Annotated in this window: 35 protein-coding genes; 20 read left to right on the forward strand and 15 right to left on the reverse strand. The window is 49.5% G+C overall.

The annotated features are described in order from the left end of the window. Positions 1-368 (forward strand): T9SS type A sorting domain-containing protein (locus AB9P05_RS24690; RefSeq protein WP_371911577.1); only part of this gene is annotated, 368 nt, incomplete at its 5' end. A 3-nt stretch (positions 369-371) separates the two neighbouring features. On the opposite strand, the gene AB9P05_RS24695 is transcribed toward AB9P05_RS24690, so the two are convergent. Further along, a complete protein-coding gene (locus AB9P05_RS24695; protein ID WP_371911578.1) occupies positions 372-1085 on the reverse strand; it encodes a DoxX family protein in 714 nt (237 codons plus the stop codon). Positions 1086-1276: 191 nt separating this feature from the next. Continuing rightward, positions 1277-1984, reverse strand: coding sequence for an SGNH/GDSL hydrolase family protein (locus tag AB9P05_RS24700; protein ID WP_371911579.1), 708 nt, complete (start codon positions 1982-1984; stop codon positions 1277-1279). Between the two features lie 440 nt (positions 1985-2424). On the opposite strand from AB9P05_RS24700, the gene AB9P05_RS24705 reads away from it, so the two are divergent. Continuing rightward, positions 2425-3585, forward strand: a complete 1161-nt coding sequence (locus tag AB9P05_RS24705) for a sugar MFS transporter (protein ID WP_371911580.1) — start codon at positions 2425-2427, stop codon at positions 3583-3585. A gap of 41 nt (positions 3586-3626) precedes the next feature. Here AB9P05_RS24705 and AB9P05_RS24710 read toward each other — a convergent pair whose 3' ends face one another. The 4 genes from AB9P05_RS24710 to AB9P05_RS24725 all read right to left on the reverse strand — a co-directional run bounded on the left by AB9P05_RS24710 (position 3627) and on the right by AB9P05_RS24725 (position 7062). Then, complete coding sequence (locus AB9P05_RS24710; RefSeq protein WP_371911581.1) at positions 3627-4223, reverse strand: NTP transferase domain-containing protein; 597 nt, start codon at positions 4221-4223, stop codon at positions 3627-3629. Further along, the gene (locus AB9P05_RS24715; RefSeq protein WP_371911582.1) at positions 4220-5371 is read right to left on the reverse strand and encodes an XdhC family protein; all 1152 of its coding nucleotides are present in this window, start codon (positions 5369-5371) and stop codon (positions 4220-4222) included. Before AB9P05_RS24715 ends, AB9P05_RS24710 begins: the two co-directional genes overlap by 4 nt. Further along, positions 5368-6519, reverse strand: coding sequence for a cysteine desulfurase family protein (locus AB9P05_RS24720; protein WP_371911583.1), 1152 nt, complete (start codon positions 6517-6519; stop codon positions 5368-5370). The genes AB9P05_RS24715 and AB9P05_RS24720 overlap by 4 nt, the downstream gene beginning before the upstream one ends. Before the next feature lie 207 nt (positions 6520-6726). Beyond that, positions 6727-7062 (reverse strand): winged helix-turn-helix domain-containing protein, encoded by a 336-nt coding sequence (locus AB9P05_RS24725; protein ID WP_371911584.1) that lies wholly within the window; start codon positions 7060-7062, stop codon positions 6727-6729. 181 nt (positions 7063-7243) lie between these two features. Between AB9P05_RS24725 and AB9P05_RS24730 the strand changes: the two genes are divergently transcribed. The 4 genes from AB9P05_RS24730 (at position 7244) to AB9P05_RS24745 (ending at position 11608) form a co-directional block, all read left to right on the forward strand. Next, positions 7244-7888: a hypothetical protein gene (locus tag AB9P05_RS24730; RefSeq protein WP_371911585.1), complete on the forward strand. Its 645-nt coding sequence runs from the start codon at positions 7244-7246 to the stop codon at positions 7886-7888. Positions 7889-7935: 47 nt separating this feature from the next. Continuing rightward, positions 7936-8397, forward strand: coding sequence for a (2Fe-2S)-binding protein (locus AB9P05_RS24735; RefSeq protein ID WP_371911586.1), 462 nt, complete (start codon positions 7936-7938; stop codon positions 8395-8397). Between the two features lie 2 nt (positions 8398-8399). Continuing rightward, a complete protein-coding gene (locus tag AB9P05_RS24740) occupies positions 8400-10649 on the forward strand; it encodes a molybdopterin cofactor-binding domain-containing protein (RefSeq protein WP_371911587.1) in 2250 nt (749 codons plus the stop codon). Positions 10650-11137: 488 nt separating this feature from the next. Further along, on the forward strand, positions 11138-11608 hold the full coding sequence (locus AB9P05_RS24745; protein ID WP_371911588.1) for a nuclear transport factor 2 family protein: 471 nt from the start codon (positions 11138-11140) through the stop codon (positions 11606-11608). Between the two features lie 10 nt (positions 11609-11618). Here AB9P05_RS24745 and AB9P05_RS24750 read toward each other — a convergent pair whose 3' ends face one another. Continuing rightward, positions 11619-11972, reverse strand: coding sequence for a zinc ribbon domain-containing protein YjdM (locus tag AB9P05_RS24750; protein ID WP_371911589.1), 354 nt, complete (start codon positions 11970-11972; stop codon positions 11619-11621). Positions 11973-12416: 444 nt separating this feature from the next. On the opposite strand from AB9P05_RS24750, the gene katG reads away from it, so the two are divergent. The 5 genes from katG to AB9P05_RS24775 all read left to right on the forward strand — a co-directional run bounded on the left by katG (position 12417) and on the right by AB9P05_RS24775 (position 21417). Continuing rightward, the gene (gene katG / locus AB9P05_RS24755) at positions 12417-14666 is read left to right on the forward strand and encodes a catalase/peroxidase HPI (RefSeq protein WP_371911590.1); all 2250 of its coding nucleotides are present in this window, start codon (positions 12417-12419) and stop codon (positions 14664-14666) included. Positions 14667-14773: 107 nt separating this feature from the next. After that, positions 14774-15313: a hypothetical protein gene (locus tag AB9P05_RS24760; protein ID WP_371911591.1), complete on the forward strand. Its 540-nt coding sequence runs from the start codon at positions 14774-14776 to the stop codon at positions 15311-15313. Positions 15314-15424: 111 nt separating this feature from the next. Beyond that, positions 15425-15781 carry a DUF6660 family protein gene (locus tag AB9P05_RS24765; RefSeq protein ID WP_371911592.1) on the forward strand — a complete coding sequence of 119 codons (357 nt, stop codon included), beginning with the start codon at positions 15425-15427 and terminating at the stop codon, positions 15779-15781. A gap of 62 nt (positions 15782-15843) precedes the next feature. After that, complete coding sequence (locus tag AB9P05_RS24770; RefSeq protein ID WP_371911593.1) at positions 15844-20196, forward strand: CusA/CzcA family heavy metal efflux RND transporter; 4353 nt, start codon at positions 15844-15846, stop codon at positions 20194-20196. 12 nt (positions 20197-20208) lie between these two features. Next, positions 20209-21417, forward strand: coding sequence for an efflux RND transporter periplasmic adaptor subunit (locus AB9P05_RS24775; RefSeq protein ID WP_371911594.1), 1209 nt, complete (start codon positions 20209-20211; stop codon positions 21415-21417). Positions 21418-21638: 221 nt separating this feature from the next. Here AB9P05_RS24775 and AB9P05_RS24780 read toward each other — a convergent pair whose 3' ends face one another. The 3 genes from AB9P05_RS24780 to AB9P05_RS24790 are packed head-to-tail and all read right to left on the reverse strand — an operon-like array spanning position 21639 to position 26555. After that, positions 21639-22775: a phytase gene (locus tag AB9P05_RS24780; protein WP_371911595.1), complete on the reverse strand. Its 1137-nt coding sequence runs from the start codon at positions 22773-22775 to the stop codon at positions 21639-21641. A gap of 25 nt (positions 22776-22800) precedes the next feature. Then, a complete protein-coding gene (locus AB9P05_RS24785) occupies positions 22801-23811 on the reverse strand; it encodes a hypothetical protein (RefSeq protein ID WP_371911596.1) in 1011 nt (336 codons plus the stop codon). Between the two features lie 32 nt (positions 23812-23843). Continuing rightward, positions 23844-26555, reverse strand: a complete 2712-nt coding sequence (locus tag AB9P05_RS24790) for a TonB-dependent receptor (RefSeq protein WP_371911597.1) — start codon at positions 26553-26555, stop codon at positions 23844-23846. 384 nt (positions 26556-26939) lie between these two features. On the opposite strand from AB9P05_RS24790, the gene AB9P05_RS24795 reads away from it, so the two are divergent. From AB9P05_RS24795 to AB9P05_RS24805, 3 genes are all read left to right on the forward strand, one after another. Then, the gene (locus tag AB9P05_RS24795; protein ID WP_371911598.1) at positions 26940-27197 is read left to right on the forward strand and encodes a hypothetical protein; all 258 of its coding nucleotides are present in this window, start codon (positions 26940-26942) and stop codon (positions 27195-27197) included. Further along, complete coding sequence (locus tag AB9P05_RS24800; RefSeq protein WP_371911599.1) at positions 27190-27588, forward strand: type II toxin-antitoxin system VapC family toxin; 399 nt, start codon at positions 27190-27192, stop codon at positions 27586-27588. The genes AB9P05_RS24795 and AB9P05_RS24800 overlap by 8 nt, the downstream gene beginning before the upstream one ends. A gap of 134 nt (positions 27589-27722) precedes the next feature. Further along, complete coding sequence (locus AB9P05_RS24805) at positions 27723-28301, forward strand: YdeI family protein (RefSeq protein ID WP_371911600.1); 579 nt, start codon at positions 27723-27725, stop codon at positions 28299-28301. 1 nt (position 28302) lies between these two features. Here the strand turns inward: AB9P05_RS24805 and AB9P05_RS24810 are convergent, their stop codons facing one another. Further along, a complete protein-coding gene (locus AB9P05_RS24810) occupies positions 28303-29970 on the reverse strand; it encodes a tetratricopeptide repeat protein (RefSeq protein WP_371911601.1) in 1668 nt (555 codons plus the stop codon). Positions 29971-30082: 112 nt separating this feature from the next. After that, positions 30083-31144 carry a methyltransferase gene (locus AB9P05_RS24815; RefSeq protein ID WP_371911602.1) on the reverse strand — a complete coding sequence of 354 codons (1062 nt, stop codon included), beginning with the start codon at positions 31142-31144 and terminating at the stop codon, positions 30083-30085. 540 nt (positions 31145-31684) lie between these two features. Here AB9P05_RS24815 and AB9P05_RS24820 point away from each other — a divergent pair. Next, complete coding sequence (locus AB9P05_RS24820) at positions 31685-31876, forward strand: hypothetical protein (protein WP_371911603.1); 192 nt, start codon at positions 31685-31687, stop codon at positions 31874-31876. Positions 31877-32544: 668 nt separating this feature from the next. Here the strand turns inward: AB9P05_RS24820 and AB9P05_RS24825 are convergent. Beyond that, a complete protein-coding gene (locus tag AB9P05_RS24825) occupies positions 32545-33123 on the reverse strand; it encodes a uracil-DNA glycosylase family protein (protein ID WP_371911604.1) in 579 nt (192 codons plus the stop codon). 365 nt (positions 33124-33488) lie between these two features. Here AB9P05_RS24825 and AB9P05_RS24830 point away from each other — a divergent pair, with 365 nt between their 5' ends. The 4 genes from AB9P05_RS24830 to AB9P05_RS24845 all read left to right on the forward strand — a co-directional run bounded on the left by AB9P05_RS24830 (position 33489) and on the right by AB9P05_RS24845 (position 40471). Next, positions 33489-34721, forward strand: coding sequence for an acetyl-CoA carboxylase biotin carboxylase subunit family protein (locus tag AB9P05_RS24830; protein ID WP_371911605.1), 1233 nt, complete (start codon positions 33489-33491; stop codon positions 34719-34721). Between the two features lie 35 nt (positions 34722-34756). Next, positions 34757-36715 carry a hypothetical protein gene (locus AB9P05_RS24835; RefSeq protein WP_371911606.1) on the forward strand — a complete coding sequence of 653 codons (1959 nt, stop codon included), beginning with the start codon at positions 34757-34759 and terminating at the stop codon, positions 36713-36715. Further along, the gene (gene alr, locus AB9P05_RS24840) at positions 36712-37878 is read left to right on the forward strand and encodes an alanine racemase (protein WP_371911607.1); all 1167 of its coding nucleotides are present in this window, start codon (positions 36712-36714) and stop codon (positions 37876-37878) included. Before AB9P05_RS24835 ends, alr begins: the two co-directional genes overlap by 4 nt. Before the next feature lie 157 nt (positions 37879-38035). Beyond that, entirely contained in the window at positions 38036-40471 is a 2436-nt protein-coding gene (locus AB9P05_RS24845; protein WP_371911608.1) for a DUF2339 domain-containing protein, read from the forward strand. On the opposite strand, the gene AB9P05_RS24850 is transcribed toward AB9P05_RS24845, so the two are convergent. After that, the gene (locus tag AB9P05_RS24850; RefSeq protein WP_371911611.1) at positions 40437-41489 is read right to left on the reverse strand and encodes an alpha/beta fold hydrolase; all 1053 of its coding nucleotides are present in this window, start codon (positions 41487-41489) and stop codon (positions 40437-40439) included. The two genes, AB9P05_RS24845 and AB9P05_RS24850, sit on opposite strands and share 35 nt — an antisense overlap. Before the next feature lie 292 nt (positions 41490-41781). On the opposite strand from AB9P05_RS24850, the gene AB9P05_RS24855 reads away from it, so the two are divergent. Continuing rightward, complete coding sequence (locus AB9P05_RS24855) at positions 41782-43575, forward strand: T9SS type A sorting domain-containing protein (protein ID WP_371911609.1); 1794 nt, start codon at positions 41782-41784, stop codon at positions 43573-43575. Positions 43576-43726: 151 nt separating this feature from the next. On the opposite strand, the gene AB9P05_RS24860 is transcribed toward AB9P05_RS24855, so the two are convergent. Continuing rightward, on the reverse strand, positions 43727-46432 hold the full coding sequence (locus tag AB9P05_RS24860; RefSeq protein ID WP_371911610.1) for a fibronectin type III domain-containing protein: 2706 nt from the start codon (positions 46430-46432) through the stop codon (positions 43727-43729). Between the last annotated feature and the right edge of the window lie 612 nt (positions 46433-47044).

Raw genomic sequence — 47044 nt, forward strand, 5'->3', positions numbered from 1 at the left:
GGTATAACTTTGTTGATCGTAACCCCACTCGCGGGGCAAGCTACTATCGTATCCGGCAGGTAGATAATGACGGCAAGGAGTCATATAGTAATGTATCGGCAACACTCTACGGACCAGTAAATGGGGAAGTTTCTGTATTCCCTAATCCCTCTGAAGGATCCGCCTACCTGCGACTGGATAGCCGGTTCCTCCATACCGAAACCCGCCTTACCATTACTGATGCCAGTGGCAAGCTTATACGTCAGTGTCATGTTTTTCAGGAAAATGAGCAGCCCTTCAGTCTTGCTAGTAACATGGTATCTGGCGTGTATTATATCACATTATCTAATACGCAATATCATACTATTCAAAAGCTGATAGTGAGGTAAGGTCTATTCCAGGGCCTCCTCATACGCCTCCAGACACTGAGGCTGTGGCGTACCATTTGTATGAATACATTCGCAGTAGGCCATACACGCTTCAGGGCTTTGGTTGTCGGGGCACTCCCGCACGCAGTATTCCATCTTATTGCGAGGCACAATATCATATATATTGAAAAGTAAAGCCCACGTACCTATAATAGCGAGAAACACCCCCGCGAAAAATGCGACAGGAAATTTCTTTCTTAGTTCCTTCCACCCCGGCATGGCCTCGTAAGCAGAGTAAGTAGCATAGGGGAGAATAAATTTAAGCCTGTGATAGTACCAGCAGAACAGATATAGATTGGCCATCACCATCAGGGGCGCTGTTGGCATAGAGCCATCAAACCGGGTGGAGATGGTCAGAAAGAAGATGTTCAATATCACCGGGAAGTAAATCACAGCACCCAGTAGGGCCGTTCGGGGAATCAGGAGTAAAATAGCAGCCACCACCTGCACTATACCGATGAATGTGTAGTAATACCCCGTATCATAAACTGCCTGCAGATAATTACCCATCGGGTGATTCACAGATAAATCTGTAAATCGCTCACCAAAAATTTTCACCAGCCCGGAAGGGATAAACCCCATAGCAATGGTGACACGGCAAAAGATAGCAAAAAGATAGAACCATCGATTGTGGCGGATACGCAAGTGTACGCGGTCAAGGGTAGAGGATATATTCATAGGCTCTCTTTTATACTCTGTTAAAGTACTTTGTAGTTCAAAGTTAATAATCCTTATGAATTAAGCCACTCAAATAGCCCATACTCTGATAAAGAAGGTATAATTAAGTACCAATGGCCCTAGAGTCGGGTAAATGGCTGCACCCGTAGTTTACCTTAGAGACACTCTGCTTGAAATAGAGTCAGTGCCGTTCAATTTCCCGCCTCAAGTATACGCTGTGCCTCCGGTATAAGTAACTCCACCCACTCGCTGTATTGAATGGCCGACGGATGCAGCCCATCGTTTGCTACCAGTTCAGGACGGTCCAGACCATTTCTTGAAATAGGCGTTATATTTACGTACGCCACATTCATCGAATCTGTAATACGCCTGTTAGCCTCATTAAACTGATCCACCCCGCGGCTTATCTGTTCCTGCCGGCCCGCCCCGAAAGGCGTGTAGCCATAGTCCGGGATCGACACCACAATCACCCTGTCTTTATTACCCATTGCGTAACCAATGGCCATATCCAGTAGCTCCCTGAATTCCCGCTCATATTCTTCCAGGCTTCGGCCCTGAAATTGGTTATTCACCCCTATCAGCAACGTCACCAGGTCATAATTACCATTCGGCTGTTCCTGGCCTAAGGCAGTTAGCAGATTACCTGTGGTCCATCCCGTGGTGGCTATCACTCGCGGCGTGGCTATTTCAAACCCTCTTTCCCTCAGGCTATCCGTTAGTTGAATAGGGAAACGCCCTGTCGCTGGCACGCTTTCCCCTATAGTATAGCTGTCCCCGAGAGCCAGGTAACGGTTCAGGTTATCATCAGGAAGGCGTGTGTCTGGTGTAACCTCTTCATCACTACATGATATAATGACAACACACGTCAGGTACATTAAATAGCTTAGTATTTTACGCATAGGTCTCTATGTACGGATTAAACCACCTGCCGGGATTTTTCGGCGATCCTTTACCTAACCCTTGATCCAAAGCCAATTGTTTGTCATTCGTTGCTGAATCGTTGAACTCATCAGCGCATGCACCTTTCCCCTGATAACATACAGAACCATTGCGCGGGTGTCTGAAAGATTTAACATAGGCATAATACCCTTTAATGAAACCTCCCTACTGCCTTTCCGTTAGTAGAACCAGAAACCAATGAGAGAAGCCTCATTGCCGAGTTAAGCGGAACGGGCCAAGTGAAAGCAGCGTTTCGCAGACAGGGATTTTTTCCCGAAGTATCAATCCGGATATAGTCCGGTTTTTTTTTTGCCCCACTTTGTCATCTCTGCTATTCAGGCTGAAATTATTTTGTCCTCACAATGATTCTCTCCCGCAGAATTCCCCTAATTTCAAAAGGATGGCTAAGAAAAACATCCTCCTGCTTATATGCTTTATAGCCTTTATCAGCCTGGGCCTGCCGGATGGCCTGCTGGGAGTTGGCTGGCCATACATGCATCAGCAATTTGACGTAGGGCTGGATTCGCTTGGTCTGCTGCTTATCTGCCTTATGACCGGATACCTCATCTCCAGCTTTAATAGCGGCTGGCTAATGGCTCGCATGTCCGTAGGTGCCTTACTAGCCATCAGCTGCGCCCTTACCGGCATTAGCCTGCTCGGCTTTGCCTACACACCCCACTGGGGCGTCCTACTTATCATGGCTGTGGTGCTAGGTGCTGGTGGTGGCGCTATAGATTCCTCCATCAACACCTTTGCCGCTCATACCTATACTGCCGGCACGGTCAACTGGCTCCATGCCTTCTTTGGCGTAGGTGCCACACTTGGCCCTGCCATCATGACCGCCTACCTCGTACGCGATTATCACTGGTCATCCGGATACCTCACCGTAGGTAGTGCGCAGCTAGGGCTTGCTGCCATTTTTCTGCTCACCCTGGGCTTATGGAAAACAAAAGATGATACAGATGAGCCTGTCATGAGTGCACGGCCTGCACAAACGCTCAGGCTACCCGTAACCTGGATCAGCGTTATCGTCTTTTTTCTATATACCGGCACCGAGGCCAGCGTAGGCCAGTGGCTCTATACCATACTTACAAAGGGTAGGGGAGTAGCCCCTTCAGAAGCCGGCCTGTGGACCAGCATCTACTGGGGAAGCCTCACCGCAGGGCGTATCATATTCGGGATCATCCTAAGGCGGATGTCCGTAGGTAAGATACTCATGGGAGCCTTTGTGGCAGTGGTACTGGCTGCTGTACTTATAGCCATTAATGCCGGGGCGCTTACCACTTCTATCGGTATTATTATAGCGGGGCTCGCCCTTGCCCCCGTATTTCCCAGCATGATCTCCCTTACTCCCTCAAGGGCAGGCAGGCAGCACGCCGCCAACCTGGTAGGCTATCAGGTATCTGCCGCTACCGTTGGCGCTGCCCTTTTGCCCGCTGCAGCAGGCCTTGTAATAGACCGGTTTGGGTTGAATTTTATCCCCGTCGTTCAGACCATACAGGCCGTGCTATTGCTCCTCTTTTATCTCTTGCTCGTGTTCAGGTATCGTCTGGTGAGATAGAAAAGAATTGCGGCCGGCTTACCGGACCTCCGTGGTAAGACTTACTCCATCCTTCTGAGCCGGTCTACATCCTCCCGCGTGTCCACATCTACATGCCCCTCAGGAAATGCTACCCTAACTACCGGGTACCGGCTCATCAGCTGTTTAGCCCCCTGGTCACCGGTTAATCTTTTTAATTCAGGAAAATGCGCCCTGGAAAAGATAGCAGGTACCCCCGTTTTCCCCCTATAACCAGAGGCTGTAATATCCTCATCGTTTGCTGCGTGTTCCTTCAGTAATGATCTCAGCAACTCCACAGACACCTGTGGCTGATCGGATAAGAGGACCAGTAGGTGATGAATAGCCGGCGAGTCACCCATCACCTCCACCCCCCTCCGGAGGCTGCTCCCCATGCCCTCCTGCCAGCGGCTGTTCATTACAACCTCATAGCCATTCATATCCATTGCATGACTGATCTCCCCCGCATGCGCACCCAACACCAGAACCTTTCTGCCGAAATTAATGGAAGAGCCTATATCCAGGGTGTGTTGCAGGAGAGGTTTGCCTTTAAAGGAAACCAGCTGTTTAGGGCTCCCCAGGCGTGTGGATGCCCCAGCCGCTAGAACCACCACTCCCGTCTGTTCCTCAATAGACATCATAAGGGCGTCACCTTAAAATCATTGTACTGTTTAGTATGAATAGGCCCCGTCTGATCCCTTAGAGACCCTCCACTGCTACCCGTTAATACCATCTGTATTTCCGCTATGATCGAAAGGCCAATCTCAGAGGGAGACTCCCCCCCAATGCTCAGCCCCACCGGTGCGAAAATTCGTTTCATCTGCTCATCATCCGGTGCCAGGCCTTCCGCTTCAAGGTCCTGCAGTATACGGTCAAACTTACCTCTGGAACCCAATATGCCTATATATGGTACTTCCCGCCGGTCCAGCAACAGCTTAAGTACCGCCAGGTCATACCCATAATTATGGCTTATGAGCACAAACACCGTCCTCTCATCTACCCGGATATGAGTCAGTACCTCCTCCGGGTGGCTTACCACTACCTGGCACGAACTTGTGAACCGGTCTTCCCTCGCATGCGTTGGTCTCCCATCAGTAACCGTAATCCGCCAGCCCAGTATAGCAGCCAGGCTTGCCAGTTGTTGCGCATCGTTGCCGGCCCCCACCAACACCAACCTGGGCGGCGGGCTGTATAGCTCAATAAACGCATGCCCCTGCTCTTCCCCGCCTTTTTTATACGTAGCGAAGTGCTTGTGACCCGCCACAAAAGCCCTTTCGGCATCAGCATGCAATTGCTCAGCCAGTGCCGGGGACGACACCTTTCCGTTTGCCCGCATGCTTTCATCAAAGACCATCACCGTCCCCCCCTGTGCTTGTGAATGATCCAGGTTAAACAGGGTGATGATCACCATAGGCCTTTCCGAAGCAGCCACACTCTTCAACAGCTCCACAGGATTGTGGGCGTCCCTTGCCGAGACGGGTTCAAACAATACGCGGATCACCCCATTGCAGCCAAGTTGAGCCCCAATCACCGCATCACTTTCATCACTGGTATCATACGTGATCAGTTTATTGCGCCCCTGGTGCAGCGCATGCAGGGCCTTTCTTAGCGCGTCACCCTCCAGGCATCCGCCACTTATGGCTCCCGTCATCCGGCCCTCCTCATCCACCAGCATGCGCGCCCCCGCTTTCCGGTAGGAAGAGCCCTCCACGTGCACCACCGTAGCTAACACGAAGTCCCTGTCAGGGCTTCCTTCATATGTTGAAATAATAGCTTCCAGCTCTCTCATATGGCCGTCAGGGTTAGTTTTTGGATAGATTCTTTAATGTCCGTACAAGCCACCTTTACCTCCTCCTCTGTCGTCTGCCTTCCAAGCCCGATGCGCAGGGACGATAACGCCAGCTCATCCGTATGCCCCATCGCCTTCAGCACATGAGAAGCGTGGATGGTGGCAGACGTGCAGGCAGATCCCTGAGACACCCCCAGTCTCTTCAGTGAGCGGATCAGGCGGCTGCCATCGATGTTCTCAAATGACAGGTTAGTCATGTGAGGCAGACGCCGACAGTCCTGGCCATTGATGCTCACCTTCACGGTCTGGCTCAGTTCATCCTCCAGCAAGTCTACCAGCTTCTTCAACCGCTCACCTTCCCGGGCCATTTCCTCACCGCAAATCTCGCAGGCTTTTCCCAGTCCTACTATACCAGGCACATTCAGCGTACCCGGCCTCAAGCCCTTTTCCTGTCCTCCGCCAAACTGCAGGGGGCGTATTTCCGGGCGAAGTGCCTGAGAGACAAACAGGCCACCCACACCCTTGGGGCCATACAGCTTATGGGCAGAAAAGGCCGCTAAGTCCACCCCCAGGTCTCCCACCTTAAAAGGTATTTTGCCTACACTCTGGGTCGCATCCGTCATCAGTAATATCCCCTTGTTTTTTATAAGATCCGCTACCTCCCTCAGGGGGTGGATCACTCCCGTTTCATTATTCGCATGCATGAGGCACACCATGACCGTTTCCGGTCTTATAGCCTCCCATATCTGCTGCAGGTCTATCCGGCCGGATCTGTCCACATCCAGGTAAGTAACCTTGGCTCCATGTTCTTCCAAAGCTTGGCACGTATCCAGTACCGCCCGGTGTTCCGTACGGCAGGTAATGAGGTGGCTCGGTTTTTTACGCAGGCAGATGCCCTGCAGGGCCAGGTTAATCGATTCCGTAGCCCCCGAAGTAAAGTATACCTCTCCAGGCTTGGCGCCTATGAGGCCTGCCACCTGTTCCCTGGCCATGCTTACTGCCTCTTCAGCATCCCATCCATAGGCATGGCTAATGCTGGATGGGTTTCCATACACTTCGCAGAAATAGGGCAACATAGCCTCCACTACCCGCTGGTCTACCGGTGTGGTAGCATTATGGTCCAGGTATATTTTTCCGGTAAGCGACATATCAATTCTTATTCATTAGCAGTGCGGCCTTTTTACATAGGCATAGACCCTTAAAAAATAGTTAAAACACACCGGGTTCATCTGGACTAAAGGCGGATGAATGCCTGATCAAAAAAAGTGTAGCTGGGATACTATAATAATACGATATATATTTGAATATATAACGGTATCATATCCTTTTCGGATTACCAGATTATGTTCCGCTCTTTAAAATAATTCTAATATTTCTTTGTGTCCGCTGAGGCAGTCTTCCAGCTTTTCCGATAATGTACGATACTGCCTTATCAGCTCCCTTCCCCGCTCTGTCACCGCTGCGCCACCACCCCTTGTGCCCCCTTTTTGAGAAGTAATCACAGGCTCTTCATGGCTCATATTCAGCTTGTTAATTAAGCCCCAAGCCTTTTTATAGGACATATTCATCTCCTTAGCTGCTTTAGAGAGCGAGCCGTTTTTCTCTATGAGTTCAAGCAGCCTGAGCGGCCCGGGCCCAAATATCTTCTCCCCACCTATCTCTATCCAGCACCTATACCTTATTTCTTTCATGGAGTTTCAGATAAAAAATTTTACCTTATTAATATATTTAAAGCTAATGGCGTAGACAGATAGACTATTGCGCGGTATCTTTTCAGGTAAATATTTTTTTTAATAAGCCACGTTAACCCGCATACCTCTCCCGGTTTCCAAGCCGGGCTACTTGCCAAATGCTTTTTCAAAATAAAAAAATATGGATCCACTTCCCTCCTCTAGTAGAAAAGCAGGCCCCTTACAGGTCTTACTTATTCTGTCTGTAGTGGTATTTCTCACTACAGCCATCACCCTAATGACCCATGAGGAAGGAACAGATATTGAAACCTACAGGAAAACGCTGGAAGATAATGACAGGGAGGCATCGGTAGAGGCCTTTGGTAAAGTATACAAGGTATTAATGCATCCGCGCTGTATGAACTGCCACCCGGCCGGAGATGTGCCCCTGCAGGGCAATGACAGCCACCTGCATGCCATGTTACCACAGAGGGGCCCTGACGGCAAAGGCCTGTATGCCATGCAATGCGGAAACTGTCACCACAGCAAGGCCGTCCCCGGAGAGAATACACCCCCCGCCAACCCTGAGTGGCACCTGCCTCCTGCAGATATGAAGATGGTATTTGAGGGCAGGTCCGCCCACGAACTGGCCACACAACTGATAGATCCTGAGCGAAACGGCCATAAGTCCATGGAGGATTTGCTGGAGCATGCAAACGATACGCTTGTAAAAGCAGGCTGGGCTATGGGTGGCGACAGAACGCCCCCGCCAATAAGCTATGAAGAGTTTAAAGAAGTCTGGACCAGGTGGATAGAGACCGGCGCACACGCGCCTGAGCCCCAGTAAGTGACCGATGGATACTGAATTATGAAAAACTGTAATGTAAGGGCATAATGGCAACGTTTAATCTGAAAGTAAATGGGAAGCAACGGCAGGTGGATGTAGACCCCGACACACCTGTCCTGTGGGTGCTTCGGGATCACCTTGATCTGGTGGGCACCAAATATGGCTGCGGGATTGCCGTCTGTGGGGCCTGCACCATTCACGTGAATGGCAATGCCGTAAGGTCCTGTTCCCTGCCTATAGGCGCTGTGGCTGATGATATGGAAATAATCACCATAGAAGGCCTTTCCGAAAATGGTGACCACCCCGTACAGAAAGCCTGGCTGGAACATGATGTGCCCCAGTGTGGCTACTGCCAGGCCGGACAGATTATGAGTGCCGCTTCACTACTGGCTCAGAATGCCAACCCGACCGATGAGGAAATCCGCAAATCTATGAATGGCAACATCTGCCGCTGCGGCACATATGTCCGTATTAACCGAGCCATTCGTTCCGCCTCAAAAGAGATGTAATCATGCCCATTATAAAAACACACTATAACCGAAGGTCCTTCCTCAAAGTATCTGCCGCTGCAGGAGCCGGACTCATGTTGCAGTTCAGTTGGTTTTCACCCCTTGCAAAAACCCTGGCAGGAAAGGAAGTGCCGGACGAGATATTCGACATAAACGGGTACATCCGCATTGCCACCAACGGCATAGTGACCATCTTTTCCCCAAATCCGGAAATCGGCCAGAACGTAAAGACCTCCATGCCCATGCTGGTAGCCGAGGAGCTGGATACAGACTGGAAAAGCGTGACCGTAGAGCAGGCACCTCTGGATACCAGCCTTTACACCCGGCAGATAGCCGGAGGTAGCCGCTCCATTAACCAAAGCTGGGAGAGCCTTCGTATGGCCGGTGCCACTGCCCGCCACATGCTGCGCGAAGCCGCAGCCAAAGCCTGGAGTGTACCTGCCTCCGAGATCACCACCGAAAAGGGAGAATTACATCACAAGAAGTCGGGCAGGAAGGCCAACTACGGCAAAATGGCCTCTGCAGCCTCCAAAATGAAGGTACCCGAAGAGGTGAACCTCAAGGAGGTAAAGGACTTTACCATCATCCGTACCCCGCGTAAGAACGTGGACGGCAAAGAGATCGTAACCGGTAAGCCCCTTTTTGGCCTCGACTACAAGCAACCCGGCATGATGATCGCCATGATTGTACACCCGCCCGCATTTGGCATGACCCTCAAAAGCATGGACAAGCAAAAGGCCTTAGCCATGCCCGGTATTACCGACGTATTTACTATCAATACATACGAAGACAGCTACTCACAGGGGCCTTTCGATATCACCGCCTTTCCTGAGCTTATCGTAGTCGTGGGGGAAACCACCTGGCAGGTTATGAAGGCCAAAAAAGCTATCGAAGCCACGTGGGAGGAGTTCGATACCTATACCCGCACCTACAAGACCTTCAGAGGCGAGAACGAAACCACCACCGTACCCGCCGGGTTAGAAGACTCCCAGGACCATTTCACCCAAATGATGGAAAAAGGGGCTGTTTCTGCCAAAGAAGTGCGGAAAGACGGAAACCCTGAGCAGGCTTTTGAGACAGCAGCCAAGGTAGTGGAGCGCACCTTTACCGCCCCCTTCCTCGCCCATAACACCATGGAGCCTATGAACTTCTTTGCCAACGTTACAGCCGGCAAAGTAGAGTTGGTAGGGCCTATCCAGACCCCCGAGTTTATGGAGAAAACCGTTGCAGAAAGGTTGGGCATGACCCTTGAGCAGGTAGATATCCAGATGACCCGTATGGGCGGAGGCTTTGGCCGCAGGCTATACGGCCACTTCCTCGTAGAAGCTGCCGTCATCTCCCAAAAGCTCGGTAAACCTGTTAAACTGGTCTATACCCGCGAAGACGACATGACCTTTGGCACCTACCGGCCGGCCTATCATGCGTATTACCGGGCTGCACTGGATGAAAATAACAACCTGATCGGCTTTCATGTGCGCACCGGCGGCATACCCGAGAGTCCCCTCTTCGCGAATCGTTTCCCGGCCGGTTCTGTGGACAACTACCTCGCAGAAGAGTGGCAAATTAGCTCCAACATCACCACAGGAGCTTTCCGGGCACCCCGGTCTAACTTTATGGCTGGCGTGGAACAGGCTTTTCTGGATGAAGTAGCCGAAGCGGCCGGTAAAGACCCTATCGCTTTCAGACTGGAACTGCTGGAACGTGCTCAAAATAACCCTGTAGGAAAAAATAATGACTACGATGCCGAACGCTACGCCGGGGTGTTGAAACTAGTAAGGGATAAGGCCGCCTGGGGCCAGCCCAAACCAGACGTACACCGCGGGGCCGCTGCTTACTTCTGTCACATGAGCTATGTGGCTAATGTGGTAGATGTGAAAATGGAAGGAGATAAGCCCGTGGTAGATAAGGTCTATTGCGCAGTAGACTGCGGTATAGTCGTCAATCCACTGGCTGCCACCAATCTGGTGGAGGGGGGTACGGTAGATGGGATGGGGCACGCTATGTTCAGCGCACTGACCTTGAAAAACGGTCGTCCGGAACAGAAAAACTTCAACACCTACCAGCTCATCAGAAATATTGATGCCCCAAATGAAATCGAAGTCCATTTTGTGGAAAATGATATACATCCCACCGGGCTTGGTGAGCCTCCCTTTCCGCCGGTGGTAGGAGCTATCGCCAATGCCCTCTATAAAGCCACCGGCAAACGGTATTACAACCAGCCCTATATGAATGAAGCCCTACCGGTTTCTTAAAGCAAAGAAATACTGGCAACTGAACACAATCGAACAGCATCCGCATGGGTGCTGTTTTTTTTGTAGATACGCCCTGTTAAGTGATGTCCCTGAGCCGTCCCGCGACTCTAATAACTACCGCGAAGTTTCACTTCGTGGGGGCAATAATGCGAGGTTGGACCTCGCAGGTATCACCTAAAAGAATAATAGCTGGTTTATCCGGCAAATTCAGTAGTCTATCCCAGCAGGGCCAAAATACCACCCGCCAGCAACATCAGGTTCGCTACCAGTAGCACATACAAAGTCTTCATTTTGCCTCTTCTTTTTAATAGTATTCCAAGCATGATATGTATAGTTTGATTACTATAATATACGTGTCTTTTGGTTGTTACGTAATTAATTATTGACCGACCACAGTCAGTCCCATGCCAACGGCAAAGAGAGAATATTAATGGTAGGGGAGTGGATATCCCCCGAATTTCATAGATTGAGTAGCAGAACCACTACCTATGACTCCAAAAGATATCGCCAATAATTTTTATACCGCCTTTTCGCAGGGAGACGCCGGCCAAATGGTCAATTGCTACCACGAAGATGTCGTGTTTTCAGACCCTGCATTCGGTACCCTGCATGGCCACCGGGCGCAGGCCATGTGGCAAATGCTACTGAGTAATAAAGCGTCTGCCCTGACAGTGACGTATAATCTAAGCGAGCATACAGATCATACCGCACAGGTACACTGGCAGGCAAACTACCTCTTCGGGCCCTCCAAAAGAAAGGTCGTAAACCATGTGCAGGCCAGTCTGGTCATGAAGGATGGTAAGATTATAAGGCACGCCGATACCTTTGACTTCTGGAAGTGGAGCCGCCAGGCCCTGGGTATGCCCGGCTTGCTGCTGGGCTGGTCGCCGGTTATTAAGAGTAGCGTGAGGAAAAGGACCAATGCCCTGCTGGACCGTTACATGGCGAGTAACCCCTAATACCCCTCCGTCAGGCTTTTCTTACAAACTCTGATTTGAGGCCCATAGCCCCAAAACCGTCTATTTTACAATCTATATTGTGGTCACCATCCGTCAGCCGGATCTTTTTTACCTTAGTGCCCGCTTTCACAGGGCCTGAGGCACCCTTCACCGGCAGGTCCTTGATCACGATCACCGAGTCGCCATCTTCCAGTACATTGCCGTTGGCATCTTTCACTACCAGTGACTCTTCCTGTTCCTCTTCCGCTTGCTGCTCCGCAGGGTTCCATTCATGGCCACATTCCGGGCACCCATATAGTTCATTTCCCATAGCATAACCATAGGGCGACTTACATAGCGGGCAGGGCTTCATTTCTTCAGACATGGGGCAACAAGTTTTCGAGTGGCAATCTAGGGTTAAATTTTCAAAACTGGAGCCCTTTTTAATATCTCTCATTATAGAAACGGTGCTTCTGCGGTAAAAGCCTAAGCAGTAAAGCAAGGGTAAAGTGAACTGCCTGAAAATGCCGCAGAAACATTTTTAGGATAGAATAAGGAATGTTGCTGAGTAGAGAGAGAAGAATCAGATTCTTCTATGTAAGATGTTTACTGTGAAACCTTATTTTATCATGAAGGGCCTATGTGGCCTTATTTTGAATAAAAGTGCAAAATCACGATTTTAGAGTGTAATGCGATTAAACTGGTGGTAGGGCTGAATAAGTTATAGTTTAGTTCTATAAGATCATAGAAATAATCGATTTGAATAATGTGATGAATTTGCCCAACTTATACCTCAATTCGATCACTTTTTATAAAAACGTAAACCAATATGGGGGAAAATAGTAACGGAACTCACCGGCCTGATCATAAAGTTTGGGAAGTAAATGAATCCAGCAGATGCCCGTTCATGGGCGGAGTGGTAAAACATACTGCAGGGGCAGGAACGTCAAACCGTGACTGGTGGCCGCAGAAACTTAATCTCGAAATACTTAGACAAAATTCTGCTCTCACAGACCCTATGGATGAAGGGTTTAACTATGCAGAAGAGTTTAAAAAGCTTGACCTTAACGCCGTAAAGCAGGATCTGTATGATCTGATGACCGACTCCCAGGACTGGTGGCCCGCAGACTATGGCCATTATGGTCCTTTCTTTATTCGTATGGCATGGCATAGCGCCGGTACATACCGTATTGGTGACGGACGTGGTGGAGCCGGGTCTGGCGCGCAGCGTTTTGCTCCCCTTAATAGCTGGCCGGATAATGCCAACCTTGATAAAGCACGCCTGCTTCTCTGGCCATTAAAGAAAAAGTATGGCAATAAAATATCCTGGGCAGACCTGATGATACTGGCGGGCAACTGTGCGCTAGAGTCCATGGGGCTTCAGACCTTTGGTTTCGCAGGTGGCCGCGAGGACGTATGGGAACCTGAAAATGATATCTACTGGGGGTCTGAAAGCGTATGGCTCGGAGATGAGCGCTACACTGGCGATCGTGAGCTGGAAAACCCCCTGGCGGCTGTGCAGATGGGCCTTATCTACGTAAACCCCGAAGGCCCCAATGGAAACCCTGATCCTGCAGCCGCAGCCCGCGATATCCGGGAGACCTTTGGCCGTATGGCCATGAATGATTACGAAACTGTCGCCCTGATTGCAGGCGGACACACCTTCGGTAAAACTCACGGTGCCGCCGACCCTGTGGAGTACGTGGATGCAGAGCCTGCCGGGGCTGGCATCGAATTGCAGAGCATGGGCTGGAAAAACTCCTACAACAGCGGTTTTGGGGCGGATACCATTACCAGCGGACTGGAAGGTGCCTGGACCCAAACCCCGACCAAATGGAGCAACAGCTTCTTTGAAAACCTCTTCGGGTATGAGTGGGAGCTTACCAAGAGCCCTGCCGGTGCCAACCAGTGGAGACCAAAAGATGGTGGTGGAGCCGGTTCTGTGCCCGATGCACACGACCCGAATAAGACCCACGCTCCGTTTATGCTCACTACAGATCTTGCCCTTCGCGTAGATCCTGAGTATGAAAAGATCTCGCGTCACTTTTACGAAAATCCCGATGAGTTTGCCGACGCCTTTGCCCGCGCCTGGTTTAAGCTCACCCACCGTGACATGGGACCCATCGAGCGGTACCTTGGTCCTGAGGTTCCTTCAGAAGAACTAATCTGGCAGGATCCATTGCCTAAGGTAGATCATGAGCTGATAGATGATAACGATATTGCTCACCTGAAATCCGTGATACTCGACTCAGGACTTTCCGTATCTGAGCTTGTTTCCACAGCCTGGGCTTCCGCCTCTACCTTCCGCGGTTCCGATAAGCGTGGCGGTGCCAATGGTGCCCGTGTACGTCTGGCACCTCAAAAAGACTGGGAAGTAAACCAGCCCGACCAATTGGCCAGGGTACTTGATAAGCTGGAAGGTATCCAAAACGATTTTAATAGCTCCCAGTCCGGTAATAAGAAAGTTTCGCTTGCTGATCTGATCGTGCTTGGCGGCTGTGCAGCCATAGAAAAGGCGGCCAAAGCTGGCGGCCATGAAGTAACCGTACCTTTCCGCCCCGGTCGGACCGACGCCACAGCCGAGCAGACCGATGTGCAGGCCTTTGATCCTCTGGAGCCTCAAGCCGATGCCTGGAGGAATTACCGCAAGGGTGATTTTGACGTTTCTCCGGAAGCGATGATGGTAGACCGGGCCCAACTGCTTACCCTTACAGCGCCGGAAATGACCGTACTTCTCGGAGGTATGCGCGTGCTGGGTACCAACTATGATGGTGCTAAGCACGGCCTATTCACCGATAATCCGGGAGCCCTTACAAACGACTTCTTCGTGAATCTGCTTGACTTCGGCACCACCTGGTCAGCTACATCCGATGCCCAGGACGTATTCGAAGGCCGTGACCGTAAGACAGGAAATGTCAAGTACACCGCTACCCGTGCTGACCTTATCTTTGGTTCCAATTCTGAACTCAGAGCCATTGCCGAAGTGTATGCCCAGACTGACTCAAAAGAGAAGTTTGTGCGTGACTTTGTCAAAACCTGGGATAAGGTAATGAACCTGGACCGTTTTGATCAGAATTAAATATGAATCATTTGTCCTGAATAGAGGGATCGTATAAATATTTAACTAAAAGAGCTTCATATGGAGCTCTTTTTTTATTATATTATCCTTAAGCCCAAAAGTTTAGAATGATTCATTTGATTACGGTTAGCGGTAAAAGTGCCAGGCATTTTTATCTCCGGCCTGAGTGTGTTTCGGATTTTAAGTCCCTCGTGAGAACTATTACGTCCGAAAATCCCATGGTAATCTCCACCAGGTTCAGGTCAGATGTGTTTTACAAAGGAGATAGCTCATGCAGTGAAGCTATATTGAAAATGTGGACACTGTATGGCGGAATGTATAATATTAAAACAGATCCGTCTGATGTGTTTTCTTCCGATGGAGACCAGGAAGCTCTTGAACGCTACTTTCATTCGATCAATGCCCTTTCCCTTAATTGGTATTATTATAATCAATACCGTAAGGCTTTTTCCAGTGCCTATTCCGAAGACCGGCAAAACACCCTTGCTGCGACCATACTGCAGTGCGATGAGCACCTGACCCGGTTGCCCTGTACCAGAAGAGCCTCTCTCAGGTGCGATATGGAAACAACAGCCCCCGGCCCTGCCTCCAAAGATCATTTTGCACTGGCCATGCGGTTGCTAAATAATCAAAGCCATATAAACTGACTTTTTCTGCTGATGCCACTTGTCAACGCGACTCAGCCTATCAAAAAAATGGTGACAGCACATCTTTGTTCTTTATAATTTGTGAATCGGTAAATTAAGTGGCAATTTTGTGTGTCGAATAGTTCTCGTCCCGAAATAAGCCGGTTGAAGTACATCGCCCTCATATTATCATTATATTTTCTGGCTCTCGCCGTTGTGCCCTGCGCAGACGGGGAAGAGACCCAGCAGGTCCTCGTGAGTGGTGAAGCCATGTTAGATGCAAGTGATCATGAGGGGCATGACCACTCCCACGCAGAAGATTTCTGTACACCAATGTGCGGATGCCAGTGCTGTCATACCAATGTAACCCTAAGCTTCTTTTTCTTCACTGAAGAAGCCACCCCCCGGTCCGGCAAAAAAGCCTCTTTTTATATTGAGAAAAGAACAAGCCAACACCAAACGCCCCTTCTGAACCCTCCCCAGGCCTGATCTGACCTCCTCCCCGGGCATCGTTGCCCGGCATTAATTCCTGTTAGATCAAATAAGATTTTATGATAGATAAGATCATAGCTTTTTCTGTAAAGAATAAGCTCATTATCGGTCTGCTCACCCTTGCCCTTATTGGGGCGGGTATCTGGAGCATGACCCGCGTACCTATTGATGCTGTACCGGACATTACCAACAACCAGGTGCAGATCATAACGCAGGCACCCAACCTGGGTACGGAAGATATAGAACAGTTTGTCACCTACCCCATAGAGCTGGCGATGGCTAACCTGCCGGGCGTGGTGGAAATACGCTCTGTATCCAGGTTTGGATTGTCCCTCGTCACCATTGTTTTTGAGGATGACATGGGAACCTACCTGCCCAGGCAACTGGTGAATGAAAAGCTGGCGGTGGTGAGAGCAGAAATACCCGAGGGCTTCGGTAAGTCATTTACTGGCCCCATATCCACCGGCCTGAGTGAAATATACCAGTATACCCTGGAGGTGGACCCTGCCTACCAGGACAGGTATACCTCCACCGACCTTCGCACCTTTCAGGACTGGATTGTGCGACGTCAGATGGCAATGGTACCCGGCGTGGTAGAGGTCAATGCTTTTGGTGGGAAGATCAAGCAATACGAAGTGGCCGTGAACCCGGATGAGTTGAGGGCCATAGACCTTACCATCACCGACGTATTTCAGGCACTTCAGCGTAACAACCAAAATACAGGAGGAGCCTATATTGAAAAAGACCACCAGGCCAACTTTATCAGGGGAGAAGGGCTGGCCCGAAGCCTGGACGACCTTCGTAATGTAGTAGTAAAGACAGTAGACGGCATTCCCATTCGTATCAAGGACGTGGCTACCGTGCAATACGGCAATGCCGTGCGCTATGGCGCTTTCACTAAAAACGGACAGGGGGAGGCCGTCGGAGGTATGATCCTGATGCTCAAAGGCGCCAACTCCAATGAAGTGATTGAGGCGGTAAAAGAACGAATGGAGCAAATACAGGCTTCTTTGCCCGACGGTGTTTCTGTGGCGCCCTTCCTGGACCGGAGCCAGCTCATTGCCAAGACCACAGGTACCATTACCACCAACCTGGTTGAGGGCGCCCTGATCGTCATATTTGTGCTGGTCTTTCTTCTGGGAAACTGGCGTGGAGGGCTTATTGTCGCTTCCACCATCCCCTTGTCCCTGCTGTTCGCCTTCATCCTTATGCACCTCTTTGATGTATGGGCCAACCTCATGAGCCTTGGCGCTATCGACTTTGGGATTATAGTAGATGGGGCCGTCATTATAGTCGAGGGCACCGTATTCTTTCTTGCCCGCCGTGTGGAAGCAAGCGGTAAATCTATCGATAAGAAAGACCGGGACCAGGTGACCATCAAGGCCAGTTCAAAAATGATGAACGCAGCCTTCTTCGGGCAGCTCATCATTCTCATCGTATTTCTACCCATACTATTTCTGGAAGGAGTGGAGGGTAAAATGTTCCAGCCTATGGCCCTTACCTTCATGTTCGCCATGCTAGGCGCCATGGTACTCTGTCTTACCTATGTACCCATGGTCTCATCCCTTTTTCTACGGGTCAGACCAGGTCGTAAAAGGTCCTGGGGCGACAAAGTCGTCACCTGGCTGGAGAAACGGTATGAACGTGCACTAAAGGCTACGTTGCGAAAAGCGGCCTGGGTTATAGGCGTGGCAGCCGCATTACTCCTCTGTGCCGTGTTTATTTTCAGCCGGATGGGAGGTGAGTTTATCCCCCAGCTCGATGAAGGGGACATTGCCTTCCATATCATCCTTAAGCCCGGCAGTTCCCTCTCCGAAGGGATAGAAACCTCTACCAGGATAGAGAACATCATCCTGGAGCAGTTCCCCGAAGTGGAACAAGCCATGTCTCGCTTCGGAGTGGCCGAGGTACCTACAGACCCCATGCCCATGGACATTGCCGATTGCTTCCTCATTCTTAAACCTAAAAGCGAGTGGACTTCTGCTCAAACCAAGGAAGGCCTGATAGAAGAGATAAAAGAGGCCATTAGCGTAGTGCCAGGTGTGAATTACGAATTCACCCAGCCTATAGAGATGCGCTTTAACGAACTGCTCACCGGCGTACGGGAAGATATAGCCGTAAAGCTCTATGGCGAAGACCTGCAGGTATTAGCCGATAAAGCGCAGGAAATGGGACGCATTATCTCCACTGTGGAAGGGGTAGGAGATATGCGGGTGGAAGCCACTGGCGGACTGCCACAGATGACAGTGACTTATGACCGGGCCGACCTCGCCCAGTACGGTCTTGATATAGCCCATGTGAATCAGGCCATTCAGACATCCTTTGCCGGCGGCAGGGCCGGTGTCATCTTCGAAGGCGAGAAGCGCTTTGACCTCGCAGTAAGACTGGACTCTGCCTACCGGAGTAATATCAATGACCTGCAAAGTCTGTATATTAATACCCCCACAGGTGCACAGATACCTCTTACCGAGGTAGCCTCTATTAATTATGAACCAGGCCCTATGCAGATCAGCCGGGACAATACCAACCGCCGTACCTATGTTGGGGTAAATGTGCGTGGCCGCGATGTGAAGACCCTGGTTGAAGAGATACAGGATAAGCTGGAGGCTGAGCTCGAGCTGCCCGCCGGTTATTACATCCGCTATGGCGGAGCTTTCGAAAATCTGGAGCGCGCCACCAGCCGGTTGCAGGTAGTGGTGCCCATAGCGCTGGCACTCATTTTTATCCTCATCTTCTTTGCCCTGGGTAATGTTAAGCAGAGCCTCATGATCTACATGGCCATACCCCTTGCAGCTATTGGAGGCATTATCTCACTCTGGTTGCGGGATATGCCTTTCAGTATCTCGGCCGGTGTAGGCTTCATTGTTCTATTCGGAGTCGCCGTGCTTAATGGCCTCGTGCTCATCAGTAGCTGGAATGAGCTCAAGGAAGAAGGCATGACAGACCTGGATAGCCGCATTAAGAAAGGAGCCCTGCGCCGGGTTAGGCCCATACTCCTGACAGCCCTCACCGATATACTAGGCTTCTTGCCTATGGCCCTGTCTTCTTCTGCCGGAGCCGAGGTGCAGCAGCCACTCGCCACGGTAGTTATTGGGGGGCTCATTACATCCACACTCCTTACCCTGTTTGTATTGCCAGTCTTATACCGCTGGACGGAAAAGCGATCCTTTTCCTTAGGCAGGCAGGGAGCAGCAGTCTCCATTCTTTTGTTCGCCATACTTATTCTATCCCCGCTATCCCCCGCTAATGCTCAGCAGGCAGAACCGCTTCCGGAGCTCACTATTGAAGAAGCACTGGACAGGGCCCTTACGTCCTACCCCAGACTGCAGGCCTCTGGCAAGGAAATAGAAAAACAGGAGGCCCTGACAAAAACGGCCATTGACCTGGGACGCACCCAAATCTTCACCGCCGGGGAGGAAATTGGCGATAATGGAAACGGCGTGTACACCATCATTGGTATACAGCAACAGCAAATTGATCTGTTCGGTATAGGGCCGGCGCGAAAGGTCAGCAAGGAACGTGTGGCGCTGGCCGAAAAGGCCTATGCGCTCGACCGGCTGCAACTGGAGCAGGAAGTAAGAGAGGCCTTTGCCAATACCCTCGTAGCCAGGCGTACATTTGAGCTGTACGAAGCGCTCGATTCCCTCTATCGCAATTTTGAAAAGAGCGCCAGGCTACGGTACGAGGTAGAAGAGACCTCAAAACTAGCCTACCTGGCAGCCGCCAACCAGGTGAAGCAGGTAGATTTAAGACGGACACAGGCAACCTATGATTATGAATCAGCCATATACAAGCTCAACCTTTGGCTGGTGAGCGACACCTTGTATACCGTCCATCCTGAGCTGCCCCCTGACTGGGATAGTCCCCTGCAACTACCCGACAGCCTTTCCGGTCACCCCGGGCTGCGAGTCGCTGAGCAACAAATGAAGCTTAGCGAAGCAAAGATCAAAGAGGCCAATGCCGCCTTTCTGCCCAAACTCAATGCCCAGTATGGCCTGCAGGAAGTAGGAGGGGAGAGCGGCTACTACCAGTATCAGTTTGGCCTCACCATCCCTCTCATCTTTAACCGGGAGCAGGGTAATGCACGCGCCGCACGGGTAGAGCAGGAAATTGCCGCCCAGAATTATCTGCAGAAACGCTACCAATTGCGCGCCGGGTATCTGTCAGTACTGAAAGAGTATCAAAAATGGGAAGCCTCCTGGCAGTTTTATGAGCAAGAGGCACTGCCCCTGGCCCGTGAACAGCGCAAAGGAGCTTTACTCGCCTACCGTGAAGGGGCCATTGATTACATTGGCCTTATCCAGAACCTAAAGGAGACTCTGCAGGTAGAGATCAGCGCCCAGGAAGCCCTTATGCAATACCTGCAGGCAAGGTTTCGCCTCGCCTATTACATCACCCCCTCTAATCCATAAAACAGAGAATTAATGAAGCTGAAAATATATTACACCATCCTGTCTTTGATTATGTTAATGCTAACTGCCTGCGGTGAGGAGCATAAAACTGAGGAAGGACATACCCACGAAGGAGAAGCCCATTCATCGGAAGAAAGTGAGGGACATTCAGATCATGAAGAAGGCGAAAGCGTTCACCTTACTGCCAGTCAGTTTCAGGCACTAGATATGAAAGTAGGGCCTCTGGAACAGAGAAATATCAACAGTACCGTGCAGGCAAACGGTACCTTGGAAGTACCCCCTAAGAATGAGGCGCTGGTCACTGCCATCATGGGAGCTAATATCGCTTCTATAGAAATTATAGAGGGAGACGACGTACGGCAGGGGCAGGTACTGGCCTACCTCAGGCACCCCGATATCACCCGTATGCAAAGCGATTACATGGAAATATATAACCGGCACCAGTACCTGGAGCAGGAATATGAGAGGCAGAAGAAACTGTATGAAGCAGAAGTTGGCTCAGGCAAGAACTTCCAGCAGGCTACCGCTGAGTATAAAAGTGCACAGGCTGCCATCAACAGCCAGCAGGCACAGTTGCGGCAGCTCGGCATAAATCCTGCCCGGATTCGTCAGGGTAATTTTTATACCCGGATACCCGTAGTTAGCCCCATTGATGGGGCTATCACAAAAGTAGAAGTGAAAACCGGTCAGTACGTACAGCCGCAAATGGAAATGTTCGAGATAGTAAATACAGAGCATATACATGCTGATCTTATGGTCTTCGAAAAAGATGTGCATAAGGTCAGCGAGGGGCAGACTGTACGCTTTACAGTAGAGAATCTGCCAGGCAGAGAACTAATGGCCGAGATATATTCCGTTGGTAAAAAGTTCGAGCAGGACCCGAAAGCATTGCATGTCCATGCGGAGATCAAAAATGAATCCCGCAGGCTTATACCAGGCATGTATGTGCGTGGGGAGATACTTACAGACAGTGTAACCACTACTGCTTTGCCAAAAGAGGCCATCACCCGTGAGGGAGATGACTACCTTGCCTTCATGGCACAGCAGGAAGGAGAAGAATGGATGTTTACCCCCGTAAGGGTTAAGCCTGGCGCTACAAGTAGAGATTGGACAGCCGTCAGTTTCCTGGACGAAGTACCCAACGAGGCCAATTTTGCTATGGACAACGCTTACTACCTCCTCGCTGAAATGAAGAAAGGCGAGGGCGGTCATCATCACTAATGAGATTCACGGCAAAGTACAAAATAGAGGCCTAAAAGTTACCCACAGCCTGATTATACCATGACTATAGGATCACTATAGAGTGGATAATGAGAATAATACAAATAGCAGTCTGAAATAGAGGGGTGAATACGGCTATTGTAAGCAGGTTGCCTCAGGTAGGAAGGAAAACACCATGCCCCTCAGAATCCTGGCGGGCATGATGCGCTGTCAGATTAGCTTCAGTCCTGGCTTCTTACCTTCAGCTCATCGCCGGCAATCACCTCCCAGGGGTAAAGCTGAAAGGTTTTGCCTTCGGACATGGCGACAAACAGGCCGTGCGGATAGGCGGGACCGAGATTAACTGATACGGTTTCTGAGCCGTCACTTTCGAGCGTTTCGGTCTCAATGATCTTCACCAGGCGATGGTCGTGCGGATTGCCTTTGTATCCTTCGCGGGTAAAGATATGGAAGCGGTTAGCCTGCTGGTCTGACACAAGGATATAACCGGTACCGTCGGGCATGGTGTACAGGCTTATCCCTTCGTGGTCTTCCGCAAAGCCTTCGGTGGCAAACATGGCCAGCTCTTCATTTCCCTGCTCCGGATCGGCGTAGTACTTGCGTACGCCCACTGTCTCATCAGAGTAGTACACATAGCCCAGCTCGTCGTCAACAGCGATAGCTTCTATCTCATGGCGGCCGCTGAAGTTGCCGAATTTACGCACAAGGGTGGCGCTAACCTGGCCGCTGCCATTATCTTCCAGGCGGTACTGCCACAGATATGTGCCATCAGTAGGGCCGGTCTTCCTGCCGACTATGGCAAAGATAGTCCCGTCAGAGGGACGTTTATACAGTCCGATCCCCATCAGGTCGCGATACTCAGCCCCTGTTTCACCTTCGAATACGGGTAGGCCACCACCGTCAACCGGCTGCATGTCTGGCAGGCTGTAAATACGTAGTTTGTGAGTGTACCGCTCGGTTGTAACAGCAATATCTGTAGGCTGGCCATTTAGCATGAGGCCATACTCCACATCCACATTATTAGGCCGTTCCAGACCCAGCACGCTCCTGCCAGGAACTATTTTGCCATCCAGGTCAAAAACATAGAGTCCGCCACCGGCTTCTTTGTCCGTACCTATAATAAGGCTCCTGGCAGGATCCTCGGGATTTACCCATATGGCAGGGTCGTCTGTATCATGAGCCGTCGTGTCGGTGTAAGCACTCGGTGTCACGCTTACTACGGGCACATCGGGTGTAGTCAGAGCAGTCGGGGTAGCAGTGTCGGGGCTTTCGCTGTCGTTTTTATCCTGACGCTGCTCCGAACCGGAAGGGGTACAGGCAGCCAGGGCAGCAAGTAGCAGTAAGGAATATTTTAACATAAATAAAGGTATTCTGAATAAGCGTTTAGCGGGTAAGGGTTAAAGTGGTTTCACTGGTTTCTTCATCGTCGAACTCGCCGGTCAGGGTTAGGGTAAGCACACCGTTCTGAATTTGGAAGCTGCCCTCATAGACAAATTCTTCCTCGGCTCCGTTTTCCAGTTCCACATCATCTTCCAGAACAATGTCGCCCTCCCGGGCATCTCGTGTGATATCGTCGTATCCGGCTTCTATCTCTATCTCCAGATTTTCGCTCTCTGTTTCGCCGCATTCTGTTACTTCTTCGGTTTCTGTCAGTTCTACCACTACGGCCATCTCATCATAGGCAAATTCTATGGTAATACCTTCGACATCAGCGGACTGCAAACCGGCTACATCCTCATTTATCAAACCGAAAAGCTCTTTGAAACGATCGAACTGCTCAGTGTTCGTCGCATCCAGTTCCCACTCACCAAAAATCACCTCGTCATCCAGTACCTCGTATTCAAAAGGCATGCTAAATACAGTGGCTTCCTGTCCGGAACCTGTGATTCTGACATTAAACCCACGAAAATCATTGACATCGCCGTCATCGAAATAGGTTTCATCCAGGATAAAAACGAGTTCTATTTCTTCTACTCCTGCCGGAAAAAGCAGGGTACCTGCGCCTGTAGCCGGGTCAAATGATTGCACAAGGTCTTCGCCATTGTCCAGTGAGGTAGTGCAGTCGTCTATTTCATAATAAGCTTCAGCTCCGGTGATGTAGTCTGCCAGGTTGGTTATGCCTTCCGTATCCACTATACTGAAGTCGAGCATGTAATCTTGGCTCAGGGGGAATATACGTCCGCCGAGTTCTTCGGCACTTTCATCATACCGGTCGGCAAGCGTAATGACCAGGCTGGCCTCGTCACTGTCTTCCAGTTCGCCACCGCCTTCATCATCAAAAAGGATTAGCTGAGGGTATTCTCCGGGAGTGGTTACCGGCGTTACGTCTTCGTCTTCGCGTGAGCAGCCGGTCAGTGCTAATGCACCGAGGGCTGCGATATATAGATATTTCATGATAATGTCTTTGTAACTTAATTAAAACAGGATCAGAAGTCGAACTTGAGACCGAGGCGTGACCACCATGAGTAGAATTCACGTTGGATGACGATGTCCTCGCTGCCCTGGTAGGCTTCGAAAGGCTGGTCGGTCAGGTTCATAAATTCGGCAAAGATCCGGAAGCGGCGGTCTACCGCATAACTGGCACTGGCATCCAGTTGCAGGCGCTCACTTACGTAAATGTCCTCTTCGGCTGCTCCACCCAGTTCTGCGAGATATTCCCCATTGAAGTTAAGCGCGAGGCGGGCATTGAAGCGTTTGTACTCATAGGCCAGTGAGAAGTTGCCCAGGTGATCTGCCTGACCGGGTAGGCGAATGGTCTCTACCGCATCGGGGTTTTCCTCGCTGGCCTCCCGGCTTTGTATGTCGGCCTCTGAGTTGGTATAGGTGTAATTAAGGTATATGCTAAAGCCGCTAAGTGCACCTGGCAGAAAGTCCAGTTGACGCTGGAAGGCTACTTCGAGCCCAAAAAGGTCGGCACCTTGTCCGTTCTGGGCCTGGGTTACATCTACTCCGGTGGCAATAGGGGTACCGGTAAGCGGGTACTGGCTGTCAAATATGGTCTGGGGATAGATGAAGTCATTCAGGCGCTTATAAAATATGCCGCCTGATATGACCCCGACTGTTCCGAAGTACCTCTCGCCCAGCAGGTCTATGTTCATCGCACTCACTGGCTCCAGTTCAAAGTTGCCTACGGTGGCTTCCTCATCTTCCAGGTTAGCCTCTTGCGAGGGGATGATCTCGCTAAAGTTAGGCCTGGCATAACTCCAGGTTACGGCGGCCCGCAGGTTGGTATTGGGGGTAAGGGCGTACTTGGCATGCACCTGTGGCAGAAAGAAGTCGTAGTTGTTCTCGCCACTTACGGGGCGCAGCGCTTCCAGATCACCGTTTGGGGCTATGATCACGTCTGTACTTTCATAGCTGGTGTTGGTACGTTCGTAGCGGACACCGCCTAGCAGCGTCAGACGGTTAATCTGGTGGCGGGCCATAATGTATCCGGCATATACATTCTCATCGGCCTCGTAGCTTTCCAGGGCCTCATCTATGTATTTGTCCTCAATACTCAGCTCGAAGTCGGAAATATTGGTATTGAAGTAAGGGATAAAACGATCCAGGCTGAGGGGGTCGCTCAGATTATAGCGTCTGTCGAGAAAACTATCATCCAGCAGTCCACCGGTAAAAGCATCCAAATTGGGCACGTCACCACGGGCTTCCCATTTGTTTTGGGTTATGTTAAAGCGTTTGTCTTTCAAACGCATCTTCGCTCCGAACTTGAAAAGGCCTTTTGCATTACCGGCCTGGTAGGGAAGGCCTATGTTAAACTTAGCCGTCAGGTTACGATCTTCAGCCAGGGTATTTCCTTGTTCGAATTCATCGAATTCATAGGCGGAATTGTCCAGGTAGCCGGGGGCGGTAATAGATGGAAAGTCGGGATCGCTAAAGTCGAGGCTACTCGGTATACCTGCTATAAAGACCGCCTCATTGTCATAGGGAGTGTCCTGCTCTCCGTAGCTGTACTGCACTTCATAATCGATCCGTATTCGCGGAAAGGTGTGCCGTGCACCCAGGTTCACAGAGGTAACACTCTGAGACTCGAAGCGGTCCTTGGTCAGCTTTTCTATTTCTTCATCATCAGGGATAAATACATAGCGCCTGCGCCATTCACGATCAGTAAAGCGGGTATAGAGGCTGCGCAGATAGATCTCCGTATTTTGCCCTATGCGATAGTCAAGTGTGGCACTTAGCCCGAGTCGGGTACGGGTAAGTTCGTAATCGCGTAGCTCAAGTTCGTTATCGAAGGGTTCGCGCTCCCAGTTATCCGAGCCGAGGTCGTTATGGTAGTAGCTGGTATTGAGCAGCAGGCCTAAAGCTTCATCACTACCGAAACGTTGTCCATACTGTAGTGAACCCTGCAGGTTCGGCTCTTCCATGAGGTTATTATATCCTACCAGGGCAGAACCGCTTATGGCGGGCTCGGCTGTTTCGGCGGTTCGGGTAATCAGGTTTACGCTACCGCCTATGGCATCGCCGTCCATGTCGGGAGTGAGTGCCTTGGTTACTTCCATACTGGCGAGCTGGTCGGATGGGATCGCGTCCAGGGCCACAAAGCGCACATCTGCCTCGGGACTGGGGATTTGCTCACCGTTGATGTTAATATTGGTAAACTGGGGTGCCAGCCCCCTTACAAGTACGTAACGGCCTTCGCCCTGGTCACGCTCAATATTTACGCCGGGTACGCGCTGCAGAGCCTCCGCCGCGTTTGGATCAGGAAAGCGGCCTATCTGGTCGGCTGCAACTATATTTTTAATATTATCGGCGCTTCGCTGTTGATTGAGTGCGCGGGCCTGGCCCTGCAGGTAGCCGGTCACCGTGACACCGCTCAGCTCAGTGGTTCCGCTGCTTAGGGATAGTTCCAGGTATTCGGTTACGCCCGGTGAGACGCTTACCTGTGCGGAGGTGTCCGTATAGCCGAGGTAGCGAATGCGTAATTCATAGTCACCGGCCTCCATGCTCAGGGAAAACTCTCCCTGTAAATTAGTAGATGTACCGTAACTTGTATTGAGGGCCATAACCGTAGCACCGGGCATCGGCTCGCCGGTGGTGGCATCTACGACCTTGCCTCTTACCAGGCCCTTATCTTCCAGGGCAATGGCCTGTGAGAAACTGGTAATTGCAAATAGAAATAGCAGAAATGTTCTCATACCGTGTGGCGGTTATATTGGTTTCTGCAAAGGAGCTCTGTACGCTGTTCAGCAACAATAGGTGGAGGGCAGCAAAAAGGCAACAAGGGAGTAGGTCACGGTATACAAAATGGCAACAACACGGCCTGTGTATTTTATTAATATACTGATAGTCAGTAGTATATGTTACTTTAAAAAGTGTATTATTTAATCTTTACCACAGCGTTAAGTGTAGACAAACTAATAGAATATATTGCCTGGCGGATTATAAATAAGTAGGCTAATTTAAGTGGCAGAAAATGAGATATTAAGGAGGGGATTTTGATGTAATTTATGCGGGGTATTTGTTATTCTAATAAAATTAGTAATTTAGAACTTTGGAAAGCGCTATTTCGTAATATTGATATGGCAAAGAAAGATAAGAAAGGCAAAAAGAAGCTCACCTTGTACTTCGATAATGAAGCCGATATGCAGAAAGTGCAAAAAGTAGCCGAAAGTATGGGGGCCTATGTGGCTGCTCCTTCAGGCATATCTGATGGCCACAAAATGTCTCAGCTTTTGGAGCAAATTGCTAACCGGAATAGCCTTGGTAATGCCATACCCGACCCCGAGACCTGGCAAAAAGAGATGAGAAAAGACCGAAAACTTCCCTTCCGTGACTAAGAAAAAGAGGTATCTGCTGGATAGTAATATCGTTATCTATTCTGCTTTGCCCGAAAATGCCCATCTGAGAGAGTTTATTGACCGGCATTCACCTTCGGTATCAGCCATCACCAGGCTAGAAGTGCTGGGTTATAGTCGAATAACTCCTGCAGACCGGCGAATTTTCGAATTATTCTTTGAAGTAAGTAAAGTGTGGCCTGTTTCAGAAGTTGTAATAGACCTGGCTATTCAGCTAAGACAGATCAAATCTATGTCCCTGGGAGATGCAATAATCGGTGCAACAGGCCTGTGGCATAATCTTCATATCGTAACCCGCAATACAAAGGATTTTGCTCATATTGAGGGGCTAAAGGTCTACAATCCCATGAAAGAGGGTCCCGGCTCATCATGATGAGATCAAATTCGTCTCATTCATTAAAGCCATATTCCTTTAGCTAAATAAAATACTCAATTCTTTCTCTTCGTACCCGCCAAAAAGCACCTTATCAGGTTACGGTATAGGCTATGCTTTAACCATATAGGCTCATGATCAAAACAGAAAATTTTGAAAAGGTTGAGGTGACCAGTGCCGGTGAATTACGGGATTGGCTGAGTAAGCATTATGCTCAGGATTACAGTGTCTGGCTGGTGACTTACAAGAAAGTGAAACCCGCCAAATATATATCCACAGGCCAGATACTGAATGAGCTACTATGTTTCGGGTGGATAGATGGCATACGGCGAAAGCTGGATGAGGACAGAACTATGCAGTTCATCTCCCCCCGTAAGTCAGAACACTGGGCGAAAACCTATAAGCAACGGGCTGCGAAACTGATGGAACAGGGACGTATGCATGATGCTGGCCTGAAATCTATTGAAGCCTCTAAAGCGAGTGGCTTATGGGATTTTATGAATGATGTAGATAACCTGGTCATTCCGACAGACCTGCAAAAAGCATTGAAGAAGTATCCAGAGGCAGAAACTTTCTTTCATAATATTAATGACTCGAGTAAGCGATTTGTGCTGCGCTGGATCAAGCTGGCTAAGAAGGAGGAAACACGGCAGGCGCGAATGGAAAAGATCGCGCAGCTATCTGCCCGTGGAGAAAAACTGCCGGGTAGCTGACCTACCCGATGCCCTGAACAAAGGCGTCCAGCTTTTGCCCTTTTTCAAGTTGGAGTTTTTTCCGTAGCCTGTAGCGGGCTATTCGAAGGCTGTCCGGACTGATACCGAGCATGGCAGCCGTGTCTTTGGTGCCGAGGTGCATCTTGATTAGGGCACTCAGGCGTAGTTCCGCCTGGGTAAGATCGGGAAAGCGCTGCTGCAGGTGATCGAAAAAGCTGTGGTGTACCTGTTCGAACATTTTGCGAAAGTCTTCCCAGTCCTTGTCTTCGGTAAAGCTCTGGTCAATCTGCCGGTTCAGGTTTTTCAGGTGTTTGCGTATCTCACGCGCATCGCGGGTAGGCACCTGCTGTAGCCCTTCCTTTAGCTCCTGCAGCAGGTGGTTTTTACGAATAAGGTGCAGTGTATGGGCCGTCAGGGCCTGCCGCTGGTTCTCCAGTTCGGTCTTTAGTTGCTCTTCGCTCAGGTGGGCATTGACCAGCTCGGCCTCCATGAGTTTTTGCCTGGCTTCATAAAGCTCTTTGTTTTTAGTGATAGTGTGCCGGTTTGCTCTTAACTTTCGGCGTTGCCTTTTTACCACTGTAAAACCTAGTAGCAGGGCTACCCCGAACCCCATCCCGGAAAGGCCCATGATAAGACGCTGGATTCGCTTATCTTTTTCAAGAAGCTGAATTTCACGGCTTTTGCGGTCTGTTTCGTATATGGTATGCAGCCGGGCCATTTGCCGCAGCCCTTCCTCACTATAAATCTCTTTATATAACCCTACTGAGCTGTCAAGGCTGGCATATGCTTCGGGATATTGCCCCAGGGATGCCTGCAACTGCCCTAAGTCCCGAAGAGCGCTACGAAGCTGATACTTATCCTGATGCTTAAAGGCCAGATCAGTTGCTTTGGCAGTGTAGTAATAAGCTGAATCGTAGCGATGGGTTTTGTAATGCACATCACCCAGGTTATTATACAAGTGTATAGCTTCGGCAGGTCCGCCATGGGATAGGGTGAGATCCAGTGCCTGCTGAAAATAATGGCGTGCGGTGTCGTAGGCCATGAGGTCTTCGTATATACTTCCGGTGTTTTCCAGAATAATACTTCGGGCTTTCCATTCCGATTTGTCCTGAAGCAGGCCCAAAGCCTGCTTTTGATAGTAAATGGCCGAATCGTACTGCCCCTTTTTCTCGTAGTAATGGCCCAGGTGACCGTACGTTCGGGCAATATGGGTATTGGACCCGGAGGCAGTAAAATAGGCTAGTGCAGTACGGTAGCGGGACAGGGCCTTTTCGGGTTGGCGCAGGTAGTAGTATACCTGTCCCAGCCAATTGCTATTTATGGCCAGCGAGTAACTGTTTTCCTTTTTATCCTGCTCCCATATTCTCTCCGCTTTAAGCAGGTAATCCAGGGACTGATTAAAAGCGGCCTCTGCAAAAAACACCCTTCCCAGCCAGTGCTGACTTTGGGCTAGCTGAAAAGTCAGGTTATATTGCCGGGCATATTTTTCCAGGAGCCGGGCGTAGTGGTAGGCAGAGTCTGTTCGTTCGGGCAGGCTAGCCTCGAACTTCTCTGTGAGCAAGGCCAGATTTTTAGGGTGGCTAACAGGCAGGCTAGCCAGCTTAAGGCCATCATCCGCCAAAACGGTGAGGCTTAGGAAGAGAAATATTGAAAGTACTAAAAACCGCATTGTTGCCCTTCTGAGCGATCAATGTAGAGGATTTTTCAACTACGTGACAGACAGCGGGGGAAACTTAACAGAAATGTAACAGGTGCGCATTTTCGCACCTGTTACTTATACCTTATTTATAAGCTATAGCCGCACTGGTAGGACCGGTCAGGTTCATATATTCGATCCTTTTAAAACCTGCCTCATATATCCACTCCTCAAATTGGCCGTATGAGTAGCTAAATCCGCCATCGGATTCTATTAGCATATTAAGCGACATAAGCAGACCGAGTGAGTTTTCTATTCGGTCATTGTCAAGTAGCATTTCTACCACAATCAGCGCACCGCCCTCCGGCAATCCATTATAAGCTTTACGGATAAGTCGTTTTTTATTCTTCAGAGAAAAGCTGTTGAGCAGGTTACCCATAGTATACACTTCAGCCTCAGGGAAGTCATCAGTCCAGAAGTTGCCTTTAGCGATAGACACCTGGTCAGCTACACCATATTTTTCGATAGTCTCTTGCACGATAGGAGCCAGGTCCGGCAGATCGAAAGAGGTCAGTTGAAGATGATCGTGCTTTTTGGCCAGTAGGGCGGAAAGCAGGCCACCCGAGCCACCTATATCCGCTACTTTTTTATATGGGCTGAAGTCATACTGTTCAGCCAGTGCCATGAAGTTCTCCACCTGTATGCTCCCCATTGCATCGGCAAAGTTCTTTAACCTATCCTTGTCCTCATATATCGCAGCAAAAGACTCTTTGCCGGTATATTTGATTTCGTTTTGAGGTTTGCCGGTTTGCAGCCCCTCTTCCAGGTCCGCCCAGAAACGATACTCCCTGTCGTTTGCCATTTCTAAGAACCCGCCAATATATGACTGGCTGTCTTTCGTGAGGTAAGCCCTGGTATCCACGGTATTAAAATACACTGCATCTTTCCCTTTTCCTTCCCTGTGCAGGAAGCCACACGAAGCCAGGGCATCTAACCAGTCGTATAAATAGGACTTATGTATACCTAATGCCCCTCCAATCACTGGAGCGGTTATTTTTTTATCATTTAGATAGTCAAAAAGGCCGAGTTTAACGGCAGAAAGAAGCGTTTTGGAAGCCCAAAAACCAAGTCCTACTTGTAGGATTTGTGAGGGATCGGGCTGTTTTGAATACGCCTTTAGGTTAGGTAAATAAGCTACTGTACTCATAATACAAAATTAAAAAGTGATAAAAGTCTTTACTTGCTGTTAACTAAGAATGATCTGTTAGTAATATAAACAGATATTTTAGGTTTAATAAGGTTGATGTAATGTAAAATTGGAAAATATAAAGTTTAATTCTCGCTTAATGTAAGTTATAAGAAATAAAGTGAGATTATTCATTTTGTAAATTATACCAGGATTTATGTCGTAAATGCTTTGTTATTTTGCTTAATTGTTGAATTAAAAAATACATTTTTGTGCTGATGTGGCTTAGGCTCAGTTACATGAATCATAAATATTCCACTACTATTTTTTTCTGATAGTTAGTTGGAAGAGTTTCATTCGATACCTCAAACAGAAAAGGCGTGAAAAAATTTTAAAATGGTATTTATTTAAAATGTTTAATTAAATTAGTTGTAATATCGGGCGCCAACTATTCATGAGTGAACAATTAATAGCCTTAAAAAACAATTAACCTACTGTAAATCAGTAGTTATTAAATTTGCCGTGTATTTGGCGGTGAGTGGTTTTTATAAAAAATAAGGTATGTTTAAACCCCACCTTCCTTTTGTTGCATTAATTATATTCATCTCATGCGCTGACCACGCCAGTCAGGTAGACCCATTCGGATCGTATGCCTCTGATGGTGAGCGAATTGATAAAATTGAGAGAGAATTACACCCTGCCTTCAGTATAAATGGCCTCACTCAACCCTATTCTATGCTAGATGCGGCATAGCCCTCAGCCTGTAATTTAAAGCATAGAAATATGCTGCAAGAATCAGTTTGAATACTTATCCATAAGTTGTATTATTACAATAAGTCATTTATTCCTTCCCTTGTAAATCTTATCGTGTTTTTTCCCAATCACCAACCCAATGCTGAACCGCTTCTAAACCGTCTTTAAACCGTGTAGAGAAGGCCCCTCCTTCGCCTATCGTTTAGCTTGGTTACCTACTTTAGGTGCTGCATACTAATTGTATATTATGAAGTTTATGTACCTCTCCATCCCGACCCCCAAATGCCTTTCCCCAGGTTAAGCTGAATGAAGCACCACGCTACTTAGGGAAAGGTGGCCGCGCTGGTAAGCACATGTACCAAAGAAAGCCTAATCGGAGAGGTGTAGTTACTTCTCCTCAAAAGTTAACCCGCGGTCGGAAAGAGCACCCTACCCTTAGCCTGCCAGCTAAAGCCAACGCGCGGATAATCCTAATAGGCTGACAGCGTATTCGAACCCCTGCTCACAAAATTCCTTTCCCCAGGTTAAGCTGAATGAAGCACCATGCTACTTAGGGAAAGGTAGCCGCGGAGGTAAGCATACGTACTCAAGGGAAGCCATATCGAAGAGTTGCAGTTACTTTTCCTCAAGAGTTATTTCCCGGCCGGAGAGGGAATCCTCCCCTCAAATCAGGGTAATATATCCCGGACATATTCTTTAAGTACAGGCAGTAGCTCCCGGCCAAACCACGGGTTTCTTTTCATCCAGATGTTATTTCTTGGTGAAGGATGAGGAAGTACAATCGTATCAGGGAGAAAATCCCTGAAGGAGCGTACCGTTTCAGTTAAGCTCTTATGAGGATTAGCCCGTAGATAATACCGCTGGGCATAAGCACCTATCAGCAGCGTAAGCTGCACCCGTTCAAGAGATTCCAGAAGAGGGCCGTGCCACAGCGGCGCGCACTCCCTTCTGGGAGGCAGATCGCCCGACTTGCCTGTACCCGGGTAGCAGAATCCCATCGGTATAATGGCCAGGTTTTTTGTGTCGTAAAATGCCTCCTTGTCCAGCCCCATCCATTCCCGCAGCCTGTCCCCGCTTTTATCGTCCCACGGTATGCCGGATTCGTGCACTTTGCGACCAGGTGCCTGGCCTATGACTACAATGCGGCTATGGGCATGGGCCGTTACCACAGGCCTTGCTTTGTGTGAAAGGTGGGGCTCACAAAATGTGCAGCCATTAATCTGCGCTAATATATTCTTGTAGCTCATACCACTGAGATCGGCAAAATACGGCAAAGCTTTTCATCCTGTTATCTCCTTATTTCATTCGATAACTTACCAGGCCCGTAAACTCCTGAATAAATAGAATGGAAATACAGGAGATTTAATTTTTTTCCTTGCCATAAAAAATGTACTCTGAACCCTGTCAGGACAAACGGGTATACCCAATAAATTCTAAACACTGCTATGGTATTGCTGTTTGTCTTATTAAGATTGAGTCCGTTTTATGCTGTCGCGCCGACTCATTTTTTTTAAGTTTTAACCAGACAAGAACAACACCCATGCGATACATATCCATTTTACTGGTTGTTGTACTGTCACTATTAAAAATTTTCAGAAACAGAAAATCCAACATGACCAACTCACAAACCTGCTTTGCCCTGATGGGGTGGAGCCTGCCGGTAATTGAAAGCCTTCAGAAATTGGGCAAGCCATTCGTTGTTGTATCCTTTCCTGACTTCGAACCATATGCCAAAGAAAACAACATTCCTTTTGTATCCTGGGCTTTTGATAAGTGGAATGACGAGTCTAACTCTCTTGTACTGGCTGAAAAACTTCAGGCACATAATGCGACGGTAGCAGTACCTCTATTCGAAGAAACAGTGGAATGGGCCGGTGCGCTTAATTCCATCTTCCGCAATGACCCCCGCGTACTCAACCGTGCCTTCCTTTTCCGGAATAAAGCCATGATGAAGCGTAAAGCACTGCTGGGTGGTCTGCGTGTAGGCTACTTCGAAGAAGTATTCAACAAAGAGCAGGTAGAGGAATTCATGAAGCGTCTGAATGAGGCAGAGCTGGTACTCAACGGCGAAAGCGATGCCTGGGTCCACCTGAAGCCTTTTGATGCCGCCGGCACAGTAGGCCATAAACTGCTTCGCACCAAAGAGGACATTGATAAGAAACTGGACAACAGAAAAGACTTCCCCAGCCTGGTGGAAAGTCACCTGAGAGGCCAGGAGTTTAGCTGCGAGGCCTTTATCCATAATGGAAAAGTACGTTTCCTTAACATCACTGAATATGTGAAGCTGGGCTATAGTAACTTTATTCCATGCGGGCCTGAACTCAAGGCTAAGCGTCCTGCCATTACCAAAGAGATCGAAAAACTCGTAAAGGTATTCGGTATTGAATACGGTATGATCCACCCCGAGTTCTTCATAAACGAAAATGACGAGATCTCTTTTGGCGAAGTAGCCTGCCGTATTCCCGGCGGACATATTTTGGAAATACTTGGCAAAGCCTATAATTTTGATGCACTCGCGGCCTTTGTGCTTTGCCATGACCCTAAAACGACGGATGAGGAATTGGACGCGATCTTCCCTGAAAATGAAGAGGCTTTCGTACACTACAATGGCGCACTGATGGTGCACCCTGGTAAAGGCCATATTACGAAACTGGCTGTACCCGAAGAGCTTACGGAAGACCCATACTTTGAGGAGCATACACTGGTACCTTTACTCAGTGAGCAGAAGATCGGCGACAGAGAAGGATTCGGTAATCACTACGGGACAGTATTCCTGCAGGGTGACGACCCCGGCCGTATGAAGGAAATGTTAACGCACTATCAGGACGTGCCTTTCTACGTTTAAAAATAATACCAGCTCTTAAAGAGTAAAACACATACATGACACAAGCACTAGAAGGTGTGGCGCTACACGATGCCTTTCTTAAAAATGTTGAAAACCTGAAAAAAGGACTTCCTGCCGCCAGGCAGCAGTACATTACTAAAATACTCGGCCAGGTATCTGCACTGGCTGCTACTGAGCAGGGACTTTCTTTTTTATATGATCACATAGATGAGGTCATAAAGGCAGGTTTTTTTCTCAACTCCCCCTGGGAGGATAAGGATAAGCTTAACCCGGCCCTGGTGCCGGGTACCCTTAAGTCAGGGGAGCCAAACCTCAGCATGGAACTTCTCAATGAGTTGCGAATGCTTAAGTGGGCGTCTGAGGGTGACGATGACGCTCTCGACTTTGTGGAACACGCCCTGGTGCAGTCTATAGACCTGGTTTTTCAGGATTTTTCCGAAGAAACACGAATGGCCATAGGGGATGCGAGTATTTTACGTATTCGTAACCTGTTTAACTTTATTCTTCAGAAAATAAGCCTGACAGGCTTGTTACCGATGCTCACAGAAGAGCTGAAACTTATGGCCGCTCAGCGGCCCGTAGTCACCCGGCCTATTCGTGATCTGATCCGCCTGATCCATGATCGCATGCCGGACTCTAAAGAGATGCAGCAGGATGAAAAGCTTGGTCTATTCATCCGTGCTGTCTATCACCCCGTTTCAGGTTTCGACCTCCCCGAGAGTTACGAAGAGTTTGAGCAGGTATTGAGCACCCTGGCTGATGATAAGCTGGAGGCTATGGCACGTGATTTTGCCTACTGCCTGCGCGAGACCGGCCTGGGAAACCCACACCATGCCGTATTCTTGGAATATGCGGCAAAGCATAAGCCAGCGCTGGTTCCCCTTAGCCTCGGGCTGGATGCTACAGGTACTGCCGAGTTTGAAAAGCACCGCCAGTTTGTGTGCAAATTATTCGGAGATATCATCGATGTACCTACGGCTCAGGCAATCTTCGGCCTGGCCCTGACCCTGGAAAACGGCCTGCTGAGCCGGCAGCCGGTGATCAATGGTATACAACGCCTCTTTTCTCTCAAAGTCCACCCTGAAGTGGATAAGATCCTCCTCAGGAGCCGCCATGGAGAGAAGAAGATAAACAGCCGAAAGCTAATCATTGCAGCTGTGTTCAGAATATTAGGACAGCCGTTGGGCGTGGGCCAGGGAAATAACCCCACCTGTCAGGCAGCTAGAGGTATCAGCATGTGGAGCCGTCATGCGCCGGGCAAACTGCTGAACATGATCCTGACCGTGGCAGAGCATAATAACCTGGAGTACATGTTCGAGGGCAAATTACTCCGCTCCGCCAGCCTCGGAGAGGGGCTTGTAGGGGAAATAGACCTGAATCTGGATCCTGTCAGCATCGTGCTCGTTCCGCACCTTGATAAGGTATATAATGAAATGATGCGCATGGCCGTCCTCAGAGGGGAGGACCCGCATAAGTTTGTAAATCCCGCCCTATACGGCCAGTGGATTCACACAGGTTTTAAGGGCGTGCTCGACCCCCTCACACAGACCATAAAAGACTATCCTGAATTTGTACGGATATTCTATAATTCCTTTCACCCGGACTATAATGGCGGCCACGACATGCTTTATCCTAACCCGGTAGGCATATTTATCACCTCCTCCGGGGGCAAGCTATTAGGTTTTCACGCAGTAAGCATGTTGCGTGTATCAAAATTTGAAAACGGAGGGGTAAGAGTGTACTTTCTCAATCCTAATAACGAAGGGCGGCAAAACTGGGGACAGGGCATAAAACCTACCGTATTTGGCTTCGGTGAGCAGCCAGGTGAATCATCCCTTCCTTTCGAGCAGTTTTTAGCCAGAGTATACGCTTTTCATTACAATAGCATTGCCTACGAAGCTATTGAAGATGACGAGGTACGTAAAAAACTTATAAACAAAGTAGAGAAGCTATCCCGGGAAAGCTGGGGTAAAAGCTATAATTGGGCACTATGAACAGAATAGTAAGGCACTCCAGCCGAATAGAATTAAGTCAGGCCGCAATAAAGGCCAATTTTGGTTTTATCCGTAAAAAGGTAGGGGAAGGGCCGGTTATATCATCTGTTGTTAAAGCCAATGCTTACGGTCATGGGATAGAAACATTCGTACCCATGGCCGAAAAAGCCGGGGTTAGACACTTCAGCACCGCTTCCGCGCATGAAGCCGAAGAGGTACTGCACTCCCGAACCAAAAAATCCGATATCATGATCATGGGTATTCTATACGGAGAAGACCTCTCCTGGGCCATAGAGAATGGTATCGAGTTTTACGTATTTGATTTTGAACGGCTGGAGGCAGCACTAAAAGTGGCTAAAGAACTCAATACCCCGGCAAAAGTGCATCTGGAAGCAGAGACAGGCACCAATCGTACGGGTATGCTCGAGGCAGAGTTTAACAAGTGCCTTACCTTGGTCAAAAAGAATAAAGATCACCTGCATTGCTACGGCATATGCAGTCACCTCGGCGGGGCGGAAAGCCTTTCTAACCAGTTTAAGATCGACCAGCAAAAGCAGCGCTTTAAAGAGTTTCTGAAACTCGGTAAAGCCAAAGGCATCACTCCCAAATACCGGCACCTTGCATGCAGTGCAGCGGCACTCGCTATGCCCGATACAGTGTATGACATGGTACGGGTTGGCGTCGCCCAGTATGGTTTCTGGCCCAGTCCGGACATATATTTCATGCACCTGCAGGATGTAGACAAAGGAAAGGATAATCCTATGCGCAGGGTAATTTCCTGGAAAACAGACGTGATGGCAATCAAACACGTGAAAAAGGGCGAGTTTATCGGATATGGCACCAGCTACCAGGCCCTCCGCGATATGGAGGTGGCCGTGATTCCCCTCGGGTACTGCAATGGCTACGCACGTGGACTATCTAACCGCGGCCATGTACTTATTAAAGGCAAAAAAGCACCCATCGTAGGCCTCGTGAACATGAACCTTTTTATGGTCGATATCACCCATATCAAAGGAGTGGAGCCAGGCGAGGAAGTTGTCCTTATCGGTCGCCAGGGAAATAACTCCATCACAGTAAGCAGCTTTTCCGATACCTCTAATCTTCTGAATAATGAAATGATAAGCCGCCTTCCCGCCGCCATTCCCCGCTATCCGGTTAGGTAACTAAGGTAGGGTTTGTGGCTTTTTAAAAGCTAAATAATACCCCATAAAGTACAGCAATACATGTTCTAAGCGTTTCATTCCCTATATTGCCATTTGCAGTCTGCGCCCATCCCTCCCCGGGCAGGCGTAGCTGCTTCTCTAAAAAGGGAACGAACGTATGAGCCACGAACATGATAAGTATAGCGCGCTGATGAAGCGGCTGGATTACCTGCTTGATAAACAGAACGACCTTCTCGCCGAGATCATGAACGTTCGTTCTGAAGTAAGATCAATGAAAGCAGAGGATGCCCCTGCCCCCTTACACAAGGAGCAGTCCTCACCTGAAGAGTCCGGCCCTGAGTCTGCTGCCAAGCCTGTTACACCCCATGTATCCCCTGTAGCACAGGACCGGAAACCCCAACCTGTGCCAACTCCTTCCGGAAAGACAGCCCCGGGGATGACGCGGAAAAAGCCAGTGGCAAAAACCCCCCGTATCGATATAGAAAGCTGGATAGGTCAGAACCTCATCAGCAAGATAGGCATCGCCATTACCGTTATCGGGGTGGCCATCGGAGTTAAGTACTCCATTGATCATAACCTGATCAGCCCCGTTTTGCGGATGGTCACAGGCTACCTGATAGGAGGGGGCCTCATCGCAATCGGCTACCGGCTCAGGCGTAAGTTTGAGAACTACAGTGCTATACTGGTAAGCGGCGGCATCGCCACCCTCTACCTCGTTACCTTCAGTGCATATAACTTCTTTGACCTTATCCCCCAGGGCCTGGCCTTTAGTATTATGCTCCTGCTTACCGTCTATGGTATTTACACCGCCATCAGCTACAATAAGCAAGTCATAGCTCATATAGGCCTGGTAGGCGCCTATGCCGTCCCGATACTCCTCAGTGATGGCAGCGGCCGCGTAGAGGTCCTGTTCAGCTACGTGGCTATTATCAATGTAGGCATACTCGTACTTGCCTACCGTAAGTACTGGACAGCCCTCAATTACAGTTCACTGCTTATTACCTGGCTGCTATACAGCGGGTGGCTGCTGGACGGTTACATACAGGAAGAGCATTTTGCTCTGGCCCTTACCTTCCTTACCATTACCTTCCTTACCTTTTATGCCATGTTTCTGGTGTATAAAGTCACAAGGAAAAAAGAGTTTTTACTTGAAGATGTATTCCTCCTACTAGGTAACAGCCTGATCTATTACATGATCAGTAACCTGCTTATAAGCAATTACACCCCGGCTGAACCATACCTGGGTCTTTTTACCCTGGGCAATGCATTCGTTCACTTACTTGCAGCCATAATCATCTTCCGCCAGCGGGTGGATCAAAAAGTATTTTACTTTGCCGCCGGGCTTGCCGGCACCTTCATCACTATCGCTATTCCTATACAACTGGATGGCACCACCGTAACCCTGCTATGGTCCCTGGAGGGCGCTGTGCTGTTTGCTATAGGCCGCATCCGTAAGGCCGGATTCTATGAAATGTTTGCCTACCCCCTCCTTATTATCGCCTTTGCCAGCCTCTTGCTGGACTGGAGAGCAGGTTATGATCAGTTTAGCTTCTATAACCAGGAAGGCTATATCACCCCCATTTTTAATATCTACTTTTTCAGCACACTTATATTTGCCTTAGCCTCAGGCACCGCTGTTTTTCTGTCGCAAAAGTGTACCCTATATGGCAGTAATAAGTTACGTGAGCTGGCAGAACCCCTGGGTGTATTTCTCAGCGTATTACTGATCGTTACCGTATATAATATGTTCCGGCTTGAGATAGCCAATGCCATAAGCCAGGCATATGCACAGGCCCTCATTGCTGCCGATGGCATGGACGATGCCAGCCCCTATGGCAAAGTGCATGATCCTTATCTTTACAGTCTGATCCTGCAGTTTGCTTATAGTGTCGTATTTATTGCGCTGCTGGCCTTTCTAAATCTCACTAAATTGCGCAAAAGGGCCTTGTCCTCCGTCACCATCGTTTTGCACTACATCACCGCAGGTCTATTTGTCCTCATGGTACTTTATAGTCTTGGTGAACTTCGGGACCATTTCCAGAGAGGGCTTCCCCCGATTACCATCATGCCCCCTTATTTTCCCATTTACGGCCGGTACCTCATCATGGCCATCATGGCAGGGAGTACTATCATGGCAAGAAAACAATTATTGCAATTCAGTAAGACTTCACACCTCCCCCGGTTCTTTATCCTTAGCATACACCTCATGGTGCTTTGGACACTCAGCAGCGAACTTATTCACTGGATGGATCTGGCCGGGTATGACGCAAACTATAAGCTGGCACTCAGCATCCTGTGGGGCTGCTATGCTTTGTTCCTCATCATAATAGGCATGAAGCAAAACCGCAAGTACCTGCGCATAAGTGCGTTTACATTGTTTGGGGTCACACTATTCAAGGTATTTGTCTATGACCTGGAAAGCCTCAATACCGTTTCGCGCACCATCGTATTCGTGAGCTTGGGAGTCCTGCTCCTTATCAGCTCCTTCCTGTATAATAAATACAAAGACCTGCTACTTGGTGAGGAGGAGACAGAGCCCCTGAACAACCCGGCAGAGCCTATTCCTTCAGAAAATCGACTAAAGGACCTATAAACCGGTCAAATGCTTCTATATGCGGAAGATGCCCGATGCCCTCCAACTCCACCAGTTGCGCATCGGGTATTTTTTCCTTAGTCTGTTCGCCGAGTTCATCGTATAGCCCCATAGTAGCCCGCACCTCTTCACTTACCAGGGGTTTGCCCAGAGCCGTCCGGTCACGCGTGCCAATTATGAGAAGAGTGGGCATAGTCAGCTCTCCAAACTCATACACCACCGGCTGCGTCAGGATCATATCATACGTAAGTGCCGCATTCCATGCGATCAAGGGGTAATTATCATTTAAGGTCCATCCCGCTAGCATATTTACCCATTCATTATAGGCCGGCTTCCAGTTGCCATCATAGTAGTTTTCCTTCTGGTACTGCTTGATAGCCTCGTAGTCCTTCTTCAACTCATTGTCATTCCACCAGCTTACCGGCTTGTAAGGGACCTTTAACTTATAATCTTCCAGGCCAATAGGGTTTACCAGCACCAGCTTCTCCGTTAGGTCCGGGTACATTAAGGAAAAGCGGGTGGCCAGCATGCCCCCCATAGAATGGCCCAGCACCGTGGTACGGCTAATATCGAGCGTATCGAGTAGGCTTTTCGTATTCATTGCCAGCGTATGAAAGCTGTACTGAAAGTATTCAGGTTTGGTAGATTTGCCGAAGCCAATCTGGTCCGGCACAATCACGCGAAACCCTTCCGCCGTAAGCGCCTCGATAGTCGTTTCCCAATAAGCCCCGTTAAAGTTCTTGCCGTGAAGCAGTAATACGTTTTTCCCATTGTAATTATCCGGTTGCACATCCATATACGCCATTTCCAGCATTTGTTCCTGCACATCAAGCCTGAGATGCTTTACCTCGTAAGGGTATTCATAATTGCTGAGGTCAGTCTGCAGCAGCCGGATCTCAGCCTCTTGGGCAAGAGACAGTGCAGTGCCAGTTAGTAGTAGTACCACAGTCAGTAAGTAACGTACGTCAGAAGCTTTCATTTTCAAATCCATTTCAGCCTTAACTTCCCCGGGCCTCATAGGTTTCATTTTTCAAGTAAGGCTATTAGGTTTAATTGGATTGACCGTTACGACCGGTTTTATAATTAATGATTAATTAATACACCGATATATATTCTGATTATATTGATATAAGTGAGCGCTAATAAGGTGTTGACACACTGGTATTAGAACAATATTTTAGCTCCCTGTCATGCTCTCACGCTTGATTTCTATTATTCCTTGGATAGATGAATGACTGGTATTCTACTCCCGTTCGTCCCTGCTAATTTGGTTAAATTAGCTTGCTGTAATCATTTAAACTTTAATCCAGATGAGAAAGATTTACCTGTTTATCTTACTGACTATGACAGTCGGTACTGTACTCGGGCAAAAGGCCATGGAGCTGCAACGCTACCAGGCACCCGGTGACCCAAACCTTGATCCCAACTGGGACTGGACGGTTAGCAGTCCCGTAACCATGTATTACTCGCCAAACGGGTCTACCGTCACCCAAATTAATAACCGCTATGTACCCTTCTGGACCAGTGGAAACGAACTGGCAGCTGATAAGGACATGCACCCCGAGGATGGTTGGGTCCTGGCCTGGAAGGACTTCGGTACCCCCACCGATGCCCCTGCCTTACCCTTCTTTGTATTATATAATAAGTACCGTGGCACCCTGCGATTCATGATCTATAATGCCACCAATATCTCCCATACTTTCTTTAAAGGGGAGTTGTCCTTCCGTAACGATTCAGATAAGTATCCACTGTTTACCCATACCGCCAAGGATAAGGTATTTGGCTGGGACTTTAACGATACCCAGACAGAAGTATACCTGGGCGAAGGAGCCGCCTACAACAATTGGTTCTACCTCGACTTTGTCATGTTCGGATACAGGGATAATATGAGCTTTGGCAATACCATCCTGCACCTCGAGGTACACGGTGTGGATGAATCACAGGTATCCCTGAATGGCTCAATAAGCCTCGAACAACAGCTTAAAGAGTCCACGGTAGGTAATGGCAAAGATGTGGGTGAGTCTGTCATTGGTGCCCTTGAAAAAGGACACAAATACTACAAAGGCGTGGAAAACTTCCGTAGTGATATGGAAAAGGCCGGAACCAAGCATAAAGATGATACCTGGTGGGGGCAGCCCCTTCTGAATGTTATGTCAGCAGGTGTATCTACCGCTTTGCCCGTCGTTGGTGGTGTGGTGGGGCTCATCTCATCTTTTATTGGGGGCAAAAGCACACCTGCTCCCCGCGAGCCGATTAGCTTCCTTGGGGAGATGGATCTTTCCGGAAAAATTACCACCACCGTTCCTCTCCTCAATGCCGATTTCAAGCTTTCACCGGGTAACCAGGCGCCCGATAAGTACAGTACAGTGCAGGCTATTGACTGGGGTGTTTTTAGCGCGTTGTTTCCGCCACGCATACAAGTGACGCAGGTAGAAGAGTGCCGTGAGGACTGGTACTACGGTAACCTCACCTGCTACAACAGCCACGGCGTGCTGGAGATGCATCAGCAGGTGATGCCTTACGATTTCAATAACGATATCGGCATGAGCATTGTAAGCATGGAAGCAGCCTACGTGTGGGATAACAAAGAAGGCTTCGACTACCTGCCCTGGAGCACCTTCAAAACCAAGTCTTACCAGATCGGCTACTATGATGAGCCCGATGGTATTTCGTATAAGATTACCTTTAAGATCAATAGCCCTACCATTAACTCTGATGATGAGATCGTAATGGTAAAGACCATTCCTATTGACCTGACATATCTGCGAGGCTGTGAAGGAGACTGCCGCTACCGTGTGGCGCAGAACGATGGCCCCAATAAAGTCAAGGAAGAACTGCCGCTGTCCCAAGAGGTTACCTTACACCCCAACCCCGCTACTGACCAGGTCACCGTAAGTATACCAGCCACCGTGGCAGGTAATGGCCAGGTCATGCTGATGGATGCGATGGGCAGAAAGGTATTGAGTGAGAGAATATCACTATTGCCTGGCATGACAAGCTACCAGCTACAGGCAGACCAGGTAGGGGCGCTCGAAGCCGGAATCTATATGGTAGTAATAAAAACCCCTTCCGGTTTGTATAAGAACAAACTTATTATAGAATAGTAAGCAGACACTTTAAACGGATAAAAGGCCTCCTGCCACAGAGCGGGGAGCCTTTTCTTTTTACCCTCTCAGAGCCCCAAAGCACAAAAGCCCCCTGCCGGATAGCAGAGGGCTTTTGCATTTGATGGGAAAGGCTTATCAGGTGTGTGACTTATCTTTTCACATACCTGCCTTGTACTACCCGGCCGTTTTCCTGCTCTATCCGCACAAAGTATATACCATTTTGCAGATGGCTGGTTTTTATACTAATCATACCTTCCCTAGCAGCATAAGGTGTAGCCGCTACCCGGTGGCCATTAACAGAGATGAGGTACAGCGTTCCCTGCCCCTCTATACCACTTCCCTGCAAGTCAATTGTCAAAGACTCATCAAAAGGATTAGGAAAAGCCATCAGTTCGCCTTTGTCAAGCGAGAGTTCGGCAATAGAAACAGGCAGATCCACCACCGGCTCAGCCAGGCGCTGACCAGCTACCGTATACTCCACATGTAGCAAGGCAGCACGCGAGGAAGAGCCATCATAAGCCTCAGCCGTCCGGCGTCCGCTACCGGTGACCATGAAAGCCATCGCCCCTGAGGCATTATAGTCATCCCGGTTCACAATCTCCTGTACTATCTGCTTTAGCTCCGGCGTCTGCTGCGTACTGCTGCTTGCGCCCACAGAGCTCCATGCTGAGGGCGACCAGCTTACCGAAGCGCTTGTCTTCGTCCGGCTGCTTACATTGTAGCTGCTCGTGGTAAAGGCTGCAGCGCTACCCCTGTCTTCTCCATGGATGGTAAGGCTGCTGCCGCCGGATGTGCTTTCATCCGTAGTAAACCGGATGTACGCCCGTGTTATCGTGGCCCCGGCCGGGATATTATGCCCGGTAAAGCGCAGGCCAACAGACTGGTTGCCACGCGTACTGCCATCATATACCAGTTCTATGTCAGAGCTGTTCATATACATCCCCCCGTTCTGGTTTTCCTCCACATCATCGTTGCCCGACGCTATTCGCACATCCACCGTACCGTTGGTAGCCACCGTTTCATCCTGTGTATATTCAATATACAGCAAAGGAGCCGAAGAAGCAGAGCCATCGTATGACTCCGCTGTGCGTTTGCCACTTCCTGTGATCATTAGGCTCATAGCGTTTCCACTGCTCCAGCCGCTACGGTTCACGATCTCCTGTATGATGCTTTTCAGCTCAGGGGTACGCTGCGCAGACCCTGACTCGCCCACCGAACTCCAGCCCGCCGGGGACCACGCTACAGAGGCAGAAGTCTTGCTCCGCGATGAAACATTGTAGCTTGAAGTAGAAAAGGCAGAAGAATTGTTCACATCCTCTCCCCGAATCGTCAGCGACGTGCTGCCCGTCGTGCTTTCATCCGTAGTGAACTGCAGGTAAGCCCTTGTTACAGTGGCCCCCGAGGGTACATTCACACCCGTAAATCGCATGCCCACCGTCTGGTTTCCGGCAGACTGATGGCTGTCATACACCAGTTCCAGGTCCGAACTGTTCGTGTAGATCGTTCCGGACGCTGCCTCTTCCACATCGTCCATACTGCTGCTAACGCGTACGCTTACCGTACCCGCATCGCTGTCCCCTGTAGGAGGAGCCGTCGTGCCTTCATTCAGTATCGTGACCACCGCGCCGTTGCTCGGGTTCCATATGTCCAGGTTAGCCGGTGTGGCAAAGATATTATTATCACTCACCGTACCTACCTGATCCGCGTTATCCACCCTGATGGTACGCAGCTCAATCTTATCCTCATCTACAAAGATCCACTTGAACTGGTTAAACCGACCGCTGTTACGCGTCCATGCCTTGTTATCATCATTCGTGCGCAGTGGGGCTCCCCAGCAGCCTTCACCTGCATACACTGTGCCGTTTGCATCGTCACGGATAAAGCCCTCATCGCTACCTGATCCCGTATAGGGACGAACCGGCCACGTCGTTTTTACCGTATGTGCGTCACACTCCACTACCAGCTTTACCTTATGCTGGTAAAACAGCCCCGCCCAGTTACTGTACTGGCCGTTTCCTTCAGACTTGCCGCTTACATGCGGACGCATCGGCTTGTGGTACTGCGCCATTTTCCACGTCACGTTCCCGTTAGCCGCCAGATCGTTTGCCAGCCACGTAGTTTGGTCACCCCCTGTGCTTATCTCAGTATTGAGCGTATAAGAGCGTACAAGGCCGCCGCCAAAAGTCAGGGCATAGTATACATTACTGTTCGGCACATCAAACAGGTTCACCAACATAGTATTACTGCTCTCATGGTTACCCCGTGTAGCTACAAATGGGATGATGCGGCCATCACTGCCGATGCTGTACTGCCAGTCATCAAACCAGCCCTGCCACTGCGAGTCATAGCCATTGTCCGTCATATCACCGCCAAATAGTACCGCATGCGGCCTTAGCTTAGCCACCAGCTTATTCGCATTGATCCGGGGCGTACGGTTGTTCCGGCTGTCACCACCTGCAATAAACGAAAGCCGCTCCGTAGGGGAGTCAGGAGCCGTTTTAAACCATAGCCTGCGGCTCGTGCCCTGGCTGTCACGGATCACGAAGTAGTAAGCCGTATTAGGCTGCAGCCCCGTCAGGCGCACAAAGTGGTTGTTCATGCCCTTGTAGCTCACCACCCGGTCCGGAGTGGCACTATTGGGGTAAGCGCTATAGGTAGTGCCCTCATCGGCTGTGCCATAGTATACCACAGGGTTGCTTCCGCTCGCCTGGTTCCACCCGATCACCATGCTCCTGGCCGGGTCCGTGCGCCACATCACACGGTACTTGTCCGTAGTGGCTTCTGCCAGGTGCGCCAGCGACAGGCATATCACCGTCAGCAGCACACCTGAAATAGTGGTAAAGGTCTTCATCATAGGGTCGAATATGTATGTTAAAATTTGCAGCGAAAATACGCCACCCATACCTTAGGAAGGTGAATTGCAGGCTATGACAGTGTTATCTTTGTTGTGTAATGGTAACGAATGGATAATGATAGGGGAGACCTTTTTGGGAAATTCTATGCCATGCTATAGCCAACATTCAGATAACCCTGATAAGCCCATAGAGCACTTATTTCCACCCCAGCCCCCAAAATTCCTTTCCCCCGCTGAAGTTAAACGAAGCGCAACTCTATGTAGGGAAAGGTGGCCGCGGTGGTGCGCATACGTGCCCAAGCAAGTAACTTCGAAGAGCAATAGTTGCCTTCCCTATAAAGTCAACTCGCGGCCGGAAAGGGAGCCTTACCACTGTCTCATCTATACCCCAGAGTATATTCTATTCAACGCCTTCATTAGCTAATCCCTAACTAGGCCAGTCCCATCGGGACGCAGGCTTTGTAGCCCAACAAAACCCAATTAACCCCAAGTGCCATAGGCACGCAGCCTACCCTCCGGGGAAAGTAAATCGCACCTTTGCCCGCAAAATTCCTTTCCCCCGCTAAAGTTTAATGAAGCACCCTGCTACTTAGGGAAAGGTGGCCGCGGTGG

The organism is Roseivirga sp. BDSF3-8 (assembly GCF_041449215.1).
In the GTDB taxonomy this organism is placed as follows: Bacteria; Bacteroidota; Bacteroidia; order Cytophagales; family Cyclobacteriaceae; genus JBGNFV01.

What these genes read in the sequence shown, in the direction of transcription:
- AB9P05_RS24820 (WP_371911603.1), top strand. Translation starts at nt 31,685, where the DNA reads ATGTTTAAACCCCACCTTCCTTTTGTTGCATTAATTATATTCATCTCA.
- AB9P05_RS24850 (WP_371911611.1), bottom strand. Translation starts at nt 41,489, where the DNA reads ATGAGGCCCGGGGAAGTTAAGGCTGAAATGGATTTGAAAATGAAAGCT.
- AB9P05_RS24735 (WP_371911586.1), top strand. Translation starts at nt 7,936, where the DNA reads ATGGCAACGTTTAATCTGAAAGTAAATGGGAAGCAACGGCAGGTGGAT.
- AB9P05_RS24845 (WP_371911608.1), top strand. Translation starts at nt 38,036, where the DNA reads ATGAGCCACGAACATGATAAGTATAGCGCGCTGATGAAGCGGCTGGAT.
- AB9P05_RS24805 (WP_371911600.1), top strand. Translation starts at nt 27,723, where the DNA reads ATGATCAAAACAGAAAATTTTGAAAAGGTTGAGGTGACCAGTGCCGGT.
- AB9P05_RS24770 (WP_371911593.1), top strand. Translation starts at nt 15,844, where the DNA reads ATGATAGATAAGATCATAGCTTTTTCTGTAAAGAATAAGCTCATTATC.
- AB9P05_RS24710 (WP_371911581.1), bottom strand. Translation starts at nt 4,223, where the DNA reads ATGATGTCTATTGAGGAACAGACGGGAGTGGTGGTTCTAGCGGCTGGG.
- AB9P05_RS24725 (WP_371911584.1), bottom strand. Translation starts at nt 7,062, where the DNA reads ATGAAAGAAATAAGGTATAGGTGCTGGATAGAGATAGGTGGGGAGAAG.
- alr (WP_371911607.1), top strand. Translation starts at nt 36,712, where the DNA reads ATGAACAGAATAGTAAGGCACTCCAGCCGAATAGAATTAAGTCAGGCC.
- AB9P05_RS24750 (WP_371911589.1), bottom strand. Translation starts at nt 11,972, where the DNA reads ATGTCTGAAGAAATGAAGCCCTGCCCGCTATGTAAGTCGCCCTATGGT.
- AB9P05_RS24705 (WP_371911580.1), top strand. Translation starts at nt 2,425, where the DNA reads ATGGCTAAGAAAAACATCCTCCTGCTTATATGCTTTATAGCCTTTATC.
- AB9P05_RS24730 (WP_371911585.1), top strand. Translation starts at nt 7,244, where the DNA reads ATGGATCCACTTCCCTCCTCTAGTAGAAAAGCAGGCCCCTTACAGGTC.
- AB9P05_RS24810 (WP_371911601.1), bottom strand. Translation starts at nt 29,970, where the DNA reads ATGCGGTTTTTAGTACTTTCAATATTTCTCTTCCTAAGCCTCACCGTT.
- AB9P05_RS24740 (WP_371911587.1), top strand. Translation starts at nt 8,400, where the DNA reads ATGCCCATTATAAAAACACACTATAACCGAAGGTCCTTCCTCAAAGTA.
- AB9P05_RS24785 (WP_371911596.1), bottom strand. Translation starts at nt 23,811, where the DNA reads ATGAAATATCTATATATCGCAGCCCTCGGTGCATTAGCACTGACCGGC.
- AB9P05_RS24795 (WP_371911598.1), top strand. Translation starts at nt 26,940, where the DNA reads ATGGCAAAGAAAGATAAGAAAGGCAAAAAGAAGCTCACCTTGTACTTC.
- AB9P05_RS24760 (WP_371911591.1), top strand. Translation starts at nt 14,774, where the DNA reads ATGATTCATTTGATTACGGTTAGCGGTAAAAGTGCCAGGCATTTTTAT.
- AB9P05_RS24720 (WP_371911583.1), bottom strand. Translation starts at nt 6,519, where the DNA reads ATGTCGCTTACCGGAAAAATATACCTGGACCATAATGCTACCACACCG.
- AB9P05_RS24860 (WP_371911610.1), bottom strand. Translation starts at nt 46,432, where the DNA reads ATGATGAAGACCTTTACCACTATTTCAGGTGTGCTGCTGACGGTGATA.
- AB9P05_RS24695 (WP_371911578.1), bottom strand. Translation starts at nt 1,085, where the DNA reads ATGAATATATCCTCTACCCTTGACCGCGTACACTTGCGTATCCGCCAC.
- AB9P05_RS24780 (WP_371911595.1), bottom strand. Translation starts at nt 22,775, where the DNA reads ATGTTAAAATATTCCTTACTGCTACTTGCTGCCCTGGCTGCCTGTACC.
- AB9P05_RS24815 (WP_371911602.1), bottom strand. Translation starts at nt 31,144, where the DNA reads ATGAGTACAGTAGCTTATTTACCTAACCTAAAGGCGTATTCAAAACAG.
- AB9P05_RS24835 (WP_371911606.1), top strand. Translation starts at nt 34,757, where the DNA reads ATGACACAAGCACTAGAAGGTGTGGCGCTACACGATGCCTTTCTTAAA.
- AB9P05_RS24830 (WP_371911605.1), top strand. Translation starts at nt 33,489, where the DNA reads ATGACCAACTCACAAACCTGCTTTGCCCTGATGGGGTGGAGCCTGCCG.
- AB9P05_RS24775 (WP_371911594.1), top strand. Translation starts at nt 20,209, where the DNA reads ATGAAGCTGAAAATATATTACACCATCCTGTCTTTGATTATGTTAATG.
- AB9P05_RS24745 (WP_371911588.1), top strand. Translation starts at nt 11,138, where the DNA reads ATGACTCCAAAAGATATCGCCAATAATTTTTATACCGCCTTTTCGCAG.
- AB9P05_RS24715 (WP_371911582.1), bottom strand. Translation starts at nt 5,371, where the DNA reads ATGAGAGAGCTGGAAGCTATTATTTCAACATATGAAGGAAGCCCTGAC.
- AB9P05_RS24790 (WP_371911597.1), bottom strand. Translation starts at nt 26,555, where the DNA reads ATGAGAACATTTCTGCTATTTCTATTTGCAATTACCAGTTTCTCACAG.
- AB9P05_RS24825 (WP_371911604.1), bottom strand. Translation starts at nt 33,123, where the DNA reads ATGAGCTACAAGAATATATTAGCGCAGATTAATGGCTGCACATTTTGT.
- AB9P05_RS24700 (WP_371911579.1), bottom strand. Translation starts at nt 1,984, where the DNA reads ATGCGTAAAATACTAAGCTATTTAATGTACCTGACGTGTGTTGTCATT.
- AB9P05_RS24855 (WP_371911609.1), top strand. Translation starts at nt 41,782, where the DNA reads ATGAGAAAGATTTACCTGTTTATCTTACTGACTATGACAGTCGGTACT.
- katG (WP_371911590.1), top strand. Translation starts at nt 12,417, where the DNA reads ATGGGGGAAAATAGTAACGGAACTCACCGGCCTGATCATAAAGTTTGG.